The sequence below is a fragment of the Curtobacterium sp. MCSS17_008 genome, from assembly GCF_003234185.1.
GTDB lineage: Bacteria > Actinomycetota > Actinomycetes > Actinomycetales > Microbacteriaceae > Curtobacterium.
This window is the reverse complement of sequence record NZ_QKSM01000003.1, coordinates 1-55,720: the sequence shown is the minus strand read 5'-3', so window position 1 is coordinate 55,720 and position 55,720 is coordinate 1. Positions and strand designations below refer to the sequence as shown.

Sequence of the window (55,720 nt, the reverse complement as noted above, 5' to 3'; positions counted from 1 at the left end):
GGCGTGTCGAGCCCCATGATCATCCGCATGGTCGTGGACTTGCCGGCACCGTTCGGCCCGAGGAAGCCGGTGACGATGCCCGGGCGGACGACGAAGGAGATGTCGTCGACGGCGGTCTTGGCGCCGTAGCGCTTGGACAGATGCTCGATCTCGATCACGTGGTCCACGCTATTTCCGCGACCCCGTCGCGCGCGTCCCCCCTCGGGTGGAGACCGGGGGTCATCCCGCAGGGGGACCCGCCGGTCGTCGAGCGCGTCGGAGGTACACCTCGACGTCGCACCAATCCGACTGCGCAACTGCTCCGAAACCCCTGTACGACGACGACGCTGCCCCTGAGCGGTGACCCGGACACGCCGTCGTGGAACGCACTCGGAAGGACTGCACCATGACCAGCAACGCTGCATCACCTCGTACCGGTTTCGCTTCGACCCTCGTCCAGAAGGGCGCACTGCTCTTCGGCGTCGTCTTCCTCATCGTCGGCATCGCCGGCTTCATCCCCGGCCTGACCATGGACATGGGCACCATGTCCTTCGCCGGCGACGGCTCGATGGCCATGCTGCTCGGCCTGTTCCAGGTCTCGGCGCTGCACAACATCGTCCACCTGCTGTTCGGCATCGTCGGCCTCCTCGCCGCCCGCACCGCCAGCGGATCCCGCTCCTACCTGCTCATCGGCGGCATCATCTACGCCGTGCTGTTCGTCTTCGGCCTCTTCGTCGCGAACATGTCCAGCGCCGCGAACTTCGTCCCGCTCAACAGCGCGGACAACGTCCTGCACGCCTTCCTCGCCGTCGCGATGATCCTGCTCGGCGTCGTCCTGCCCCGCGCCGGCGTACGCACCACCCGCTGACCGTCCTCGGTGGGCCGCCCGGTGCTGGGCGGTCCACCGCCGGAGCGGTGGCCACCCCAGGGGATCAGGGGCCACCGGACGCCCCCGTCGCACCAGCGGCGGGGGCGTCGTCGTGTCCGGCGCCTCGGCGAGGTCCCGCCCGGAACCTGCACGGCGGCGGACCTCCACCGCGCTGCACGCCGACGGCGCGTCCGCGACGTGGGGTCGCGCCTCCGGATCCGTCGGCCGGCGTCGCTGCCTACCGGACCTTCTTGATCGGCAGGATGACGAGCGCACCGAGGAGGACGGCGACGCCGGCCCCCCAGAGCATGAGGGTGTAGTTCTGGCCGCCGCCGAGGCCGAGCAGGAACAGGCCGACCGCCGGGGCGAGCGACTGCGGCAGTGCGTTGGCGATGTTGATGACGCCGAGGTCCTTGCCGGGGCGCTCGGGGTCGGGCAGCACGTCGACCACGAGCGCGGTGTCGATCGCCGCGTAGATGCCGAACGCGAAGCCGAGCACGATCTCGGCGAAGTAGAAGCCGCCCACGCTGTCGACGTGCGCGAGGATCACGAGGCCGACGGCGGTCAGGGCGGTGGATCCCCAGACGAACACCTTGCGGCGACGGACCCGGTCCGACACCCAACCGGACACCGCGGCGCTGACGAGCAGGGCGATCGTGTACAGGAGCACGCCGAAGGCGACCGTGGCGGTGGCCTCGCCGACGTCCTCGATCCCGATCTGGTCCTGCATGTAGAGCAGGCGGTAGGTCGTGAACATGAACGTGCCGAAGGTGATGAGGAAGCGGCCCCACCATGCGAGTCCGAAGTCGGGGTGCTTGATCGGGTTCGTCCAGAACGACGCGATGAGGGTGGTCCAGCTGAACGGCTTCGTCGGGGTCGTCGGCAACTCGTCGCGGGCGACGAGCGAGTAGACGAGGATGACGGCGACGGCCAGGATGCCCGGAGCGATGAAGAGCAGCGGCAGGTTCCCGACCAGGTACACGGCGAGGTAGAGGCCGGCGAGGATCGCGATGTTCTGCGCGAGCGCGATGACGCTCGACGCCTTGCCGCGCTGGAACTCGGGGACGTTGTCGGCGAAGCTCGCGGTCAGGGTGGCGAGGACCGCGTTGGCGGAGACCTGGGCCAGGACCCACGCGATGGTGAGCTGGACCACGTCCGGCGAGAACGCGAGCCAGGCGAGGGCGCCGAGGAAGACCACGACCCCGCCGACCATCCACGGACGACGACGACCCCAGCGGGTGCGGGTGCGGTCCGAGAGCGCACCGAAGAGCGGGTTGGCGAGCAGGGCACCGAGGGCGCCGAACGGCAGCACCGAACCGACGATGGTCTCGGGGCTGGTCGGGTTCAGCTCCTGCGCCTTGATCGACATGCTCACGAAGACCGGGGTGAGCAGGGCGGCGAACAGGCCGAACTGCGCGAGGCTGAGCGCCCACAGGTACTTCGGGCCGACGCGGACCGTGCTGACGTTCTGCGTGAGGCCCTCGACCGAGAACGCGCGCGATGCCGCCGCGGGATCGGCGCTCGTCGCTCCGGCGGCCGCGGTGACCGGCGGGCTGGCGGTGCCGGCGAGACCGGACTGCGGTTCTTCCTTCGACGTCGGTGTCGACATGACTCCTCCTCGAGCCATCGGGGGCGGATCGCCCTCTGAATACCTAGTGCTGCTAGGTGTAGAGGACGGTAACACCCAAAACCTTCTTCTGGAAGCTTTTTCTCCGCGCATGACGCGCCCCCTCCCGCGACACGCGACGTCGGCGGTTCCGCGCCGGACCATCGCGCTGCGGGCAACCACCGAGGTTGCGCACCGCACTTCCCCGGCGGGGCGCGGAACAACGACCACCGCGCCCGGGTTGTCACGGCGGACGGCCGAGGGTCGGCCGTCGCAGACGAAAGGCGCCCCCATGACCCAGACGGTCTTCCTCGAGGTCCAGCTCCGTGACGACGTCGACCAGGAGCAGGTGCGATCGGCGGTCCGCGAGACCCTGGCCCAGACGGCGGCGTTCCCCGGCAACGAGTCACTCGAGGTCCTGGTCGACGACGCGGACGCGCTCCGTCTCGTCGTGCTCGAACGCTGGGCCAGCGCCGCCGACCACGATGCCTACGTCGCCTGGCGCGCCACGGACGAGGGCGCCCCGACCGCCCTCGCCGCGATCATCGCCGCCCCGCCGGTCACCCGCACGTTCGGGCGCACGCTCGACCTCGGCTGACCAGGAGCGGCACCGGGACGACCGCCCGGACGGGTGACACCGGCCAGGCTGCTCACTAGATTGTTGAACAACCACTCGACGACAGGGAGCGCCCGTGACGACGATCGACCTGAACAGCGACCTCGGCGAGGGCTACGGCGCCTGGACGATGGGCGACGACCAGGCCGTCCTCGACGTGGTCTCGAGCGCCAACGTCGCCTGCGGCGCCCACGCGGGTGACCCGTCGACGATGCTGGCCACCGCCCGTGCCGCGGTCTCGCGCGGTGTCGCCGTCGGGGCACACCTCGCGTACCGCGACCTCGCCGGGTTCGGTCGACGCCCGGTGCACGTCTCCCCCGACGAACTCCACGCCGACGTCGTGCACCAGCTCGGCGCCATGATCGCCGCCGCGCGCGTCGCCGGCGGGAGCGTCACCTACGTCAAGCCGCACGGCGCGCTCTACAACACGGCGTGCGCGGACGCGGTGCAGGCGGAGGCGGTCGTCCGCGCCGTCGCCGACGTCGACCCGTCGCTCGCCGTGCTCGCGCTCCCGGGATCCGAACTCCTGGCCGCAGCCGCGCGCCACGGGCTCCGTCCGGTGGCCGAGGCGTTCGCCGACCGGGCGTACGAGCCCGACGGGTCCCTCGTCGCGCGCAGCCGACCCGGATCGGTGCTGCACGACCCGCACGAGGTCGCGGCGCGGGTGCTCCGGATGGTGACGGAGGGGGTCGCCACCGCCGTCGACGGGTCGGACGTCGCGGTCACCGCAGAGTCGGTGTGCGTGCACGGTGACACCCCGGGTGCGGTCGCGATGGCGCAGGCCGTCCGCGCGCTCCTGACGGCCGAGGGGATCACCATCGCGCCGTTCGCCGGCTCGGCGGCGACGGCGTGAACAGCCACGGGGCGGCCACGCCGCCGCTCGACGTGCGGTCGGCCGGACGCAGCGCCGTGCTCGTCACCTTCGACAGCCTCGAACGGGTCGTGGCGTTCCGCAGCGGTCTGCAGCCAGACCCCGCGGCCGTCCTGCCCGGCGTGCACGAGGTCGTCTCCGGCGCGCGCACCCTCCTCGTCCGGTTCGATCCCGCACGCACCGATCCGGTCCGCCTCCGCTCCGCGCTCGGTCAGGTGGTCCCGGTCCCGGCCGAGGCCACGACCGACGCCGACCCCGTCGTCGTCCCCGTCCGCTACGACGGCGAGGACCTCGACGACGTCGCATCGGCTGCCGACATGTCCGTGGAGGCCCTCGTGGCATGGCACACCGGGCAGGTCTGGACGAGCGCCTTCTGCGGGTTCGCCCCGGGCTTCAGCTACTGCACGGGCACGGAGCCGTCGCTCGCGGTGCCCAGGAGGAGCACTGCGCGGACGTCCGTGCCGGCCGGTTCGGTCGCCCTGGCCGGTGAGTTCAGCGCGGTCTACCCGCGCAGCTCGCCCGGCGGGTGGCAACTCATCGGCCGGACCGAGGTCGCGATGTGGTCGCTCGACCGCGATCCCCCCGCCCTCGCCCCTGCGGGCACCCGCCTGCGCTACGTCGCGGTGCCGTCGTGAGCGCACTGACCGTGCTCGAGATCGGCTTCGCGGCGAGCACGCAGGACCTCGGTCGTCCCGGCTTCAGCGAGGCCGGTCTCGGCGCGGCCGGTGCTGCCGACCGCGGCGCCGCCGCACTCGCGAACCGCATGGTCGGCAACCGCCCGACAGCGGCCGTCCTGGAGGCCGTGCTCGGCTCCGTCACGCTGCAGAGCGACGCGCACGTGGTCGCCGCCCTCACCGGGGCACCCTGTCCGGTCACGGTCGAGCGGCCGGACGGCCGGGTCCGCGGCGCCACGAGCCACGAGGTCCTGCTGCTCGCGCCCGGCGACGTGCTCCGCGTCGGCACCGCCACCTCCGGCCTGCGCACGTACCTGGCCGTGCGGGGCGGTGTCGCCGTGGAACCGGTCCTCGGGAGTCGCTCGTGGGACTCCCTCGCCCGCCTCGGTCCGCCGCCGGTGCAGCAGGGGGACGTCCTGCCCGTCGGTGCGGAGGCGGACTCCTGGCCGGTCGTCGACGCCGTCGCACCGCCCGCCCCGCGACCGCTCGGCGGGCCGGTCGTGCTCGACGTCCTCACCGGCCCACGCGACGACTGGTTCACGGACGACTGGCGGACCACCCTGACCGGGCAGACCTGGGCGACCCTGCCGGACAGCGACCGGGTCGGCGTCCGGACCACGGCCGCCGAACCGCTGCGCCGTCGGACGACCGGTGAGCTCCCGAGCGAAGGCGTCGAGACCGGCTCACTGCAGGTACCGCCCGAGGGGCACCCCGTGGTCTTCCTCGCCGACCACCCGGTGACCGGCGGCTACCCCGTCGTCGGCGTCCTCACGCCGCGGTCGGTCGACCTCGCGGCCCAGCTGCGCCCGGGCGACCCGTTGCGCTTCCGCCTTGCTGGCTGATCGACGCAGACTGCGGAAGCGTCTCGACCACCCCTGACCACGGTCAGCGCGCGGCGCCCTCCCGCGCCTCCATCGCGTCCCATGCGAACGTCGCGAGCCAGTGCGTGGAGTAGTACTCCTCGCCGACGCTCGCCGCCAGCCCGGACGCCAAGAGGTCGTCCGCGGCGCCGCGCAGCAACCCGGCGACCGCCGCTTCCTCGCCGTCGACACGCAGCGCGGCCGCGATGCGGACGGTGCTGCCCGCCCGCGACAGGTCGAGCCCGTACAGGTGCACCTGCTGCGCGTCGGACGGGTCCCGGACGACCGTGGGACGGAGGACCTCGGCGCCGGCGTCGACGCCGGACAGGAACCCGCGCGCCCACGCGCCGTACTCCTCCGGCGGCAACACCGCCGCCATCAGGTCTGCCTCCGAGAGTCCCGCGGACAGGAAGTCGTGGCCGCTCCGCTCCCAGTCGAACGGCCACCCACGGTCGGCGCCGAACCACGAACGCGCCGCCCGCTCCACCGTCCCCACGAGCTCCGGGCGCCCGAGCACCCGCGCGGCGTCGTGCACGAGCAGCAGCCCGAAGGCCGAGTTGCTGTGCACCCCGTGCCGCACCGGGTGGGCAGCCGCGGCCGTCCAGTCGGTCACGAGGTCCGCCACGGCGTCGACCACGGGGACGAACCCCGGTGCGAGCTCCCGGAGCGCCGGCACCTCGGACGCGGAGACCTCTGCCGCCAGCCGCATCAGCCACGCCCACCCGTAGGGCCGCTCGAAGTGCGGCGAACTGCGCAGGTAGTCCGCCTCGATCGCCAGGTTCGCGGCGCCCAGGTGTGCCTGCAGGACGGCGGTGAGGCGTTCCTCCAGGCCGGCCGGCAGGCCGTGCGCGAGCAGACGCGCCGCCAGCCAGTGCATGTGCACGGACGAGTGCCAGTCGTACGAGGTGGCGAAGGCCGGGTGGAGCTCCACGGGCAACGCGCGGTCCTCCGGCCCCGTCGTGGCGTGGTGCGCCGCGTACGGGTACGCACGGGTGACGTTGTCGAGGGCGACGGCGGCGAAGCGCTCGGCCCACGAGGAACGGCGGAGGTCAGGACGGTCGGTCTCAGAATGCGACAAGGTACATGATCCCGGTGTTGACGACGAGCAGGACGACGGCGGTCGGCAGCTGCGCCTTGATGGGCCCGTACTTGTCCCGCATCTCGAGGAGCGCCGCCGGTACGAGGTTGAAGTTGGCCGCCATCGGGGTGGCGAGCGTGCCGCAGAAGCCGGCGAGCATGCCGATGGCGAAGATCGCGGCCGGGTTCCCGTCGAACCCCTGGACCAGGACGGGCCAGCCGATCGCCGCCGTCATGATCGGGAAGGCGGCGAACGCGTTGCCCATGATCACCGTGAACAGGGCCATGCCGACGCAGTACAGCACCACGGCTGCGAACAGCGACCCCTCGGGCAGCACGGCCTCGGTGATGGTCCCCACGGCGGCACCGACCCCAGCCTGGGTGAAGACGATGCCGAGCGTGGAGAGCATCTGCGGCAGGAGCGCGGCCCAGCCGATCGCCTGCAGCAGCCGGCCGCCCTCCCGCACGGGGGTGGCGACGCTCGGCGGGCGGAGGACGAACACGGCGACCACTGCGGCGAGGACGGATCCGACGCCCAGTCCGGTCAGCGTCGCACTGCCCTCGGCGAGCAGCGGCTGACCACCGACGTGCACGAGCGGGCCGAGCGTGGCGACGAGGACGGCCACGACCGGCACGACGAGCGCCGGGACGAAGAGCCGGTTGCCGAAGCGCCGCGCGGACGCAGCGCGTTCCTCGGGACTGGTCGTCGCGAGGACGCTCGTGCTGGCGCTGCCGGTCGCGGCGAACCGGCCGGCCCTGCCCGTCGGGGCGTCGGCCGGGTCCGCCGCCCTGGGGACGGCGCCGGTCGGCTCGGCCGGTCCGGTCGGCGCGCCGGTCCCGGCGCCCGGCACGGCGGCGACGCGCGTGCGGCTCGTGGTGCCGGTCAGCCCGGCCCCGGCGAGCGCCACCATCACGAGCACCGCGATGCCGAGCACCCACGCGGGGGCGGTCCCCGCCGCGACGAACGTGCCGTAGTAGAAGGAGATCCCGAGGATTCCCCAGAACGCCGCGTTGCCGAAGCGCTTCGCGTGCCCGGTGTCGACGACGATGAACACGGCGACGGTGATGAAGAACGCGCCGATGAGCCAGTACAGCCACTCGCTGGTGATCACGCTGCCACCCCCTGTGGCTGCGGCTGCACGTCGGCGGCCATGCGGTCGAGCCTGCGATCGAGCAGGAGCAGTCGGAACCCGTGCACGAGGAGCGCCGCGATGCCGGTCGGGATGGCCCAGAGCGCCAGGTCGATCGGCTCGAGGGCCAGCCCGTAGGTGGTGTCGACGAACGTGGTGATGAGCAGGATCGACCCGACCGCGACGAAGACGTCCTCGCCGAAGAAGACACCGACGGTGTCCGACGACGCCGAGAAGCCCTTGATCTTCTCGCGCATCCGCTCGTCGATGCGCCCGTAGCGCTTCACGGCGGCCCCCTCGGCCATGGGGTGGACGAGCGGACGGACCGTCTGTGCGGGACCCCCGATGCTGGTGAGCCCGACCGCCGCGGTGACCTGGCGGACCGCGAGGTAGCCGGCGAGGATGCGGCCGGTCGTCAGCTTGTCGAGCTTGGCGATGAGGCGCTTGGCCTGGTCCTGCAGGCCGTACCGCTCGATGAGCCCGATGACGGGGAGGACGAGCGCGAACGTGGTGACGCTCCGGCTCGACGCGAAGCCGTTGCCGAAGGCGTCGAGGATGCCCACCGGGCCGATGCCGCCGATGGCCGCGGTGACGATGCCCGCCACGGTTACCACGAGCAGCGCGTTGACGCGGAGGGCGAAGCCGACGATGACGACGGCGACACCGATGAGGACGAACATGCGGGACAGTCTGTCCAGCATTGTTCAACAATCGCAAGGGGTCGACGCGATCTGTAACACGCTCGCAAAGTGCCACCCCGCCGTCCGGACGCCACGACATGCCATCCCGCGCAGGCGCCGGGGCCCCGTGGTGCGGCAGGATCGGGGCATGACGCGTTCCGTGGGCGGAGCCGAAGCGACCGCTGCCCGTCTCCGCGCCGCGATCTCCGACGGCGCCTACCGACCGGGCACCCAGCTGTCCGAGGAGCGGCTGAGCGACGAGCTCGGTGTCTCTCGCAACACGCTGCGCGAGGCGTTCCGGCTCCTCGCCCAGGAGCGCCTCGTCGAGCACGTGTTCCACCGCGGCGTCTTCGTCCGCCGGCTGACCACCGCGGACGTCACCGACCTGTACGCGGCCCGCCGGGTCCTCGAGACCGCGGGGATCCACGCCTGCACCCTGGACTCACCCGCGCTGACGGACGCCGCCGCGGCCGTCGAGGCAGCGCGCCTCGCTGCCCAGGACGGGCAGTGGGCGCTCGTCGGGACGGCGGACATCCGGTTCCATGCGGCACTCGTCCGGGCGGTGCCGAGCGAGCGACTGCACGTCCTGATGGACTCCCTGCTCGCCGAGATGCGCCTGGCCTTCCTGTCCACCGATGACCCCGCCGCGTTCCACGCGGACTTCGTGGAGCGCAACCAGGCCATCGTGACCGCGCTCCGCACCGGCGACCGCGACGCCGCCGCGTCGTTGCTCGGCGACTACCTCGACGACGCCGAACGGACGCTCGTCGCCGCGGCGGGTGGGTCCGCCCCGCACTGACCCGTCCCGCACTGATCCGTCCCGCATCCCGTCCGGGCCCGGTCAGACGCGGACCTGCACCGCCGTCTCCTCGTCGGTGACGGTGAACGGCGTGGTCGCGCCGCGCGCCTCCGCGCGGTAGTCGCCCCGGAACCCCCGCACGCGCACCTGGCCGCGCTCGTCCGTGCGGAGCGCGGTCGGCCCGACCCACCACTCCTCCTTCGCCAGGCGGCGGAGCGCGTCGTACGACGGCTTCGGGGTGCCGTCGGCGCGGACCAACCCGATCGGCGCACCCAGCCATGCTCCTGCGTCGGTGATCCCCCAGTACGTGATCGCCTCGACCGCCGGGTGCCCGACGAGGCTCCGGTAGTGCCGCTCGACCTCGTCCGCCTGGCGCGCCTCGCCCTCGGGCGTGGACGGCCAAGAGTCCACCTGGTGGTCGTTGAGGTCGACGATGTGCGCGGGCATGAGGTCGCCGGAGACCAGGGACGTCTCGGTCAGGTGCAGCGGCAGGCCGTACCGCGCGAACCGGTCGACCATCGCGAGCATCGTGTCCTCGCCCCAGTACCCCTGGTGCATGTGGGTCTGCAGACCGATCGCGTCGATCTGCACTCCCGCCTCGAGCACGCCCTCGATCAGGCACTCGTAGGCGCTCGACAGGTCGAAGTCGTTGAGCAGCAGGGTCGCGTGCGGGTTCGTGGCGCGGGCCTCCTCGAACGCCATCCGGATCGTCGGGATGCGGCCCTTGGCCCGGGCGAGCGGGGTGATCGCGTTGTCGCCGTTCTCGAACACCGGCATGATGACGACCTCGTTGATCGCGTCCCACGTGTCGACCAGACCCGCGAAGCCGCCGACCTCGCGCCGGATGCGTTCCCGCTGCAGCTGTTCGACCTCCTCGAGGGGCAGACCGAGCAGCCACTCCGGCTGCACCGTGTGCCAGACGAGCGGGTGGCCCTTGAGCGCGACGCCGCGGTCGCGGAACCACTCGGCGGCGCGGTGCAGCCGGGCGGTGTCGGGCCGACCCCGCTCGGGCTCGAAGCGGCCCCAGTAGAACGGCAGGGTCGCCGTGTTGAAGACGTCGGTGTACAGATCGGCGAGGTGTTCCGGATCCGCCGTCCCGATCGCCGCGGCATCCCCGTTCGCCAGGCCGACGAAGTCGAAGCCGATGTTGCCGAACCCGAACGCGTGCCGGGTCTGCTCGACGGTGACCTCGACCCCCGGGAGCAGTTCCCCCTCGTGATCGACGACCGTCAGGACCGTCTCGCCGGTGCGGTGCGCGACCGCTGCGTGCTGGACTCCGTGCTGGACCATGACTGCTCCTCCGGCAGCCTCGTCGCCACCGTCGTCGGCTTTTGTTGTGTCGCCGAACATAGCTGCTGGTTGATGCGTCGTACACCCCCGACCGCCCGTTCGTCCGGACACCGCGGTTGCCCGGTGGCCCGCTCGGACGGATCCACTCCCGTCCGTCCCGGGCCGGCTCAGCCACCCGCTGCGGGCCGAACAGGCGAATCCTCCGGTATCGGGTGCTCAGGCGTGGTGCGATGAGACCGCTGTCGAACGACGACCGCGATGTCGCGGGCGCCACCACACCGCGCGGCGACGGACGGGAGGCGCGGTGCCGGGCCGCACCGCGCCTCCCGTTCGTCAGAGGGTCACCACCCGGACACGGGACCTCTCAGACGGACGCCTCGGTCCCGTGCACCTTGCCGACCACCACGTCGACCACGCCCGCGACCAGTGCTGCCGCGACGAAGACCAGCGACACCCCGAGGCCGAGCGGGAGCCCCTGGGCGTAGTCGCCGTCCGAGCTCGCGAGGGTGGAGTAGAAGACGCTGCCGACCGCGGCGATACCGATCGCGGAACCGACACGGGCACCCACCTGGATGAGTCCGCCCGCCGAACCGCCCTGCTGCACCGGCACCTCCGACAGCGTCAGCGTCTGGTTCGGCGAGATGGTCAGACCCGAACCGATGCCGGCGACCAGGAGCGGGAGCACGAGCCACCAGCCGAGGTCCGGGCCGTAGTGGTTCGCGACGACCCAGATGACGGCACCGAGTCCGATGAGCACGAGGACCGTGCCGACGACGATGAGCTCGCGGCCGAAGCGGTGGACGACCCGCCCGCCGACCGTCGAGGCGATGCCCGAGCCGATGGCGAACGGCACCGAGGCCAACCCGGCGAGCAGGGCCGAGTAGTGGAGACCGGACTGCAGCGCGAGCGTCAGCACGAAGAACAGCGGCGTGAACCCGGCGAAGTAGACCGTGGCGAGCCCCACGCCGAGCGAGAACGACCGGCGTCGGAACAGGCCCAGGTCGACCACCGGCTCCTTGGTCCGCCCGTACCGCCGCTCCCAGAGCACGAACAGGACGGCGAACACGACCGCGGCGACGACGAGCCACCACTTCGCGTTGCTCTTCCACTGCTCGGACTGCACGAACGGCAGCAGCAACGCGACCACCGCTGCGCCGAGCAGCAGGATGCCCACCGGGTCGAAGTCGTGCTTCCGGCTGCGCTCGGACCCCGCGGTGGCGGGCAGGTAGCGGAAGGCCAGGAGGATCGTGACGAGTCCGACGGGCAGGTTCACGAAGAACACGAACCGCCAGCCGTTCTCGGTGCCGAACGCGGTGATGAGCAAGCCGCCGACGAGCGGACCGATCGCCGTGGCGATACCGACCGTCGCACCGAAGAGCCCGAACGCGGTGCCGCGCTCCTTGCCGCGGAACAGCTGCTGGATGAGCGCGGTCACCTGCGGGGTGAGCAGGCCGCCGGCGAGGCCCTGCACCAGGCGCGCGATCACCAGCACCAAGCCGTTCGGGGCGAACCCGCAGAGCGCGCTCGCCAGGGTGAACAGTCCGACGCCGATGACGAACATGCGTCGGCGCCCGGAGGCGTCACCGAGCCGACCACCCGGCACGAGCAGCAGGCCGAACGCCAGGGCGTAGCCGGAGAGGATCCACTGCACGGCCTCCGGCGTCGCACCGGTCAGGCCGCTCGAGATCGACTGCAGGGCGACGTTGACGATCGACACGTCGAGCAGGACGATGCCGCCGCCGAGCAGGCAGATGATGAGGGCCTTCCAGCGGTTCGGGTCGGGCTGGTCGGTGTCGGTGTCGGTGTCGGTGTCGGTGTCGGTGTCGGACGTGTCCGGATGGGGCTCGGTGGGGTGCTGCTCGGCCTGCGGCACCGAGGACTGCTCGGTGGTCGCGGCGTGGAGCGCGGGGTGGTGCGGGACGGTGGGAGCCGCATCGGGCTCGACGGGTCTGCGGTGTTCGGCTGCCATGACGACCCCACGCTAGGCCGGGGCCTCCCGGCGATCCGCAGGCTGCGCGGTTCCTGTCCCCCACTGCTCCAGACTGGGGCGATGGACACGTGCCCGTTCTGCAGCATCATCGAGGGCCGAGCCCCGGCCACCTGGGTCGAGCGCGAGGAGCACGCGGTGGCCTTCGCACCGCTCCCCGCGTCGGCGCTCGCCCCCGGGCACACCCTCGTCGTTCCGGTCGCGCACACCGCCGACCTGCTCAGCGCCGATCCGACGTCACTCGCCGCGTGCACGGCGCTGGCGCGGCGGGTCGGCCTGGCGATGCGTGCCGCCCTCGGCGCGACCGGGACCGTGCTGCTGCAGGCATCGGGGACCGATGCCTGCCAGAGCGTGCCGCACCTGCACTTCCACGTGGTGCCGTGCTGGCCGGACGACGGCACGACGCACTGGCCGGAACCGCCGTCGGCGCACGTGGTCGACGGCGACCCGCACGCCGAGTTGGCGTCGATGTTCGAGTAGTGCGGCCGCGGGGTCCGCCCGCGGATGTCATCCCGGAGGAGCACACCGGTCCTCCTCCGTGCCGATCCGGACGGGTGCCGACGTCCGCTGTGATCGTGGGCAGGACCACGAAAGGCTCGACATGCCCCGCACCACCACCACGACCGCCCTCGCCCTGGGCGCGCTCGTGCTCTCCGCCGTGACGCTGACCGGCTGCTCCGGCTTCGGCGACCTCGCCCACGACCGGGTGACCTCGGAGGCGTCGACGCGCGCCGACCTCAGCGCGGCGCCCGCCTGGATGCCCGCCGACGCGGAGGAGATCACCTCCGTCTCGGGCACCGGAGGCACGGCGTCCGACACCACCCCGACCACGATCGTGTTCACGAGCGCGGACGGCGTCACGGCCGACGACTGCACCACCGCGCCCCGGCAGTCGGCACCGACGATGGACGTCGAGGGGGCGCCGAACGTGTACAAGGCCGCGGCGGTGCTGCGGTGCGGCCCGTGGTCGATGACCTCGAAGGGCGACCGCTGGATCGCCTGGACCCCGAACCCCGGCGACGGTGGGTCCTGAGCGTGCCCCGTCACCGCGGGCGGCGTCGTCGGCCCGCTCGTGGCCCGGCGTTCCGTGTCCTCGTCGAGGACCGCGCGACCGTCGCGGTCGCTGCCCTGTCCGCCGGGCTCGGTGCCCTGGTGGTGACCGGGGCGGACGCGGCGAGGCGGATCGTCGAGTTGGGCGACCGGACCGGCTCGAGTGCGACCGTCGCCGTCATCCTGCCGGTCGTGGCATGGGTCTTCATCGGGATCGCGCTGTACGTGAGCGCCGTCGTCGCGTCGAACACCTGCGCGACGGTCATCGCCGGACAGACCCGGTCGCTGGCGCTGCAGCGTGTCCTCGGTGCCACCGGCGACCACCTGCGCCGGCAGATCACGAGGACCGGGTTCCTGTGCGGCGTCGTCGGTGCGGCCCTCGGCGTCGTGGTCGGCACCGCGATCGCGAACGTCGCGTTCGTGGTCGCCGCCGCCGCCTCGGTGCTCCCGCCGCTCGGCGTGCTCGCCCCTGTCCCGCTCCTGCCCGTCGGCGCACTGGTCGCCGTGATCACGACGGTCGCCTTCCGGGTCGGCTCCCGCGCCGTCCTCGCGATCCCGCCCCTGCGCGCGCTCGAGGCCAGCGTCGAAGCACCGCCAGGCGAGACGAGCACGCTCGGGCGGTCCGTCGTCGCCGCGGTCCTCTGCACCGTCGGAGCGGCCGGCATCGCCACCTCGATCGTGCTCGGCGCCTCCACCGTCGAGTCGCTCCTGCTCGCCGTCGCGTGCGGTGCGCTGTCGTTCACGGGGGTGGTCGTCGCCGCGCCGGTGCTGCTGCCCGCCGTGCTCCGGGTCACCGCCGCGATGGCGGCGCGGTCGCTGATCGCGTCCATCGCGGCGCGGAACGCGCTCCGGGCACCGCGACGTACGGCTCGTGCGACCGTGGGGCTGCTCATCGCCGTGACGCTCATGGCGACGTTCTCCGTCGGCTTCGCGACGTACGCGCGGATGCTGCAGCGCCAGACCATCGCAGACCCGGTCTACTACCGTGACATCCAGACCCAGTTCGACCAGCTGGCGGTGACCTTCACCGGGCTCGTCGGCGCGTCCGGCATCATCGCCGCCGCCGGTGTCGTCGTGGTCACCACACTGACGATCGCGCAGCGGGGTCGGGAACTCGGTCTCCTCCGGGTCATCGGGGCGACCGCGCAGCAGGTCCGGAGGCTCGTGCTCGTGGAGACCGCGTTCACGATCGCGATCTCCGTCGTCCTGGGTGTCGGCCTGGGGACCGTGTACGGCTGGGCCGGCGCGTACACGTTGCTCGGGGCGACGAACGCAGCAGAGCTCATCGCCCCGGTCGTCCCGACCTGGCTCCTCGTCGTGGTGCTCGTCGGCGCAGCGGTCACCGGTACGGCCGCGGCGGTGGGCCCGGCTGCCCGAGCGGTCCGGCGTGCTCCGGTGGAGGCGCTGCGGTACGAGTGACGGGCAGGGTCGCCCGCACGGCAGCGCGGCCGGCGGACCGGGCGCTGGGGCGCTGCTCGCGGGCGGGGTCGTGCTGACCTGCGGATCCGCCGGCGCCGGACGCGGGGCTGACCACCTGACGGACGGGAGGCGCGGTGCGGGCCGGTGCCGCGCCTCCCGTCCGTCTCGGGCCCCTTCCGTCCCACCGCGGACCGTCCGGTACGATCGACGGGTGTCCGGCACGGTGCCGGAGTGGTCGCGGAAGGCGATCCGGGCTGAAAACCCCACGTCGCCTTCCATCGCTGAGGACTGCCCTGCCGTGACCACACCCGCCACCCCGACCGCTTCGAACCCGATCGTCCCGCCGCCGCCCGCGTCGGCGCCCGACGACCGCCTGAGCGCTCGCGCCACGACCGTCCTCGTGACGCTCGCCGCTGCGCAGCTGCTCGTCATCCTCGACACCACGATCGTCAACATCGCGATCCCGCAGGCCGCTGCGGCGCTCTCCCTCGGGGCCGACGGCCGCCAGTGGATCATCACCGCCTACGCGCTGACGTTCGGCGCCGTGCTGCTCATCGGCGGACGGATCGCCGACTACTGGGGTCGGAAGCGCACGTTCGTCCTCGGTCTCGTCGTCTTCGCCGTCGCCTCACTGCTCGCCGGCCTGGCCGTCGACCCGACGATGCTGATCGGCGGACGGGTCCTGCAGGGAGCGGGTGCCGCGCTCATGGCGCCGGCAGCGCTCTCGCTCGTCAGCGTGACCTTCCCCTCCGGCCGCGCCCGGAACCTGGCGTTCGGCGTCCTCGGCGGCATCACGTCGAGCGGCGCCGCAGTCGGCCTGCTGCTCGGCGGCGTCCTCACCGAGTTCGTGGACTGGCGCTGGTGCCTGCTCATCAACGTGCCCGTGGTCGCCGTCGCCCTCGTCGCGGCGTCGTTCGTGCTGCGGGAGAGCCGCGCCGCGTCGCACGGCCGGCTGGACGTCGGCGGCGCCGTCACCATCGCGATCGGGCTCGCGTCCCTCGTCTACGGCTTCACCCTCGCCGAGCGCGGCTGGGTCGAGGGCGGCGCACTGGTCTTCATCGCCGTCGGCCTGGTCTTCCTGGCGGTCTTCGTGGCCATCGAGCTGCGGGTCCCTGCGCCGCTGCTCCCGCTCCGCGTCGTCCTCGACCGCAACCGCGGCGGCGCGCTCATCGTGCAGACCTGCGCCGGAGCGACGATGGTGACCGTGACGCTCTACATCACCTTCCACCTGCAGCAGGTCCTCGGGCTCCCGCCGCTGCTCGCCGGCGTCGCGACCCTGCCGCTGGCCTGCACGATCGGCCTGGTCATCCCCGTGCTCGTCCGCCTGATCCCGCGCGTCGGACCGAAGCCGCTGCTGGTCGCCGGGCCGGTGGTCGCGGGCGTCGGGGTGCTCCTGCTCGCCCGGGTCTCCGTCGAGGGCTCGTACTGGGGCGAGGTCCTGCCGGGCCTCGTCGTGATGGGAGCCGGCATGGCCGCGATCTTCGTCCCCGCGCAGAACATGGCACTGTCGCGGGTCCGCCCCGAGGATGCCGGTGCCGCAGCTGCCGCGGCGAACGCGACGAACCAGATCGGCGGTGCCGTGGGCCTCGCGGTCCTGACCAACCTCTACGTCGCCGGTGCAGGTGGCGGTCAGTCGCCCGCTGCGCTGGTCGACGGGTACGTCGCGGTCTTCGTCGGGGCCGCGGTCGTGATGGCCATCGCCGCGGTCGCGGCGTTGCTCCTCATCCGCAACGTCCGGCTCGGGCAGGACGACGCGGGCGAGCAGCTGCCGTCGATGCACTGACGGTCGCGGGGTCAGCCGGCTGCGCGGCGGACCAGCTCGCGCAACCGCCGGTCGACCTCGTCCGTCCACTCGACGACGGCGAACGAGGTCGCCCACATGGCCCCGTCGTCGAGGACCGCGTCCTCCTGGAACCCCACCGTGGCGTAGCGCGACCCGAACTTCGACGCCGGCTGCACGAAGGTGACCACCTTGCCGTCCCGGGCGTACGACGGGAACCCGTACCACGTCTTCGGGTCGAGGCCGGGTGCCTCCTCGATCACGAGCAGGTGGTAGCGCGATGCGAGGGTCTGGTCGAAGCCCTCGAGCGCTTCGATCGCGGCCGTACAGGCCTCGCGCTCGGCGTCCCGCTTCGCGGCACCCTTGAGGCCCCGCGTCGCCTTCCGCTCGTCGGCTGCCTGCTGCATCGCGGCTCGCTCGGCGTCGCTGAACACCCCGGCCATGGCGTCTCCCTCGTCGGTCCCGGTGCACGTGGCACCGGTTCGTCGGTCCCGGTCAGCGCGGACCGGTGCTGTCGGCATCTTCGCACCGCGGCGGGGAGACCGCACCCCGTCACGGACGCCAGGCACGGTTCCGGTCGGCACCGTGCCTCCCGCTCGGCTCGGCTCGGCTCGGGATGTGCCCGACGACCACCGCTGTGGTCAGCAGCCGGGAACGACAGGAGCGCGCCGGTCCGTGGACCGACGCGCTCCTGTTCGTGCTGGGTGTCAGCGGGTGGTGCGTGCGCCGGCGCGGGGCAGGACGACGCCGAGCAGGATCATCGCGACGGCGAGGAAGGCGTGCAGGACGTTGTCGGCGGTGTTGAGCGGGACGAAGTTCGCGGCGCTGGACATGTTCGCGACGAAGAGGCCGAAGACGAACAGCACGGCGTAGATGATGCCGCCGATGAGCAGGTAGGAGCGGGATCCGCTGGCGGTGCGGGCGGCGAGGAGGCCCACGATGCCGAACAGCAGGTGGACGATGTTGTGCAGCGCCGAGACCTGGAACAGGCCGAGCAGCATCGCCATCGAGCCGTCGCCGGCGAAGGACATGGTGCCCATGTCCATGGTCAGGCCCGGGATGAAGCCGGCGATGCCGACGATGAGGAAGACGACGCCGAAGAGCAGTGCGCCCTTCTGGACGAGGGTCGTGGCGTAGCCGTTGCGGGGGGTTGCTGCGCTGGTCATGAGTGCTCTCTCCTTTGTGCGAGGTCGCCGGGGGTGGCGACGGTCACGGTGGTGACCGGTGGCCCTCTCCGTTGCGTTTCACAGTAGAGATGCAGGGCGCACTCGGTTTTCCCCCCATCCGAGGTGCGCGGTGAGCGGACAGGACGGGTCCCCTCCTGCTGCACGCCCGGCCGCGCCGTCCGTCACCGTTCCAGGAGCATCCTGCGGGCCAACCGAGCCAGCTCGCGGGTCGCCGGCGACAGCGGCACGTCCGCCCGTCGGACCAGGGCGATGACGTCGTACAGCGGTTCCGCGAAGGGCACGGTGTGCAGTCCCGCCGGGAAGTTCCGCCCGGCGGCGACGGCGCCCGAGACGATCGTGTCCCCCGCGCCGCGCGCCACCAGGTCCAGCGCCGAGTCGATGTGTTCCACCTCGATCCGCGGAACCAGCGAGACGCCCGCGAACTGCGCCCGTTCGGCGAGCTGACGCCGCGTCGGGTCGCGCCAGCCGTAGTGGGCGTCGTAGAGCACGAGGTCGGTGGCTGCGAGGTCCTGGACGGTGACGGGGCGTGCGGTGCGTGCCGGGTCGGCGGATGCGAAGAGGACGTCGTCGCGACGGAGCGGTGTGACCTCGAGCCCCTCGGCGTCGATCGGCAGCACCACCAGACCGGCTTCGAGCTCACCGGCGGAGACCGCTTCGGCGACCTCCACCGAGTTCAGGCCGATCACACGGAGACGCACGTCGGGGTACCGGGCGTGGAAGCGCTCGAGCAGCCGTGACAGGAAGTAGTAGTTCGCGTTGCGCAGGAGACCGAAGGTCGCCACACCGCCCTGCAGGCTCGTCAGGTCGCGCAGGGACCGGTCGGCGGCGTCCGCTGCCTCGACCGCCCGGCGCGCGTGCGGCAGCAGCCCCTCGCCGGCAGCGGTCAGGACGAGACCGCGACTGCCGCGGTTGAACAGCCGCACTCCGTACGACTCCTCCATGCGCTTCACCAGCTCGGAGACGGACGGCTGCGCCATGCCGAGTTGCGCAGCAGCAGCCGAGAAGGATCCGGCTCCGGTGATCACCAGAAAGGCCCGGAGCTGGGTGAGCGTCATAGGCCCACCCTATGGATCATCGTGGATGTTTCGCCCTTGTCCTCTGCGAGCGGCCTCGTCAGGCTCGACTGCATGAAGCTCAGCCCCCGGTTCTCCGCCGAGAACGCCCACCGGTTCTCCTTCGTGAAGGCTCCCGCCGTCGACGCACCCGAAGCGCAGCGTGACCCTGCCGTCGCCGACCGCGTCTCCGGGATGCTGGCCGAGATCGCCCGCGACGGGATCGACGCGGTGCGCCGCTACTCCACGGAACTCGACGGAGCCGACGTGGTCGAGCTCTCCCGCGAGGAGCTCGCCGCCACCGGGGACCGGTTGGAGCCGGCCCTCCGGTCGGCCATCGAGCTCGGCGCCGAGCGCACGCAGCAGTTCGCGCGGCTGCAGCGCGACCACCTGACCGACTTCGAGGCCGAGCTCGTGCCCGGGCTCACGGTCGGACAGCGGTACGTCCCGGTCGGCAGTGTCGGCGCGTACCTGCCGGCCGGGCGCTTCCCCCTGACGGCGAGCGCCTTCATGAGCGTCGGGGTCGCGAAGGCCGCCGGCGTCCCCACGGTGGTCGCCTGCACGCCCCCGCAGCCGGACGGTGGGGTCAACGCCGCGGTCGCGTACGCCGCGTACGTGTCCGGCGTGGACCGGCTCTTCGTCGTCGGCGGCGTCCAGGCCCTCGCGGCGATGGCGTACGGGCTGCTCGGTGAAGCACCCGTCGACATGATCGTGGGTGCCGGCAACGCCTTCGTCGCCGAGGCGAAGCGCCAGCTGTTCGGCACCGTCGCGATCGACCTGCTCGCCGGCCCCTCCGAGGTCGCGGTCATCGCGGACGAGACGGCGGACCCGGAGCTCGTCGCGGCGGACCTGCTCGGACAGGCCGAGCACGGCCCCAACTCCCCCGCCGCCCTCGTCACCACGTCGCGCGCACTCGGCGAGGCCGTCGTCGCCGAGGTCGAGCGGCAGCTGCCGACCCTGTCCACCAACGCGATCTGCGGCCCGGCCTGGCACGACTTCGGCTCGGTCGTCGTCGTCGACGACCGCGAGGCCGCCGTCGCCGTGATGGACGAACTCGCCCCGGAGCACCTCGAGGTGCAGACGTCGGACGACGCCTGGTACCACGACCACCTCACGAACTACGGGTCCCTCTTCATCGGCCCGTGGAGCACGGTGGCGTACTCGGACAAGGGCATGGCGGGGACCAACCACACCCTGCCGACCGCCGGGGGCGCGAAGCACAGCGCCGGGCTGTCCGTCTCCCGGTTCCTCAAGCCGCTGACCTACCAGCACATCGCCCGCGAGGCCACCCCGGCCCTCGCCGACGCCGTCGACGTCATCTCGGCGAGCGAGGGCATGTCCGCCCACCGCGCCACCGCGACCCTCCGCACCGACCGGCTCCACCGCAGCACGCTCCCCGCCCCCGAACTCACGACCCGGAAGTGACCATGACCGCAGCAGCACGACGGCGACGACCCCTGCTCGCCGCACTCCCCGCCATCGGACTCGTCGTCGCCCTCGCCGGCTGCTCGGCTCCGGGTGCCGGTGGCACCGGCACGAGCGCCGACCAGCCGGACATCACGAGCAAGGTCACGGCCGCCGACGTGGCGGACGGCGGCGACACGACCCTGACGATGTGGGCGGACGTCGCCGAGAAGCCGCTCATGCAGCAGCTCGTCCCCGCGTACGAGGAGGCGTACCCGAACGTCGACGTGGAGATCACCTACAAGAGCTTCGACGACCTCGTCGCGACCGTCGTGAACGCCGCGAACTCCGACGACGCCCCCGACCTGTTCCAGGGCAACATCGGGTACGCCGTCGACGGCGCGCTCGTCAAGGGGAAGCTCGTCCGTCCGCTCGACGACGTCGCGGAGACCTACGGCTGGACCACCGGCACCGGTTCCTCCACCCTCGCCCCGGCGAGGTGGAACGACGACGGCACCACCTTCGGCTCCGGCACCCTCTACGGCATGTCGCCGATCAGCGAGGTGCAGGGCATCTACTACGACAAGGCGAAGCTCGACGACCTCGGGCTGCAGCCGCCGACATCGATCGAGGACCTCGAGGCCGACCTGGCCGAGGCGGAGTCCGCCGGCGAACAGCCGATCGTGCTCGGCAACTCCGACCAGTACGCCGCGACGCACATCTTCTCCGACATCGCGGTCACGCAGCAGGAGCCGGAGCGGATCGCCGACTGGATCGGTGGGAAGCCCGGCAGCACCTTCGAGACCGACGGCAACGTCGAAGCCGCGCAGACCATGCGCGACTGGGCCGAGAAGGGCTACTTCGGCACCGGGTACGACGGCCTGAGCAACGAGGACGCCATCGCGCGCTTCGCGAAGGGCGCCGGCGTCTTCTTCGTCGGCGGTTCCTGGAACGGCGCGTCGCTCGACCCGGAGGAGTTCGGGTTCAGCTCGCTGACGTCGGGCGGCGTCGGCGCCACCGCGTCGCCGTGGCACATCAGCACGAAGTCCGAGCACCAGGACGCCGCGATCGCGTTCCTCGCCATGCTCCACAGCCCGGAGACCGGGCAGTGGATCCTCGACACCGGCAGGCTCCCCGTCGTCACCGACGGCGTCTCGAGCTCCGACCCGCTGCAGGAGCAGACGCTGACGGCGCTGAAGGACACGATCGCCGCCGGCACCCAGGTCGGCTACTACGACTGGACGACGACGGACATGCTGAACGAGATGGGCGGCTCGCTCCAGGAGGTGATGGCCGGCAGGACCACCCCGGAGGCCTTCACCGAGACGGTGCAGGAGACCTGGGCGAAGGCGCACGGCTGACATGGCCACCGCACTCGCCGCACGGGGCGAGGACCGAGGAGCCGTCCGGGCGACGCGACGCACACGTCGCCCGGCGGCATCCCGCCTCAGCTGGTCCTCGCTGCTCTACGTCGCCCCGGCCCTCGCCTTCTTCGTCGTCTTCGTGGTCGTCCCGATCGGGCAGTCGGTCCGCATCTCCTTCTACGACTGGGACGGCATCAGCGTCGCCACCCCGGCCGGGTGGTCGAACTACGCCGCGGTGTTCGCGGACCCGGACCTCCGCGAGGCGCTGGCCCACTCCCTCGTCCTGCTCGTCTTCTACGCGGCGCTCCCGGTGCTCGTCGGCCTGCTGCTCGCCGGCGCGATGTCCCGCATCCGGATCCACGGCCTCACCGTGTTCCGCGCGGTGCTGTTCCTGCCACAGGTCCTCTCGAGCGTCGTCGTCGCGGTGGCGTGGCGCGGGATCCTCGCCGACGACGGCCCGGTCAACGGAGCGCTCCGTGCCGTCGGGCTGGGCGGGCTGACCCACACCTGGCTCGGCGACTTCGACACGGCACTGCCGTCCATCGGCCTCATCGGCACGTGGGTGGAGTACGGCCTCTGCATGGTGCTGTTCCTCGCCGGCATCGCCACGATCGACCGGTCGCTGTACGAGGCCGCGCGGCTCGACGGCGCCGGCGCGTTCCGGGAGTTCACCGCCATCACCCTGCCGGCGCTCCGCCCGCAGATCTCGATCGCGCTCATCCTCACCATCACGTTCGCGCTCCGGAACTTCGACCTCATCTGGAACACGACCCGCGGGGGCCCGGGGACCGCGACCACCGTGCCGAGCGTCTTCGTCTACCAGGACGCCTTCCAGGACCGGGCCCTCGGCCAGGCGTCGGCGCTCGCGGTCGTCCTCACCGTGCTCATCCTCGTGGTCGTCGGCATCGTGCAGCTCGCGCTGCGCGAACGTCCGGACCGTGACCGTCGGAAGGGAGTCCGCGCATGAGGGTCACCCGCACCGAGTCGGCGCTGACGCACGCCGTCCTCGTCGTCGCCGCACTGGTCGCCGCGTTCCCGCTGGCGTCGGTCGTCGTCACCTCGCTGGGCGGTGGACGGACGGGAGGCGCGGGGAGCGCCGGCAGCGGCGGCTTCGGCAACTACGTGGCCGCGTGGACGCAGGGCGGCTTCGGTTCCGCCCTCGTCTCCAGCGCGGTCGTGGCGATCACCGTCGTGCTCGTCACCGCCGTGGTCGCGTGCCTCGCCGGGTACGCGCTCGCCCACATGCGTGTGCCCGGGGGCCGCATCCTGCTCGGCCTGCTGCTCGTCGGACTCGTGCTGCCGTACGAGGTCACGGTGCTGCCGCTGTACCAGATGCTCGCGGGCTGGGGCCTCGTCGACACCTACTGGGCGCTGATCCTCCCGCAGGTCGGGTTGTCGATCCCGCTCGGCGTCTTCTGGATGCGGTCGTTCTTCGCGTCCGTGCCCGTCGAGCTGCTCGAAGCGGCCCGCATCGACGGCGCCGGACGCTTCCGCATCCTGCGTGACGTCCTCATGCCGGTCGCGATGCCCGCCGTCGCCACCCTCGCGACGATCCTCTTCCTGTTCACGTGGAACGAGTTCCTGCTCGCGCTGGTGCTCGTCCCGCAGAACGAGGCCGTCCAGACGGCGCCGCTGTCCCTGTCGTTCTTCTCCGGCGCCGAGCGCGGCGCGCAGCCCGACGTCACCGCAGCGGCCGCCGTGCTCGTCGCCCTGCCGATCGTCATCGCGTACGTCGTCCTGCAGCGCCGGCTCATCACCGGCCTCACCGAGGGAGCCGTCAAGTGAGCGGGATCGCCCGTGTCCGGTGCGACCAGGTCGCCCCCGTGCTCGGCGAGGTCGCGGGCAACTCCGCCCTGGTCGTCGCGTCGGTCGAGCGCGCACTGGCCGATCGCGTCGACGTGCTCGTCCTGCCCGAACTCGTGACGAGCGGGTACGTGTTCCGCGACCGCGACGAGGCGCTGCACGCGGCGATCACCACCGACGACCCCCTGTTCGCCCGGGTCCGTCGGCTCCTCGACGGCACCGACACCGTCGTCGTGTTCGGGTTCTGCGAACGACAGGACCAGCGGGTGCGGAACAGCGTCGCCGTCGTCGACGCGACTGGCGTCCGCGCCGTGTACCGGAAGACGCACCTCTGGGACCGTGAGACCCTCGTGTTCGACGCCGGGGACGACGCTCCCCCGGTCGTCGACACCGTGCACGGGCGCATCGGCGTGCTCGTCTGCTACGACATGGAGTTCCCCGAGATGCCCCGCATGCTCGCCCTCGCCGGCGCCGACCTCATCGCGGTCCCGACGAACTGGCCCGTGGGCGAGCACCCCGAGCGCGACCGCGTCGCCGAGGTCATCGCCGCCCAGGCCACCGCCCGCGGCAACGGCGTCTTCATCGCCTGCTGCGACCGCGCCGGCACCGAGCGCGGGCAGGACTGGAACGAGGCGAGCGTCATCGTCGACCAGTTCGGCTGGGTCGTCGCCGAAGCGCCTCCGGGGGCCGGCACCACAGCCGTCACCGCCGACGTCTTCCCGACACTCGCGCGGGACAAGTCGACGAGTCCGCACAACGACTGGCTCGGGGACCGCCGCCCCGCGCTGTACGAACGGGAGGTCCCGCGCGCATGACCCACGACCACGACTGGTGGCGCACCGCCGTCATCTACCAGGTGTACCCGCGGTCCTTCGCAGACCGCGACGGCGACGGCACCGGCGACCTGCCCGGCATCGCCGCGCGGCTCGACCACGTCGCCGCGCTCGGCGCCGACGCGATCTGGTTGTCCCCGTTCTACCCGTCGCCGCAGGCGGACGGCGGCTACGACGTCGCGGACTACCGGGACGTCGACCCGGTGTACGGAACCCTCGACGACGCGGACGCGCTCCTGGAGCGCGCGCACGAGCTGGACCTGCGCGTGATCGTGGACCTGGTGCCCAACCACTGCTCCGACCAGCACGAGCTGTTCCAGCGCGCGCTCGCCGCGCCTCCCGGCAGCCCGGAACGGGGCATGTTCCACTTCCGCGACGGACGTGGGCCAGGTGGCGACGAGCCACCGAACGACTGGGAGTCGATGTTCCAGGGCCCGGCATGGACCCGCGTGGCCGAGGCCGACGGCCGACCCGGACAGTGGTACCTGCACCTGTTCGCGCCCGAGCAGCCGGACTGGAACTGGGACGACCCGCGCGTGCACGCCGAGTTCGAGACGACACTGCGGTTCTGGCTCGACCGCGGGGTCGACGGGTTCCGCGTCGACGTCTGCGACGCCATCGTCAAGGCACCCGGGCTGCCGGACTGGCCGCACGCCACCCACGGCGTCATCGAACCGGTCGACGGCGTCATGCCGCCGATGTGGGACCAGGAGGGCATCCACGACGTCTTCCGCGCCTGGCGGCGGGTCCTCGACGAGTACGAGGGCCAGCGGATCCTCTGCGCCGAGGCGTGGCTGCCGCCCGAGCGCGCCGCGCGGATCGTCCGCCCGGACGAGATGCACCAGGCGTTCAACTTCGCGTACCTGTCGCTGCCGTGGGACGCCGACGCGATCCGCGCCACCGTCGACACCAGCCTCGCCGCGAACCACGCGGTCGGTGCTCCGACGACCTGGGTGCTCTCGAACCACGACGTGATGCGGCACGCGAGCCGCTTCGGCTACGACGGGCCGGTCGAGCTCGAGTCGGGCGTCGGTGCGGACGACCCGCAGCCGGACCGCGACCTCGGCCTGCGGCGAGCCCGTGCCGCGACGCTCCTGATGCTCGGGCTCCCCGGGTCCTCGTACCTGTACCAGGGCGAGGAGCTCGGTCTGCCGGAGGTCACGACGCTTCCCGACGACGTGCGGCAGGACCCGGTGTGGGAGCGGTCCGGGCACACCACCCGCGGGCGGGACGGCTGCCGGGTGCCGATCCCCTGGACGGCCGAGGAGCCCGCGTTCGGCTTCGCCTTCGGAGCCGCCGCGGACACCTGGTTGCCGCAGCCCGACGACTTCGGCACCTTCGCCGTCGACGTCCAGCACGACGACCCGCGGTCGACGCTCGCGATGTACCGCGCGGCACTCGTGGTCCGGCGCGAGCACGACCTCGGCGCCGGCGAGCTGCACTGGCTCGAGGACCTGACGGTGCCGGGCGCCGGGGTGCTCGCGTGGTCGAACGGGTCGGTCGCGGTCGTCGCCAACACCGGCGCCGAACCCGTCACGCTGCCGGACGGTGACGTGCTGGTCGCGTCGGTGCCGGACGCCGTGCGGGACGGGATGCTGCAGCGGGACGCGGCGGTCTGGGTGCGGTTGCGGTAGGCGCGCACCGGCCTGCGACGTGACGGACGTCAGGCGCGGTGCCAGCTGGCGCCGCGCCTGACGTCCGTCACGCGGTCACGGGCCGGGGACCGTGACGCGGACCGCGCTGATCCGGCCGGCGCGGGTGCGCGCCGTGGTCTCCGGGTCGTAGCTGTCGGCGGTGGCGAGGTACAGGGTCCGCCCGTCCTCGCCGCCGAGCGCGCAGTCGATCGCGCACAGTCCGGGGGCGTCGATGCGGTCCGTGACCTCGCCGCCCTCGACCACGCGGAGGAACTCCCCCGTGTCGACGGAGCAGACCCAGATCGCACCCTCGGCGTCGACCGTGCTGCCGTCCGGCGTGACGCCGTCCGGCAGGGCGGCCCACTCGCGTCGTCCGCTGAGCGACCCGTCCGCCTCGATGTCGAAGGCGGTCAGGCGGCCACCCCAGGTCTCGCTGACGACCAGGGTGCGCGTGCCGGGCAGCACGTTGGCGCTGTTCGGGAACACCAGACCGTCGGCGGCGAGGCGGGAGGACCCGTCCGGGTCGACGACGTACAGCGGTCCGGGGCGGGGCTCCTCCCCGCCGTAGAGGTCGTACCCGAAGGCGCCGACGTAGGTGCGACCCGTCGCTTCGTCGACGACCAGGTCGTTGAGGAGCGAGGACTCGACCGACGACAGGTCGGCGAACACCGCGTTCGTGCCGTCGGGGCCGACAGCCTGGATCGTCCGCGAGTTCATCGCGCTGACGACGAGCCGACCGTCCGACAGCCAACCGAGGCCCGACGACTGCCCGTCGATCGTCGTCTCGAGCCGGGGCGCGACGTCCGACCGGGGGTCGACGACCGCCGGGTCGATCGAGAAGACCTCACCGGTGTGCATGTCGGAGTACCAGAGTCGGCCGTCGTGCCAGCGGTTGCCCTCGGGGAACCGGATGCCGGAGACGACCTCGGTCGCGGAGTCGATGGTGGTGTGCACCGTTCCAGCCTGCCAGCACCGTGCACCCCACGGTCGCGGTCGGGCCGCTGTCACCGCGATGTCGACGTTCGGCGACGTGGCCCGGCCGCCCGGCTCTGGGATGTTGCTGGCAGGCGGGTTGCCCCCGCACGACCACGACAGAACGGATCACCATGCGTCCCCACAAGCACGTCACACTCCTGTGTGCCTCGGCCGCCGTCGCGATCGGCGCGGCCGCCCTCGCTCCGTCCGCCGCGTTCGCGCACGGCTTCGTCGGCGACGACTCGGGCGACCCCACCCACACGCTGACCGCGCGGGTCGCGATGCAGGCGAACGGCGACATGGGCGGCGCCCAGTACGACCCGCAGAGCCTCGAGGCGCCGAAGGGCTTCCCGGCCGCCGGTCCCGCGGACGGGCACCTCGCCTCCGCCGGCCACACCGAGTGGTCGGTACTCGACGAACAGGGCGAGGACCGCTGGCAGAAGAACGTCGTCGAGCAGGGCGACGTCACCGTCAACTGGACGTACACCGCGCCGCACAAGACCTCGCAGTGGCGCTACTACATGACGAAGGACGGCTGGGACCCGAACGACGCCCTCGACCGCGACGACCTCGAGCTCATCGAGACCGTCGAGCACGACGGCTCCGAGGCGTCGAACAACCCGTCGCACGAGATCACGATCCCGTCCGACCGCGAGGGCTACCACGTCATCTACGCCGTGTGGGACGTCGCCGACACCGCGAACGCGTTCTACAACGTGATCGACGTCGACGTGCAGCCCGGCGACGGCGAGACCCCGGAGCCCGTCGAGGACACCGAGGCGCCCGGTCTCGTGCCGGACGCCGCGGGCCGGGCTGTCAGCTCGACCGAAGCCGAGATCACCTGGGGTGCCGCGTCCGACGACCGCGGGGTCGCGCGCTACCAGGTCGTCCGACTCGGCGCGACGGAGGGCGACTTCCAGGTGGTGAAGGAGGTCTCCGCGACCGGACGCTCGGCGCGACTGACCGGCCTGCAGCCGGGCGAGGTCTACTCCTTCGGCGTCCGCGCCGTCGACGCGGCCGGCAACGTCGGCCTCGCGCACACGATCCTGACCGTGCGGATGCCCGAGCAGGCCGCCGCCCCGGCCGCGCCGAAGCACCTGCACGACATGGGTACGACCGAGTCCACCGTCGCACTGATGTGGACCGCGGGCGACGACACCGAGGGCGTGCGCTACGAGGTGTTCCGGGACGGCGACAAGGTCGGCGAGACCGGTGCGACCGACTTCGTCGACGTCGGACTCCGGGCGGGCTCGCGCCACGAGTACACCGTCCGGGCCGTGAACCTCGACGGCATCGCCTCCGCGATGTCGAACAGGCACGTCACGACCACGAAGGGCGACGCCGCGTCGGAGTACCCGACCTGGGACGCGCACGCGGCGTACACCAAGGGCGACCGCGTCACCCACGGCGGTTCCGTGTACGAGGCCGTGCAGTCCTACCAGGGCCACGGTGACCCGAACTGGATCACCGCGCCCTCCCTCTGGAAGCCGGTCAGCTAGCGGCGGACCCCGTCCCGCACCGCTGATGGACTGGAGGCGCGGTGCCAGCTGGCGGCGCGCCTCCCGTCCGGCGTCTGGTGACGGCCGGCCGGGTCGCCCGGGCTCCTGGCGCCGACCTCCGGACCGGTGCGACCACTACAGGAGACCGGTGAGGACCCCGCCGTCCACCCGGACCGCCGCTCCGTTCGTCGCGGATGCCACGGGGCTGGCGAGGTAGGTGACGAGGGCGGCGACCTCGTCCGGCGCGATGAACCGCTCGAGGAGCGTGGTCTGGTTCTGGCCGATGACCGCCTGCTGCACCGCGTCGACGGGGAGCGACCGGTCCGCCGCGATCGCCTCCACCGTCGACGCGACGCCGTCCGAGTACGTCGGCCCGCCCAGCACGGTGTTGACCGTGACCGCCGTTCCACGCGTGCGCTTTGCGAGGCCGTTGCCGAGCGCGATCATCGCCGCCTTCGTCACGCCGTAGTGCACCATGTCCGCCGGCACGTTCACGCCGGACTCGCTGCTGACGAACACGATGCGCCCCCACCCCCGGTCGAGCATCCCGCCGAGCAGGTGCCGCGACAACCGGACGCCACTCATCACGTTGACGGCGAAGTACCGCTCCCAGTCCTCGTCCCCGATCGACTCGAAGTCGGCGAGGCCGAACAACCCGACGTTGTTGACCAGGACGTCCACGTCGTCGAGCATCCCGAGCAGCCGGATGACGTCCTCGGGGCGCGCGAAGTCGGCGGCGATCCCGGAGGCGTCGACGCCCGGACGCTCTCGTCTGAGGCGGTCCACGGCGGCATCGACACGCACGCGCTCCCGGCCGTTGACGACCACCCGCGCACCCTCGGCGGCGAGCGCGGAAGCGATCGCGTACCCGATGCCCTGCGTCGATCCGCTGACGAACGCTGTCTTGCCCTGGAGTTGCAGGTCCACGAGTCCTCCTTCTTCGTCTCGCACCGGGGCGGCACGAGGTCGACCAGGCCCGATGACTTGCCTGAGCAAGTGACCCTACGGGTTGTGACTTGCCCAGGCAAGTCACGAGCCGTAGGATCGAGGGCATGCCGGAGCCAGGGATCAGTGGCGAGCAGCTCGAGGTCTGGGCCGCGGTCGCGACGATGCTCGAACGCCTGCCGGCCGCACTCGACGCGCAGCTGCAGCGGGACAGCGGGCTCACCCACTTCGAGCACGGCGTGCTCACCGCCCTGGACACCGCGCCCGACCGGACGCTCCGGATGAGCACACTCGCCGGGTACGCGCACTCGACGCTCTCACGGCTGTCCCGAGCGGTGACGAGGCTCGAGCGGAAGGGGTGGGTGCGCCGAGTGGTCGACCCGACGGACGGACGCTTCACGCTCGCGACGTTGACCGGCGACGGGCACGAGAAGGTCGCGGCGTCCACGCCGGCGCACCAGGCGCTCGTCCAGCGGTTGGTCTTCGACACGATCAGCCCGGCACAGGCGCGCCAGCTCGGCGTCATCGCCAGGAGGATCGCGGACGCCGTCGACGCCGCGCCGTCGTGGAAGCCCCCACACCGCGCAGCGCCCCTGCGGCGCGACGGCTGAACCCGAGCCCACCGGCCATCAGGCGGGCCGGTCGATCGTCACCGTCAGCTCTGCCCGCCGTCAGCGCGGGCGTTCGGGCGAACTGCCCGATGACGGGTCGATCACCGTCCTCCCGACCGGGCGCGCAGCGGCACCGGACGTTGTGCCGCTCCGACGTCGGCCCCGCTGCAGCCCACGAGCCCGCCGCTCCCGACGTCTGCGCACCGCCCCCGCCACGCCGAGCACGACGAGCAGCGCCCCGTACACGATGAGCCCTCCGGCGACGGTCGGGACGAGCCACCCGCGGGAGGCGTTCACGAGCTGGTTGGCGTACCCGAGCCCCGGAACGCTGTACCAGACGACGCCGCGCACCTGCGCCGGGACGACGGGCCGGGCGTCGGCGACCGGGTTCGCGTCGCCCTGCAGGACGAGCCGTGGCGAGCCGTCGGCCGCGGCGGTGACGGAGACGACCCGGTGGGTCACCACGGCGGGCTCCCCCGAGGCGATCTGGTACGTCACGACGTCCCCGACACGGATGTCGTCGAACGGGGTCGGACGGACGACGACGAGCGTTCCGGGTGGGAGCGTGGGCTCCATGGACTCGGTCAGCACCGTCAGCGGGACGGACCCGGTCGCCTTCGGCACCACGACGAGCACGACCGCGAGCGCCGCGAGCAGGAGGACCGCGCCGGTGCCGATCCCGAGCACCAGGGCGTGCAACACCGCGCGCCAGCCCCGGCCGGGGGCTGCTGCCACCCGTGCCGGTGCGTGGCGCGCGCGCGGTGCTGCACGGTGGCCGACGGCGCGATGCACCGGGTGCCGGTGCAGGGTGCCGCTGCTCACGCGCCGCACCGGAGGGCAGGGGAGCCCGTCGACTTCGTGTACCGCGTGATGGTGCCGGTGCCGGCGACGGTCGCGGTGGGCTCGCCTCCGGCGTCGAGTGCCCTGACCGTGACGGTGAGCGGACCGTCCGTCGACGTCGGGAGCTGTTCCGGCGCGAGGTCGATCTGGTGCCAACTCCCCGTCTGCGACTCACCGACCCCGACGTCTCCGATGTACGCCCGGTACAGCGTGTCCCCGTCGCGGTAGGGGTCGTCCCAGCTGAGGAGGACGTAGTTGTCGTCGGTCCCTTCCGTCGTGCAGGTCAACGTCGGATCGGCGGTCCCCGTGTTGAGGGAGAAGGAGCTGGTGGCGGTGGTGCTCGTCCAGCTCCCGACGGCGACCGTCAGCTGGAGGCGTACGTGCGCGGTCGCCACGGCGGGCGCAGCGTCGGTGACGGTGCTGCGGACGCACCACACGGCCGAGGCGCCGGCTGCGAGCCGGCTCGTCATGCTCGGCAGGGAGGCCCAGGTCCCGTCGACCGCGCCGGCACCGACGGCCGCGTCCGTCGAACAGGACACCGGGTCCGCCACGGGCCACGCGTCGACCGCGACGGCCTGCGCCAGGGCGCTCGAGCTGCCGTTGACGACGGACACGGCGGTCGAGGTGGTGCCGGCGAGCGTCCCGGCGTTGCGGAGCGTGACCGGGATCGTGGTCGACGGCATCTCAGCGGAGAAGGTCGTGGTCAGCGCATTGGTGCCGCCGAGCGCGGCGGCCGTCTTGCCGATGACGGCGCTCGAGGTGGCCGCGCCGGTGGTGGTCCACAGCGCCCAGGCCGTGGTCGACCCCACGGCGATGGTGACGAGGGTCGCGAGCAGGACCGCGATGACGCGGACCGGGGCGGTCACGGTCCCACCTGTGTTCCGGTGACCGTCACCGTGAAGTCGGTGACCGCGCCGGCGACGGACTGCGGTGCATCGCTGTCGAGGACGACCTCGACGCAGGCAGTCGCGGTCACACCGCGCGGGAGGGTGTAGTACCCGCTGCCGGTGTCGAAGTCCGCCAACCGTTGGGTCGCCCCGCCGACACCGGACCGGCACGCCGACGCGGAAGCGACCGCATTCAGGCGCATCGTGAGCTCGGCGAGCACCGCGTCCGGGGTCGTGCCGTCCGCGTACGCCACCTTCGTCGACGTGACCGCGACGCGCATGGACAGCGGCACCGTGCCGGTGTTGCGCACCGTGAACGTCCCCGTCGTGCCGACCCCGGGCCCGATCACGGACGCGTTCATCGCGGAGAGCTGGCTCACCGCGATGGTGGCGGTGCCGGACCGGACGGTGGACCCCGAGGTGGACGCCGCGCTGGTCCAGAGGGCGTTCGTCCCGCCGGTGCCGAGCAGGCCACCGAGCACGACGGCGAGCAGGAGCGGCACGGCGAGGAGGGCCGGCCGCCGCCGATCACCCCCGCGGTGCCGCCCCCGCCGGGTCATCAGGACTCGATCGGCTTCTGCGTCAGCGTGAAGGTCAGGCCGCTCAGGTCGATCGACTGAGCCTTGCCGGTCGTGACCTCGGAGGACAGCCCGATCGTGTACGTGACGTCGAGCACGGAGGTGCCCTCTGTCGGCGTCACGGTCCAGGCGGTCCGACCGGCGGGCTGCAGCGAGGCGCTCTCCGAGGCAACGGTGAGCGACTGCTCCGCAGCGGCGACCAGCTCGTCGTCACCCGTGATGCTCTGAGGCGCCCAGGTCAGGTCTGCGGTGAGGTCGTCGCCGGTGGCTTCGACGTCCATCGTCTGGTGGAACTGGTACAGGTTGCCGGGCACCATCCGGACGGCCGAGATGTCGATCACGTCGGAGCGGCCGTTCGTGATGTCGGTCCAGACGCCGTCCGGGTTCGCGGAGAGGGTGAGCGTGCCGGAGTCGACGGTCGCGGGCGGGACGCTCGCGGTGTCGTTCCAGAGGGCGAAGCTCCCGGCGCCGCCGAGGAGCAGGGCGATGCCAGCCGCGCCGGCGATCGTGCCGGTGACGATCTTCTGCATGAGGTTTCCGTTCGGTTCGGGTTCGCGGAACTCCTGGAAGCTACCGGTCCCCCATAGTGCGGACACGGGTGTCATCCGATTCCTTCACCCCCAGAACGAGGGACCTTCACGTCGACGCTTCCCGCGCCCGGTACGGCCTCCGGAGCTTCGGGGCGGGCATCCGTCAGGGGTCCCGCCGTATCCTGACTCCCTGCCCGCCGCCGACGGGAACGACCCCGAGCGCGGCCGCCCCGACGTCCGCGTCGGGCCCGTCGCCACGGAAGGAACCGCCATGAGCATGGAAGGCGCGGCCTGGAGCTCGCTCTACAAGATCTCGACCGCCAAGGACGGCGGTCGCGGATTCTCGCGCGAGTCCCTCCGCCGGATCATGACGTTCGCCGTGCCGTACCGGGTGCAGCTCGTGGTGTTCATCGCGCTGTCCGTCGTCGGGGCGTTCCTCGCGGTCGCGACACCGGTGCTCGCCGGTCAGGTCGTCGACGTCATCGCCGCCGACGGTGCCGTCTCCACGATCGTCTGGCTGGCCCTGGTCATCGCGCTCGTGGCCGTCGCCGACGCCGCCTCGTCGCTGCTCACCCGCTGGTACTCGGCGCGGATCGGCGAGGGCGTGATCCTCGACCTCCGCACCGCCGTGTTCGACCACGTGCAGAAGATGCCGATCGCCTTCTTCACCCGCACCCGCACGGGCGCCCTCGTCAGCCGGCTCAACAACGACGTGATCGGCGCGCAGCAGGCCTTCAGCGGCACGCTCTCCGGCGTCGTCACGAACTCCGTGGCGCTCGTGCTCACCCTGGTCGTCATGCTCAGCACGTCGTGGCTCGTGACGGTCATCGCCGTCGTCATGCTCCCCGTCTTCCTCATCCCCGCACGGCGGATGGGCAGCCGCCTCGCCGCACTCCGCCGCGAGGCCGCCGACCACAACTCCGCGATGAGCACACAGATGACCGAGCGCTTCTCCGCGCCGGGCGCCACCCTCGTCAAGCTGTTCGGTCGCCCCGACGAAGAGGCCGAGGAGTTCCGCGTCCGCGCCGCGCGCGTCCGCGACATCGGCGTCCGCACCGCGATGCTGCAGTTCGTCTTCGTCACCGCGCTCATGCTCGTCTCGGCGCTCGCCCTCGCGCTCGTCTACGGCCTCGGCGGCGCGCTCGCGCTCGGCGGCCGGCTGAACACGGGTGACGTCGTCACCCTCGCGCTGCTGCTCACCCGCCTGTACGCACCACTGACCAGCCTGGCGAACGCCCGCGTCGAGATCATGAGCGCCGTCGTCAGCTTCGAGCGCGTCTTCGAGGTGCTCGACCTCCGGCCGCTCATCCAGGAGAAGCCCGACGCCGTCGCCCTGCCCGACGGCCCGGTCGCGGTCGAGTTCGACGACGTGCGGTTCGCCTACCCATCGGCCGACAAGGTCTCCCTCGCCTCACTGGAGGAGGTCTCCACACTCGACACCCGCGGCGGCGACGAGGTCCTGCACGGCGTCTCGTTCCGCATCGAGCCGGGGCAGACCGTCGCCCTGGTCGGTTCCTCCGGCGCGGGCAAGTCCACGATCGCGCAGCTGCTCGCGCGCCTCTACGACGTCGACAGCGGCGCGGTCCGCCTGGCGGGGACGGACGTGCGCGACGTCACCTTCGAGTCGCTGCGCCACACGATGGGCATGGTGACGCAGGACGGCCACCTGTTCCACGAGACCATCGGCGCCAACCTCCGGCTCGCCCGGCCCGAGGCCACCGACGACGAGGTCTGGGACGCCGTGCGACGTGCGCGCCTCGAGCCGCTCATCCGATCACTGCCCGACCAGCTCGACACCATGGTCGGCGAGCGCGGCTACCGACTGTCCGGCGGCGAGCGCCAGCGCATGACCATCGCCCGGCTCCTGCTCGCACAGCCCCGTGTCGTGATCCTCGACGAGGCGACGGCGGCGCTCGACTCCACGTCCGAGGCCGCCGTGCAGGCCGCCCTGAGCGAGGCGCTCGACGGCAGGACCGCGATGGTGATCGCGCACCGGCTGTCGACCATCCGGAGCGCGGACCTCATCCTGGTCGTCGAGGACGGGGCGGTCGTCGAGCGCGGGACGCACGACGAGCTCCTGGCGGCCGGCGGTCGGTACGAGGAGCTGCACCGGACCCAGTTCGCGGTGCAGGCGGACCAAGCGCCGGACCCGCAGCCGGCGCGCGAGGGCGGCGTCCGCTAGCGACGGACGGGAGGCACGGTGCCGGCTGGTGCCGCGCCTCCCGTCCGATGGCACCCGCGACTAGCGCACCGCCAGCACCCGCACGTCCCACGCGCCGAGCGTCAACTCGGTCCCGGCGGACAGGGCAGTTCCACTCGTCACGTCCTCCGCGTCCGCCTGCACCGTGTAGGTGCTCGGCGTCCACGACCAGTTGTGCACGACGTGGACGGTCTCGCCGCGGGCGTTCGTGGCGCTCTGCACCGACTGCGTCCCGGTCTGCGGCAGCCAGGCCGTCGACCCGCTCCCCTGCTCGACCGCCCAGGCGGCGATCGCAGCGGCGAGCGCCGGGTCCGGCACCGTCCCGACGTAGGTGACCCGCCCCGCACCGTGTGCACGGGTGGTCACGGCGGCGAAGCGCCCGTGGTGCGGGTGGTCGTAGCCGACGAGCACGTCGGCGTCGTCGACGAGCAGCCCGTCCGCCCACCGGGTCGCCGTCGCGCCGGTCGGCACCGCGAACCCGTGCGTCGCCGCAGCTGGACCGGCGGACACCGGGACACGACGTCCGAGGTTGCTGAACTCGTCGTAGTGCACGCCGGCGGCGACGTCGAGGAAGGCCGGCTTGCGCTCGAGTCGGGCTCGGGCCTCCTGGTCCTCGTAGCCGGTGCGGATCCCGACGACCAGGTGCCCGCCGGCGGCGGCGTAGTCCGCGAGCCACTGCAGCTGGGCGTCGGTCGCGATGGTGAAGGCCGCCGCGACGAGCACCGGACGCTCCCGGGCGAACGCGGCGGGGTCGCGGTCGAACACCTGCGACGGGTGCACGGTGTTCGCCTGGAGTCCGGCCTCGAAGACCCCCCGAGCGAACGCGTCGTACACGGTCTGCCACGAGCGCCGGTCGGGCTCCGGACCGTCGCCGAGCGCGGGGTGCTCGTTCAGCGCCCACTTCGACTCGTTCGAGAAGAGCAGGGCGACGTCCGCGTGCGGCCGGAGCCCGGCGACCCGGTCCCCCGCGTGCTGGAACTCGGCGCCGATGCGGGCGATCTCGTCGTACGTGCGGCCCGGCTGCTGCGAGTGCGGCAGCACCCCGCCCCAGTAGGTCTCGACCCCGAAGTGCAGCGTGTGCCAGTGCCAGTACTCGATCATCGATGCACCGCGGGAGACGAGCGCCCAGGCGGCCTGCCGCCACTGGCCCTCGTAGGCGGGTTCGTTCATCCACGAGAAGCCGATCGCCTGCGCGTTCGTCTCGGTCACCAGGAACGGGGCCTGCTTCGACCCGTACATCCGGTCGCCGGTCGCCACGACGGACCACGCGCCGGAGGACGTCCAGTACTGCGGCGCCTCGTCGGTGTTCGGCAGCTCGAGGGCGTCCTGCATGCGGTAGTACGGGTTGCCCGCCGTGACGTCGAGGGACCGGGTCAGGGCGTCGTCCTCCACCGTCGGTCGCTCGTACGAGATGCACGTGGTGACGAACTGGTCCTCGCGGGCGTACTCGCGGACGATCTCGGCCTGCCAGGCGATGAAGTCGGTCGTGAGGGACGCCTGGAACCGGCGCCACGCCAGGTCGTACTGCGGCTGGACGTTGCCGTCCGGCGTCCAGAGGTCCGCCCAGGTCGACAGGCGGTGGGACCAGTAGGTGAGGCCCCACTCCTCGTTGATCCGCTCGACGCTGCCGTAGGTGTGGCGGAGGTGGTCGACGAAGCGCTGGAAGACCTCCGGGTTGGCGATGAGCTCGTTGCCCGGCTCGTTGTCGACCTGGTAGCCGATGACGGCCGGGTGCTCGGCGTACCGCGCGAGGATCTTCCGGATGACCCGCTCGGCGTGGAAGAGGAACGCCGGGTGGGCGTGGTCGATCTCCTGGCGGGCGCCCCAGCCGATCGGCTCCCCCGCGGTCCGGCGTCGCACGTTCACCTCGGGCACGATGCGGGCGAGCCACATCGGCAGCGCGTAGGTCGGCGTGCCGAGGATCACGCCGATGCCGTGCTCGTGGGCCGCGTCGAGCACGGGCGCGAGCCACTCGAGCTCGAACCGGCCGTTCTCCGGCTCCCAGGTGCTCCAGACGGACTCGCCGACCCGGATGACCGAGAAGCCGGCCTCCTGCATGAGGCGCATGTCCTCGTCGAGCCGTGGGGTGGGCTGGTACTCGTGGTAGTACGCGGCGCCGAAGAGGACGCGGTCGTGCTGCATGGTGCTGGGTGCTCCGTTCGTGGTGCGGTGGGTCAGAGGGCCGGGGTCGGCGGATGCGGTCCCGGCTGGCGTGAAGTCGTTCATCCCTTCACCGCTCCCGCGGTGAGGCCGTCGAGCAGCTGCTTCCGGAGGAGCAGGAAGACGAGGATCGTCGGCACGCTCGCCAGCACGGCGCCGGCGAGCACCAGGTCGTACGACCGGTTCTCCGAAGCGAAGATCGCGTTCAACCCGAGCGGCAGCGTGTACTGGTCGGAGTCCGACACGAGCACGAGGGGCCAGAGGAACGAGTTGTAGCTCTGCAGGAAGCTCCACACGGCGAGCGCCCCGAGGGACGGCCGGAGCAGTGGGAGCACCACCCGACGGAACGTCCCGAACTCCGAGTTGCCGTCGATGCGCGCGGCCTCGATGATCTCGTCCGGGATCGACTGGGTGATGAACTGCTGCATCATGAAGATCCCGAACGCCGGCGCCACCCACGGCACGATGAGCGAGAACCAGGGGTTCGCGAGCCCCGACTTCACCACGAGGATGAAGAGCGGCACGAGGATCACCGCGAACGGGACCGAAAGCGACGAGAACATCACCGCGAACAGGACCCGCTTGCCGCGGAACCGGAACTTCGCGAACCCGTACCCGGCCATCGCGCAGACGAAGACCGACACGACGGTGGCGATCACGGCGGTGCCGACGCTGATGCCGAACCAGGCCCAGAACGGCTGCGTCGTGAGCAGGTTCACGTAGTTCTCGCCGGTTGCCGAGCTCGGGACCAGCGTGGGCGGCGTGGAGAAGATGTCGCCACGACGCTTGAAGGAGCCCGACAACGCCCAGAGCAGCGGGAACACGAACACGAGCAGCAGCACCACGAGCGTGGCGTAGAGCAGGCCGCGGCGGGCGATCCACCCGGGGGTGCGCGGCGGGCCGGACCGGGGACGGCGTGCGCTGCCCCCGGTGGTCACGGCCTCGGTGACGGTGGCGGTCATGCGTCCCTCCCGATGGCGAGTGCGCGGTTGAGGATCTGGCTGACGCCGAACACGACGACGAACAGGACGACGCCGGCGGCGGCCGCGTAGCCGAACTGCTGCCGTTCGAAGGCGGCGCGGTAGATGAACATGGCGACGGAGAGCGTCGCCTCACCCGGACCGCCCCTCGTGAGCAGGTAGGGCTCGTCGAAGAGCTGCGCGGCACTGATGAAGCTCGTCACCACCACGAAGGCGGTGACCGGGCGGATCGCCGGCAGCGTGACGTTCGTGAACTTCCGGAAGGTCCCGGCCCCGTCGAGCGAGGCGGCTTCGTACTGCTCCGGCGAGACGTTCTGCAGCGCGGCGAGGAAGAAGATCGTCAGGTAGCCGACCGTGCGCCAGAGCAGCACGAAGCCGATCGCGACCTTCGCGAGCGTCGGGTCGCCGAGCCAGTCGGTGTTCGGCAGCCCGAACAGCGCCTTGAGCGTGGCGTTGAGCAGCCCGTAGTTCGTGTCGAACACCAGGCTGTAGATGAGCGCGATGACGATCGGCGACAGCACCATCGGGATGAAGAAGGTCACGCGGAACAGGTCGCGCGCTCGGAGCCCCTTGGCGTTGAGCGCCTGCGCGACGAGGAGCGAGACGGGCACGATGACGAACACGGCGATGAGCGTGTAGATCAGCGAGTTCACCAGGGCCGTGCCGAAGCTCGTGTCCCGGAACAGGTTCGCGTAGTTCCGCAGCCCGACCCAGTTCGGTGAGCCGAGACCCACCCACTCGGTGAGCGACAGGTACACGGCGGCGAGCACCGGCACGATCATGAACAGGGCGTACAGCACGTAGAACGGCGCGATGAACAGGTACGGGGCGCTGCCGCCGTTGGTGTTCAGTCGACGGCGACGGCCGGCCGGTGGGTAGGCAGCGCCGCGGGTTGCGGAGACCGGGATGCCGGTGGCGGTGGATGTGGACAACGTCGTCCTCCTCAGGCGCGGGTCTGACCGCGGAAGTCGGCCGCAGCGGCGTCGAGCGCCTGCTTCGGGGAGATCTGGCCCTTGTAGGCCTTGATGAGGTAGCCGCTCAGCACGGTCTGCAGGATCGCGGCGTTCGCACTCTGGTGCTGCGAGGGCACGTCGTCGATGACCGACCTGTAGACGCCGAACAGCTGCTGCCCACCGAAGTACGGGTCGCTCAGCGCTGCGAGCCTCGGGTCGTCGTACACCGAGCGGAGGGTCGGCAGGTACCCGAGGTCCTCGTACCGCTTCACCTGCTGGTCGGGGTCGAGGTACGCGGCGAGCACGAGGTCGATGCCGGCCTGCGTCAGCGGCTTGTCTCGGAGCACCGCGAAGCCCGTCCCGCCGCCGACGCTCGTGGTGCTGCCGCCGCCGGCGAACCGCGGCAGGTTGCGGACCCGCCACTTGCCCTCCTGCTCGGGCACGTTGGGCTTGATGCCGTAGCTCGCGTACCAGGAGGGCATGTCGACCGCCAGGATCGTCCCGCCCTTCAGCCCGGACTGCAGGCTCGGTCCGTACATGTCGGCGACCGTGGCGATCGCCCCGGACTGCACGCCGTCGACCAGGAACTGCAGGGTGCGCTCGGCCTCGGGCGTCTGGATCGCGATGTCGCCGGACTCGTCGTACAGGTCGCCGCCACGCTGCAGCAGCAGGATCTGGTAGCTCTGCAGCGTGCCGCCCGGGTCGGTCACCGCGACCGCGTGCAGCGAGACGCCCTTGCTCTCGTTGAGCTTCGCGCCGACCTCCATCGTCTCCTCCCACGTGTTCAGGTCGTCGGGGATCCCGAGCTCGCGGAACCGATCGGCGCGGTGGTAGTAGACGCACAGCGGGGTGTCCGAGTCGAGCGCGTACAGGCGGCCGTCCTTCGAGAACGGCGTCAGGCGCGCCTGGATCAGGTCGTCCTGCTTCGATGCGACCGACGGCGACAGGTCGCTCAGCAGCTCCCTCGCGATGTCGCCGCGGAGCATCCGGCAGAACGCGCCGATCTCCAGGCCCGCGACGTCCGGCGTCCCCGTCCCCGCCACCGCCTGCGCGATGACCTTCGTCGGGATGTCCGCCGCTGCGATGGTGGTGATGTCGAGGGCGTAGTCGAAGCGGGACCTCCGGTCGGCGACGGGCAGCGCCTCGGTGAAGAACTTCTCGTAGCCGGGGTCGTGCGTCCAGAAGGACAGATCCGCCCTGCCCGAGCGGACCGCCGCGGTGGACTGCGGCGAGCAGGCGGCGAGCAACCCGCTCAGTGCGAACGCGCCGCCGGCGGCGGCACCCCAGCGGAGCAGGTCGCGTCGGCTCGGTCCACGGTGTCCGTCCCGGCCGGGAGGCGCGGCTCCCGTCGTTCCGGGGGGTCGTGTTGGTACTGGGGTCACGTGCTGACTCCTGACGTCGTCGTCGGGTGGTCGGTGGGTGGGTGGTGAGCGCGTGTGAGCGCTCACGCACGGGACGAACGCGAGTCGCGCCTCCCGTCCGGGATCAGTCGGCGCGGCGGAGGTGGCGGCGCTCGGCGGAGGGCGGCGCGCTGGTGGCGCGCGTGATCAGCTGTCCCGGGAGCATCCGGTGCCGCTCGGCGGGCGGGTGGCCGTCGAGGGTGCGGAAGAGGCGGTGCATCGCGAGACGGGTCGACTCGTCGAAGTCCTGGCGGATCGTGGTGAGGGGCGTCGACAGGAAGGCGGCGACCGGCATGTCGTCGAACCCGACGATGCTGACGTCTCGCGGCACGGACAACCCCGCATGCTGGACGGCGGACATGGCGCCGATCGCCATCTGGTCGTTCGCGACGAAGACCGCGGTGACGTCGGGGCGGGTGAGCAGCGACCGCATCGCGTCGTGACCGCTCTGGGGAGACCAGTCCCCCTCGATCGGTGCATGCTCGGCGACGCCCGCGTCCTGCAGGGCGGCGCGCCACCCCTGCTCGCGGCGGACGCTCGACGTCCAGTTCGCCGGACCGGCGATGTGCCACACGGTCTCGTGACCGAGGGCGAGCAGGTGGTCCGTCGCGGCGAACGCGGCTCCACTCTCGTCGAGACCGACCGCGAGGGTGTTCTCGCGGTCGGCGACGTCGGGCGGGCCGAGCGTCAGGACCGTGACGCCCGGGGGCATCCGCAGCTGGTCCATCTGGTTCTCGACCGGCTCGGACAGGACGATCGCCTCGACGCCCTGCTCGACGAGGGAGTCGACGGCAGGCTGGAGTTCGGCTGCGGAGGCCGTCACCGTGCGGACGATCGACAGGGCGTAGCCGTTCGTGCGGCAAGCCTGCTCGACGCCGGTGAGCATCGCGATCGGGCCGTAGAGGTTCGTGCCGATGGTGATGAGGCCGACCCGGCGGGAGCGCTGGGACTTGAGCGATCGGGCAGCGGCGTTCGGGCGGAACCCGAGCTCGGCGATCGCAGCCTCGACCTTGGCACGCACTGCCTCGGTGACGTGGGGCTCGTCGTTCACCACGCGGGAGACGGTCTTCTGCGAGACGCCGGCGAGGGCGGCGACGTCGGTCATCGACGCAGGGCGGAGGCGGCGCACGGGGGCGGTGTCGCTCATCGGCGGGCTCCTTCGCTGCGTCGGGTGGACACCCGTCGAGCGGGTGTGGGAGCAACACAACCACGACCATGACTACGTAGTCAATACCCGCTGAGCCTCGCCCCTACGTGGGCTCCGTCGGCCGCGGTACGCTCAGCCGACGAACGACGACCCGAGGACAGGGAGACAAGATGACCGCGTACCACCCGAAGGGGCCGACCCCCTTCGAGGTCGGCCTCGGGATCGTCGTCGGAGCGGATCTCTGACCGATGCGGATGGTGAGGAAGCACGTCCGTTCGGTGACCGCGGTCATCACCGCGGCGACAGCGATCGTCGTCATCACCGGTTGTAGTGGAGGAGGCCCCGTGGACTCGGAGAGCAACAAGCCCGTGAGCACTGCCGAGGCCCGGCAGTCCGTGCAGGACATCGTCGATCGGACTGCCTCCTCACTCGAGGGCGATTGGGAGGTCTACAGCGGGCCCTCGGTCGAACAGTGCAGCAAGAGCGACGGCAGCGACGGCGCTGCCTACAGGTACATCAAGGCTCTCGCGAAGCCGACCGGCGAACCCGAAGCGGACATCGCCGTGATCAAGAAGCTGTGGGAGGAAGCCGGGATCACCACGCAACCGTACAAGAGTGGGGGTGACGACCCGATCCTCGGTCTCCGCGGCGCAGGTGGCCCGACCACGTCCATCAGCTTCCTGGCGGACACCCGTCGGTACACCGTCTCAGCAACCTCCGAATGTGCTGACGGGAACGCCGTCGAGATGCAGAGCAACGGGGAGTGACGAGCGGCGGAGATCCTCGACGGCTCAGTGCGCCCCCAGCGGCTCGACCCCGTAACTGACGACGACCGCCCGCAACTCCTCCAGGTACGTCTGCGCCTGCTCGGTCAGGGGCACCGACGAGTGCGCGATCCACCCGATCTCGATCCGCTCGTCGACGTCGAGCGGGATCGCCACGATCTCCGGGTCGAGGTCGTCGCTGATGAGCCCGGTCGAGATCGTGTACCCGCCGAGGCCGATCATGAGGTTGAAGATCGTCGCCCGGTCCGACACCCGGATCTCCCGCTTGCTCGACATCGTCGACAGGATCTCCTCGGCCAGGTAGAAGGAGTTGTTCGCACCCTGGTCGAACGTCAGCCGCGGGAGCTCCGCGAGGTCGTCGAGCGTCGCCCGCTCCTGCGCCGCCAACGGGTTCCGCCGGGCGACGAAGATGTGCGGCTGCGCGACGAAGAGCGGCGTGAACACGACCCCGGCGTCCCGCATGAGCTTGCCGAGGACCTGCCGGTTGAAGTCGTTGCGGTAGAGGATGCCGAGCTCGCTCCGGAGCGTCCGAACGTCCTCGATGATGTCCCACGTGCGGGTCTCGCGCAGCGAGAACTCGTACTGGTCCGTGTCGGCGCCCTCGACCATCCGGACGAAGGCCTCGACCGCGAACGAGTAGTGCTGCGCGGACACCCCGAGCAGCCGGCGCGAGGCCTGGCGCCCGACGTACCGCTGCTCGAGCAACGACACCTGCTCGATGACCTGCCGCGCGTACCCGAGGAACTCCACACCGTCGACGGTGAGCACGACCCCGCGCGCAGAGCGGGTGAAGAGCGGGCGCCCGATGCGCGCCTCCAGGTCCTTCATCGCGGCCGACATGGTCGGCTGCGAGACGTAGAGCAGGTCGGCCGCTGCGCTGATCGAGCCCTCGGACGCGACCTCGATGAAGTACCGCAGCTGCTGCAGGGTGATGTCGTTCGCGACGCGAGCCATAGGCACAGGCTATGCGACTGCATAGTGTCTCGGTATTACCTGATGACCCGCGCCTCCCGTCATGATCGGAGGACTCTTCCCACAGTGCCCGCGGGCGCTCGACGACCGGACTGCGGACCATGGCGAACGACATCACCTTCAGCATCAGCAGGACCCACTTCGACGAGGACTACTCGCCGGCGGAGAGCTCCCGCCTGACGACGAACTTCGCGAACCTCGCCCGCGGGGAGCACCGCCAGCAGAACCTCCGCAACGCGCTCGCGCTGATCGACGGGCGCTGCAACGACCTTGCCGGCGACCCGGACGCCGACCGTTACCGCGTCGAGCTCGACATCGTGTCGGTCACGATGCAGTTCGAGGACGGCGGACAGGTCGAGCGCTTCCCCCTGATCGAGGTGCTCGACGTCACGATCGTCGACCAGCACTCCGGCGAGCGTCACCAGGGGATCGTCGGCAACAACTTCTCGTCGTACCTCCGCGACCACGACTTCGCGGTCCGGCTGCCGTCGGCGCCCTCGCTCCCCGCCGACTTCGGGCTGCTGCACGGGCAGCTCTTCCAGCACTTCCTGCGGTCCGACGCCTTCCGGTCGGAGTTCGACGCGGAGCCGGTCGTCTGCATCAGCGTCTCGACGAGCCAGACCTACCGGCAGACGGGCGTCGTCCACCCGGTCCTCGGCGCGGAGTACGAGCACGAGCACTCGTCGCTCACCGACGACTACTTCGGCCGCATGGGCATGCAGGTCCGGTACTTCATGCCGCCGGGGGCGAAGGCGCCGCTCGCCTTCTACTCGCGCGGCGACGTCGTCAACGACTACTCGGACCTCCAGTTGATCGGCACCATCGCCACCATGGAGACGTTCCAGAAGATCTACCGCCCGGAGATCTACAACGCGAACGTGGTCGCACCGAGTGTGTTCCGCCCGACACTCGAGCACGATGACTGGTCATCGACCGGCATCGCCTACGACCGCGAGGAACGCAGCCGCCTCGGCGTCACGCAGGGCCGGTGGACCGAGGAGCACCTCGTCACACCGCACCGCGACTTCCTCGACCGCTGGCTCGCCGACCAGACCACCCCCGCCGGCCACAACACCCTCGCCGACCAGACCACCCCTGCCGCCCTCACCCACTGACCGACTGGACCCCCACGCGCATGAGCACGCTCCTCCCCACCTCGATCGTCGGCAGCCTGCCGAAGCCGTCCTGGCTCGCCGAGCCCGAGCGACTCTGGTCCCCCTGGCTGCTCGAAGGAGACGCGCTGGTCGAGGGCAAGCAGGACGCCCTCCGCTCCGCCGTCCACGAGCAGGAGCGTAACGGCATCGACATCGTCAGTGACGGCGAGCAGACCCGACAGCACTTCGTGACGACGTTCATCGAGCACCTCGACGGCATCGACCAGGAGCGCAAGGAGACCGTCCGCATCCGCGACCGGTACGACGCCGCCGTGCCCACGGTCGTCGGCGCTGTGAGCCGCCCCGCCCCGGTGTTCGTCGAGGACGCGAGGTTCCTCCGTGCCCAGACCGACCGGCCGATCAAGTGGGCGCTCCCCGGCCCGATGACCATGATCGACACCCTGTCCGACCAGCACTACAAGAGCCGCGAGAAGCTGGCGTGGGAGTTCGCCACGATCCTCAACCAGGAGGCACTCGAGCTGCAGGACGCCGGCGTCGACGTCATCCAGTTCGACGAGCCCGCCTTCACCGTCTTCCACGAAGAGGTGCAGGACTGGGGCGTCGCCGCACTCGAGCGCGCTGCCGAGGGCCTGCGTGCCGAGACCGCCGTGCACATCTGTTACGGCTACGGCATCGAGGCGAACAACAGGTGGAAGGAGACCCTCGGCGCCGAGTGGCGGCAGTACGAGCAGTCCTTCCCGCTCCTGCAGCAGTCGTCGATCGACATCGTCTCGCTCGAGTGCATCCACTCCCACGTCCCGCTCGAACTCGTCGAACTGATCCGAGGCAAGAAGGTCATGCTCGGTGCGATCGACGTCGCCACCGAGCAGGTCGAGACGCCGGACGAGGTCGCCGCGGTCCTCCGCCGGGCCCTCGACCACGTCGACGCCGACAAGCTCATCCCGAGCACGAACTGCGGCATGGCGCCGCTGGCCCGAGGGGCAGCCCTGCAGAAGCTCGGCGCGCTGTCCGCCGGCGCGGACATCGTGCGAGCCGAGCTCGCGAAGGTCGCCGCGCCGGCAGCGCGCTGACCGCCGCGAGACGCCACGGCGGCTCACTTCCAGGAGGAAGCGAGCCGCCGTTCGCGTCGGCTCCGAAGGTGCTCGTTCAGCCGACACCCCGAAGGGGTCGCAGGCAACCGGCTTCGACGCCGATCGTCCCCGGATCCGAGCTCACACTCGAGGCCTCTCGAACACAGTTTCACCTCGCGGATGCAAGGTTGACCGCCCTACTGATGTGTAGGACGCTGTGTTCCACCGCCGAACTCGCGGCGGCTTGTGGGGAGAAGAAAATGAAGAAAGCACGGACCGTTGGCGCGGCAATCGTGACCACGGCAACGGCGGCGTCGCTCCTGATCGCGGCGCCCGCGCAGGCGCAGAGCACGAGGCAGATCGAGGTCCCGCCGAACGTGGTGATCGATGAGAGCTTCGATCCCACCGGGGAGGTCGTCTTCGCCCACGACGGGGGTTCCACTCGGTCGGGCGATTGCAAGGACCGAGCATTCGCCGTCGTGGCAAAGATGTCGCAGTCGTTGAACGGCTGCAGCGTCATCGGCGCGACGGCATCGACCCAGGTGCAGTACAAGTGGTACAAGCACCAGGGCAACTCGAACCCCTGCATCTGGGGGAAGTCCTTCAACTCGAAGCACGCTCCGACCTGGACTGCCCTGGACTGCGGAACCGGTCGCTCGAAGTTCGTCCCGTGGGGCAATGTGGCCGCCACCAAGAAGATGAAGGGCCTCACCGGCGTCGGCTGGGCCGGCGTGCAGTGGCAGTGATGCCCGAGCAACCGTGGCGACGCAGCGTCGGGGCCCTGGCTTCGACCTGCGTCGCCGCAGCCGTCTTGGTCGCGTGCTCATCGGGCTCCGATGTCCAGCGACCACACATCCTGCGCCCTCACGCCGAGACGACCGCGCCGGCGTCTGCACCCGCGGCGGGACCGACTCTTGATGCGGCAGCGATGCAGCATCTGGCTGACGAGCTTCGAGCAACGGTTCCGTGCACGCGAGCCGATGCGCTGCTGGACGATCTTGCGTTCTGGGACAGCATGCGCGGCTTCGACTGCTTCGATCGAGAGGAGCTGACCTTCATTCGCGTCTACGCACATGCGGCATCGGTGCCGCAGACCCTCGACGACTGGGACGGCACGCTCGGAGCCGAACGTGCGGTCGCGAGGGGCGCGAACTGGTACGTCATCGGAGCTCCCGGGACCGTCGCGGCGGTCAGGCCTCCGAGTGGAGCACCCCGGACAGCGGACGATCTCGGGTCACCCGTCCCACTGACCGCCGAGCAGGACTACCTGACCACCTGCATGCTCTACGTCTCGAGCGAGGCGCAACGGTACGTGCAGCATCCGAAGCAGCGAGACTCGTCTGCCCCTCAGTACGGCGTGCTGTTCCCCGGAGTCGAAGTTGCGGTGCACACAGCAGTCGACGACCTCGGTCGGAGCCGCGCGTTGCAGATCACGGACAAGGATCGATGGATCGCGGCGCTCTCACCGATCGGTCCGCCGCTCAAGCGGCAGTGCACCACCGCGTACCGCGCAGTCGGAGACTCTGTGCGCCCACTCGACGGAGCCGGAGGATGACCGCGCCACGAACGTCCCGCTCGACTCGTCGAGCACTCACCACGTCGTTGTCCCTCGGCACCATCGGGGCTGCCATGCTCTCCGTCGACAACCTGCTCGGTTTCATCGGAACACACCCGCTCTCCGGAGCCCTCGCTCCGATCATCGCAGTGGCGACCGTGTTCGCTGCTTTGGTGGCGGCCGTTGGTGGCCTGTTCGCTCGTGACCTCGCTCCCGTACTCGTCGCCGTCGCCGTCGTCGGCTTCGTGACCACTCGCTCCCCCGCCAGCAGCATTCAGTTGTGGTTCCCCGTCGCGGTCACACTGCAGGTACTCGTCCCACTCACGTTCGCTGCGGCAGGACTGGTTCACCGACGCCGCCCTCACAGTTCCACGGCCGGGCGAGCCCTCGCGACACTGTTCGTGGGGTTCGCCCTCGCCACCACGATCACGGCGTTGTTCCCCGTTGCGCTCGTCGGGTTCCTCATCCTGCAGGCTGGCACGCTGCTCGTCGCGGTCACCCTCAGCATGCAACCGGTCCTGCGCCTTTGCTGGAGCCTCGCGCGACAGCTCTGGTCGAGCGCCGACGTCCGGTGAAGGGTCCCCCGCGAAGGCAACCCGGACGTGAGTTCGCTCGCGTCCACCGCCGACGGGCGCGCGCCGTCCCGCCTGGTGAACACGCGTCTCCCGGCCCGGCCGGGAGGCGCGGGTCGATTCCGGTGGTCAGGTCGCCGTCGTCATTCCTGGCTGTCGAGACTCATCTTGTCGAAGTCACCGGCGACGCACTGCGAGCTGCCGTCGATCGTGTACCCGCGGGGATCTGCGCGGAAGTCGGACGACTCTACCGGGCCGCCCCTGCCCCGGACGCCGAGGATCGGGTCCTCGCCGCCGGTCTGGTACCGCTCGGTCGTGACCCCGATCTGCTTCCAGTACTGGTCGACCGCTTCGACGTCGGCCTCCGGATCAGCGCTGGCTGAACGGACCATCGCGTACACGTACTGGACGCCTCCCACACCAGGGGCGAGGCCGCACTTCCCGAGTCTTGGTCCGTCGCTGGCCTCCCAGCTGTCACCGACCACATCGGTCGATCCCTCGACGAACGTGACGATGGACTGCTTCGCCTGCTCCGGGCTCTTCCCGATGCCTGCGCTGCAGCCGGTGAGGACGGCGGCGGCGAAGAGCGCCGCTCCCGCCGACCGGAGGAGGGTGACGGCGTACCGCCGAGTGGGCTCCATCCGGGAGCTCCTTCCTGATCAGCTTGCGTCTGCGGAATCGGCATGATCACTTCGTCAACCGACCGTACTGGCCGATCGTGGCGAACCCCACCGTCTGCAGCGACTGCGGCGGCCTCGACCCAACCCGGGGCACGTCCCAGGTCCACATACAAGGGTCACCCTGGTCGAGTGGTCAGCGTCGCCGAACGGGATCACGCCACTTCGGGAACGGCTCCGCGACGCCGGGCTCGGACTCGTCGGGGAAGTCCGCGGGGTCGCGGAGCGAGATCGCCTTGATGAGCGCGGGAGCATCACGCACCCAGAAGGCCTCGCTGTAGACGCCGAGTGCGTACTGCCCGTTCGGCCGAACGCTCCAGGTCACCCACCAGCCGTCTCCGGTGTCGGCCCTGACCTCGTGGTCCGTCCCGACCTTCGCGCTGCTGGACCGCCACCCTTCTTCGTCGAAGTAGCGCTGCATCGGAGCCAGGTCCTCCTCGGCGCCGGTCGCCCCGTCCGGCTCGATGGTCCGGACGGCTCGGAAGAAGTACGAGTTTTCCTTGGTCGCGCCCTTCGGTGCTGCGCCGAAGGCACCATCACCGGCGGGCAGCGGGCGGACGTCTCCACCGCTCCAGAACCACTTGCCACTTGAGATCTGCTCCTGCGCGGCGGCGAGGACCGCCTGCCCGTGATCGTAGCGCTCGCCAGCCAACTCGAACTCGTCCTCCGACGACAGGCCGGCGACCTGCGCCTGCGTCATGCCTGCCGCGTCTCGTGCACCCTGTCCGGTCAGGTTGTCTCCGCTGCCTGCGCCACCCGAGGCACATCCGGTCGTCGCGAGCACCACGGCCGCGAGCATGGCCACGATGGCGCCACGGAATTGCGGACGGTCCATGACAGTCATGGCCCCATCTTCTCGTCTGCGACGATCTGCGCGAGCGTGTGGAATCAGATCGAGTCCTGTCCACGACCTCGGTACCGGGCGGGAAGCCCAGCGCCCCAGCTTCGGTGCCCGTAGTCTCGGAGCCGACGGTGATGGTCCCATCGTCTGGGTGGCGGACCATGGCGTTCACATGTCGGGTGACGTCGCGTACGCCACCACTGTTCATGAGGGGAAGCTCGCGCTGTGCAGTACCACTCTCGGCAGTCCCGTGACCGACCACAAGCAACTCGGCCCGGGGCATGACGCAGCGGAAGCCCGCGCTGTCGGCCCGACGGCTGGAAGCCACGTTGACGCTGGTTGCGGCTGCGGCACTCGTTCTGACCGGATGCAACGGAGGAACCGCTGTGGAGAACGAGCAGACTCCCGACCAGGCGAAGGACGCCGTCGTCACGATCGTCGACGACACGGCGGATGTAGTTGGTGGGGCTTGGTCCGTCGCGAGTGGTCCAGCGGTCCAGGGCTGCAGGCGCGACAGCGGTGGCCGCGGCGCCGCCTACTTCCTGACGAAGATGCGTGAACAGCGTGCAGGAGACCCCGCCGACGACGTCGCCAGCGTCGAGCGGACGTGGAAGGCGAAGGGCATCACGACCGAGCGTTACGAGAGCGGGGGCACGGAGCCCACGCTCGGTGTCCGAGGAACGGGCGGCCCGACGAAGAGCATCGACTTCCTCGCCGACGAGCGTGGGTACAGTCTCGACGCGGTCTCCGTCTGCACCGCTGGCGATGCAGAGGAGCTCCAGCGCAACGGCGAGTGACAGACCTGCACGACGAGGTGCAGGACTGGGGCGTCGCCGCGCTCAAGCGATCGGACTGGAGCCGCGGCGCCAGCTGGCACCGCGCCTCCAGTGCGGTCATCCCACTCATGCCTGTTGTTGGTAGAACATTGCCGGTCTTCTGCTGGGACACTACCGCCGTCACCATGTTGGGAGCACTGGTGTTCGCGCGCTCGCTCGAGATCGGCGCTGCCGCCCTCATCACCTGGCTGACATGGAGGGCGGCCAACGGCTCGCTGCCACGGAACGGTTTCGCCGGCGTTCGGACGTCGGTAACCCTGTCCAGCGATGCGGCCTGGCGGATCGGCCATCGCGCAGCGCTGCGTCCGACGATCGTCTCTGCGATCGCCACCGTTGCGTGGTGCGCGGTGAGCCTCGGTGTCGCGCCCCTCCGCACGCCGGTCGCTGTGCTCGTCGCAGCAGGACTCCTCGTCGGCGGTGCGCTCCTGTCCATCCCGGCCGCACACCGCGCCGTCCGCCAGTCGCTGCCCGAGTCCTGAGCACGCTCAACGCACCCAGCGCCACCCGCGGACGATCACGGACAGGCAAGAGGTCGAGCCCTGTAGGAATCCCTCGATCGGGCACGGCATGCGTCAGGACGAGCCGAGCGCTCCGCTGAGAAACGTCAGGCGCAAGGCGTTGACTACGCCCCATGATCACCAAGAGCAAGATCCACGAGGTCGAGAACGCGACCGTCAAGGACCGCGACGGCGCATCGGTCGGCAAGGTCGCACAGGTGTTCCCCTCCGACGCGGACGGCAGCGCTGCGTTCGTCAGCGTCGCGACGGGGCTCCTCGGGGGTCACAGCGTGCTCGTCCCGGTCGAGGACGCCACGTTCGACGGCACGGACCTGCACGTCGGTTACGCCAAGAGCGCGATCAAGGGCGCGCCCTCCCCCGGAGCCGGGAACACCTTGACCGTCACCGAGGCGGACGCCGCCCGCAAGCACTTCGGACTGTCGCCAGCGGGCAAGGCGACCGGCGACATGGGCGACCCGCACGAGAACCTCGACCAGGCCGGTACCGGTCCGGCGGGCGCAGACGACACCGAGGGCGCGGGAACGACGCCGCCGGTCTGAGCAGATCGCCCCGTGGCAGCAGGTCGTCGCCGACGGCGGCGTCCCGACTTCGTGGCTCGTCCGGGATCGCCTCGTCGCACTCAGCGCCGGAGGACTGATCGACCCGTCGAGGAAACGTCCGGGGCTCTGGCACCTCGTGCTGTTCCGCTGGAACACCGACGGTGCGCCGGACGTCCAGGTCCGGGACACGACCGGTCGGCTCGACGCGGGAGCGATCTGACACGCGCCCACTCGTCAGCCCCGGGCTTGTTACGGTCGAGCGATGCAGAGCGCATGGGTGTCCCATCCCGAGGTGATCGTCGACCCAGCCGTCCGGATTCAGGACTGGGGCCTGTCGCCGGTCGGACGGGCCCGTGCCGCCCGCATCGCGGCGCTGTTCCCCCAGCCCCTCCGCATCGTCAGCAGCAGCGAGCGGAAGGCCCTGGACGCCGCCGAGATCATCGCCGGACGGTGGGGTACGGAGGTCGAGGTCGACGAGGACCTCGGCGAGATGGACCGAAGCGCGACCGGATACCTCGAACCGAGCGAGTTCGAACCGACCGTCGACGCGTTCTTCGCAGAGCCGCACCGGTCCGTCCGCGGCTGGGAACGGGCGGTCGACGCGCAGAGCCGCGTCGAGCGCGCGGTCCGACGCATCGCGGCGCAGACTCCCGAGCGGGGCATCGCCTTCATCGCCCACGGCGGGGTCGGCGCCCTGCTGCTGGCGAGCCTCCGACGCGAGCGCATCAGCCGCGCGCTCGATCAGCCCGCGATGGGTAGCTCCTTCACCTTCGACCCGCAGGACTGGACGGCGCTCTCGTCCTGGGAGCGCACCCGCTGAAGCGGGCGCGTGGTTCGGTCAGCACGGGCCAGACAGCGGTTCAGCCGCTCGACGGCGGTACCCTGACCTGCAGGGGGGGGGAACATGAGGGGGATCAGGTGACCGACGACGTCCGGGAACGATCGACGGCATGGCAGCTGGGGTGGCTCGCGGTGTCCGGACCAGCCACGATCATCGCCAGCGTGGTCCTGTACTTCCTGCTGCAGGCCGCCTTCATGGCCTACGTGGCGCTGCTGCTGCAGCTCTGGGTGCTCGCCGGTGTCGTCTTCGGCATCTGCGCCGTCGTCACCGGTGTCCGTGACCGGAGGCAGCATCGGCTGGACGCCACCAGCGGCGCCGTGATCGGCGCCGTCGGTGCCGTCTTGAGCGCCGCGGAACTCGTCGGTTTCGGCTCCCTCGTCGCCCTCCTCAGCCGGCAGTACTGACCGAGGGCACCCCGTGGACGACCAGCGCACCATCGCCGAGATGAACAGTCACCGGAAGGCTTTTCGCATCGTGGCGCGGACCGGCTTCATCGCCGCACCGGCGATGTTCCTCCTCCCGCTCGTCTACCCGCTGCTCGGCCGCGGGTGGCACTCCATGGCGATCATCTGCTGCATGACGGCGGCCTGGGCGGTGCTGGTGTCCGCGTCCTCGTTCGCCGCGATGGCGGTCACGAAGCCGGGCGGTCACCCCTGGGTGCACCAGGCGTGGGCGACACCCGTCGCCGTCCTCGCGATGGTCCCCGGCGGCATCGCCGCGTTCGCGCTCTACGGGTCGGTCGTCGCAGCGGTTCATGACGCAACCACGTGACGGGCGGGTGCCGTCGGGCCGCGGGATGCGCGCCTCCAGACCCGGACTGGAGGCGCGGCAGCGACCCGCCCCGCCGCTCGCGTCGTCACGGCGCCACCCTGGCACGGGCTGACGTTCAGTCCCAGGGACCGTCCCCGGTCCCGAGGTGCTCTGCGCCCAGCGGTGTGATCGGCAGCGCCGCGAGGCTCGCGATCCCCACCTGCAGGAGCGCCGCTCGTGAGGTCCCGACGCGTCCGATCGCCCCCATCCCCTCGATGACCGCGCAGAAGTAGGTGCCGAGCGCCTCGGCATCGGCGTCTGCCTCGACCTCACCGGCTGTTTGCGCGTCCATGATGCAGGCCGTGTAGCCGGCACGGATGGTGTCGAACGCCTCGGTCACGGTGGAGGCCACCTCGGGGTCACGGGCTGACAGCTCCACCGCCGCTCGGAGCAGCAGTGACGGCGGACCCTGCGCCGCCCCGTGCTCGACCGCAGCGGAGACCAGTTGCGTCCGGATCCGCGCGATCGGGTGCTCGGCGCTCCGCAGGACGGACTGCACGACCTCGACGGCCTCGGCGGTGTCACTGAGGAACGCGCGCATGAAGAGTTCCTTCTTGCCGCCGAACGTGTTGTACAGGCTCTGCCTGCCGAGCCCGGTCGCCGCGAGCAGGTCGTCGAGGGACGTGCCGTCGAAGCCGGACTCCGCGAACGTGCGCCGGGCGCGTTCGACCACGTCGGCCTCGTCGAACTTGCGCGGTCGCGGCATGCGCACTCCTCGGAACTCGTTGTTGACTGATCAGTCAAGCACGGCGTACCGTTCTGGACCAAGCAGTCAACAACAACTCCAGGAGGACACCATGGTCGGAACGCTGCAGGACAAGACCGCACTCGTCACGGGCGGCACATCGGGCATCGGACTCGCGGTCGTGCGCCGTTTCGTCGCCGAGGGTGCGCACGTCTTCGTCACCGGGCGGCGGCAGGAGGCGCTCGACGCACTGCGCGACGAGTTCGGCGACGCGGTCACGCCGATCCGCGCGGACGCCGCCGAGCCGGACGACATCGCGACGGTCTTCGCTACGGTCGCCGAACGTGGTCGCGGGCTGGACGCCGTCCACGCGAATGCCGGCGGCGGCGAGTTCAAGGCCCTCGACGCGGTCACCGCGGAGGACTTCGAGGCAACGTTCGGCACCAACGTCCGCGGGACGACCCTCACCGTGCAGGGCGCGCTGCCGTTCCTGCGCGAGGGCTCGGCTGTCGTCGTCACCGGCTCGACGGCGGCGTCCGGCACCGAGCCGTCGTTCGGCCTGTACGGGGCGTCGAAGGCCGCGATCGCTGCCCTCACCCGGACGTGGGCGGCCGAGCTCGCGCCGCGCGGTGTCCGGATCAACACGGTCGTCCCCGGTCCAACGGAGACGCCGGGTCTCGCGGGCCTCGCTCCGGGCAACCCGGACGCGCTCCTCGAGCAGATGGCGAGCGGACTCCCGTTCGGCCGGCTCCTGCGTCCGGAGGAGGTCGCCGCCACGGTGCTCTTCCTCGTGTCCGACCAGAGCTCGGGGATGACGGGGAGCGAGCTCCTCGTCGACGGCGGCAGCAGCATCGCCTGACGTACCGGCCAGTCCGGCTCCGCCGCGCGGTGACTCCGTGAGCCACTCTCGGGCTGGGCCGTTGGGCGGTGCTCCCCGTGCTGAGAAGGCCGACGACGTCGCTGTCATGATCACCGACCGGAACGCACGCCCTCGGTGACAGCGACGCCCTTCCACGCGATCGATCGCCGCGGTCTCCTGCTCCCCTGGATCCGGAGCCAGCCTGGTCGCCCCGACCGGTGCGGCAGCACCTCCTTGCCATGGGCTCCGGGTGCTGCCGTAGCGAAGGACCGATCCGATGGCAGTGGACGAGGAGCACCGGACCGTCACAGAACCGTATGGACAGCCGATCGGGTGTGAGACGACGCGAGCCAGGTGCAGCAAGCCGATCCTCGCAGCATGAACGCTCTCCTCATCGGGTACGCCCGCGTCTCAACCTACGAACAAGACCTCACCGCGCAGCGCGTCGCGCTTGAACGGCTTGGAGTTCTTCCGATCAACATCCACACTGACCACGGCTTGACCGGCACGAATCGTTCACGACCCGGTCTCCGCGAAGCGCTCGCTTCCTGCCGTGATGGAGACACGCTGGTGATCGCGAAGCTGGACCGGTTGGCAAGGAGCCTCCGCGATGCGAAGGACATCGTCGACGAACTCACCGCGAAGAACGTGAAGCTCAACATCGGTGGCTCTGTCCACGATCCGAACGACCCCGTGGGCCGGCTGCTGTTCAACGTCCTCGCGATGGTGGCCGAGTTCGAATCAGACCTGATCCGAGCCAGGACACGCGAGGGGATGCAGATTGCGAAGGCAAAGGGTCACCTCCGTGGGCGACAGCCCAAGCTCAACGTCGCGCAGCAGCGGCACCTCCTCGAAGTGCACGAGGCCGGCACACATTCGGTCGCCGAGCTTGCGGAACTCTTCGGTGTTGGACGAGCGACCGTCTACCGCTGCATCGACCGTCAAATCAACCCTGACCGCTGACCGGCCCGATCCGCTCTCGGACCCACAAGTCCGAAAGCGGATCGATCACCGATCAGACGATGGCGACATTGTGGGCACGGAAGAAGTAGCCATCTTGCCCCGGCGGGTACGGCTCTACTTCGAACCGAACACGTTGTCCGGCTCTGAGCGAGTGGTAGCCGGTCATGTTGACGTTGGAGAAGTGAACGAAGACCTCCGACTCGACCTCGTTCGAACGGAGAGCACCCCAACCGTCCTCGTCACTCCACCAGACACATACGCCATCGACCGGGACTGCTGCAGGTTCGGTTGACTCGTTCGTTTAGGCCGCGAGTGCGACCTGTGGGTTGATGATCGTCTCGTACTCGACCGGGGTCAACTTCCCCAGACCGCGTTGCCGTCGTTTCCGGTGATAGGTCGCCTCGATCCAGGTGA

At 71.1% G+C, this 55,720-nt stretch carries 58 protein-coding genes and 1 pseudogene (1 of these 59 cut by a window edge); 33 read left to right on the top strand and 26 right to left on the bottom strand.

Annotated elements, in window-relative coordinates; all coding sequences use genetic code 11:
* Window positions 1-158 carry the beginning of an ABC transporter ATP-binding protein gene (locus tag DEJ23_RS04660; RefSeq protein ID WP_111239286.1) on the bottom strand. Its footprint begins 769 nt before the window's first position, so 158 of the gene's 927 nt are visible here — the first part of the coding sequence; it begins with the start codon at window positions 156-158; its stop codon lies off the left edge, out of view.
* 227 nt (window positions 159-385) lie between these two features.
* Between DEJ23_RS04660 and DEJ23_RS04655 the strand changes: the two genes are divergently transcribed.
* Window positions 386-847 (top strand): DUF4383 domain-containing protein, encoded by a 462-nt coding sequence (locus tag DEJ23_RS04655; RefSeq protein ID WP_111239107.1) that lies wholly within the window; start codon window positions 386-388, stop codon window positions 845-847.
* A gap of 238 nt (window positions 848-1,085) precedes the next feature.
* Here DEJ23_RS04655 and DEJ23_RS04650 read toward each other — a convergent pair whose 3' ends face one another.
* Entirely contained in the window at window positions 1,086-2,456 is a 1,371-nt protein-coding gene (locus tag DEJ23_RS04650) for an MFS transporter (RefSeq protein WP_111239106.1), read from the bottom strand.
* Window positions 2,457-2,745: 289 nt separating this feature from the next.
* On the opposite strand from DEJ23_RS04650, the gene DEJ23_RS04645 reads away from it, so the two are divergent.
* The 4 genes from DEJ23_RS04645 (at window position 2,746) to DEJ23_RS04630 (ending at window position 5,456) form a co-directional block, all read left to right on the top strand.
* The gene (locus DEJ23_RS04645) at window positions 2,746-3,051 is read left to right on the top strand and encodes a putative quinol monooxygenase (protein WP_111239105.1); all 306 of its coding nucleotides are present in this window, start codon (window positions 2,746-2,748) and stop codon (window positions 3,049-3,051) included.
* Window positions 3,052-3,145: 94 nt separating this feature from the next.
* Window positions 3,146-3,922 (top strand): LamB/YcsF family protein, encoded by a 777-nt coding sequence (locus DEJ23_RS04640; protein ID WP_111239104.1) that lies wholly within the window; start codon window positions 3,146-3,148, stop codon window positions 3,920-3,922.
* Entirely contained in the window at window positions 3,919-4,575 is a 657-nt protein-coding gene (locus DEJ23_RS04635; RefSeq protein WP_220034186.1) for an allophanate hydrolase subunit 1, read from the top strand. The genes DEJ23_RS04640 and DEJ23_RS04635 overlap by 4 nt, the downstream gene beginning before the upstream one ends.
* Entirely contained in the window at window positions 4,572-5,456 is an 885-nt protein-coding gene (locus DEJ23_RS04630) for a biotin-dependent carboxyltransferase family protein (RefSeq protein WP_111239103.1), read from the top strand. The genes DEJ23_RS04635 and DEJ23_RS04630 overlap by 4 nt, the downstream gene beginning before the upstream one ends.
* A gap of 43 nt (window positions 5,457-5,499) precedes the next feature.
* On the opposite strand, the gene DEJ23_RS04625 is transcribed toward DEJ23_RS04630, so the two are convergent.
* The 3 genes from DEJ23_RS04625 to DEJ23_RS04615 are packed head-to-tail and all read right to left on the bottom strand — an operon-like array spanning window position 5,500 to window position 8,361.
* Entirely contained in the window at window positions 5,500-6,552 is a 1,053-nt protein-coding gene (locus tag DEJ23_RS04625; protein WP_111239102.1) for a DUF2891 family protein, read from the bottom strand.
* Window positions 6,539-7,663 (bottom strand): DUF979 domain-containing protein, encoded by a 1,125-nt coding sequence (locus DEJ23_RS04620; protein ID WP_111239101.1) that lies wholly within the window; start codon window positions 7,661-7,663, stop codon window positions 6,539-6,541. Before DEJ23_RS04620 ends, DEJ23_RS04625 begins: the two co-directional genes overlap by 14 nt.
* Window positions 7,660-8,361 (bottom strand): DUF969 domain-containing protein, encoded by a 702-nt coding sequence (locus tag DEJ23_RS04615; RefSeq protein WP_111239100.1) that lies wholly within the window; start codon window positions 8,359-8,361, stop codon window positions 7,660-7,662. The genes DEJ23_RS04620 and DEJ23_RS04615 overlap by 4 nt, the downstream gene beginning before the upstream one ends.
* Window positions 8,362-8,509: 148 nt before the next feature.
* Between DEJ23_RS04615 and DEJ23_RS15350 the strand changes: the two genes are divergently transcribed.
* Window positions 8,510-9,160, top strand: coding sequence for a GntR family transcriptional regulator (locus DEJ23_RS15350; RefSeq protein ID WP_181429115.1), 651 nt, complete (start codon window positions 8,510-8,512; stop codon window positions 9,158-9,160).
* A gap of 42 nt (window positions 9,161-9,202) precedes the next feature.
* On the opposite strand, the gene DEJ23_RS04600 is transcribed toward DEJ23_RS15350, so the two are convergent.
* Complete coding sequence (locus tag DEJ23_RS04600) at window positions 9,203-10,450, bottom strand: endo-1,4-beta-xylanase (RefSeq protein ID WP_111239098.1); 1,248 nt, start codon at window positions 10,448-10,450, stop codon at window positions 9,203-9,205.
* Between the two features lie 364 nt (window positions 10,451-10,814).
* Window positions 10,815-12,419 carry an MFS transporter gene (locus DEJ23_RS04595; protein ID WP_111239097.1) on the bottom strand — a complete coding sequence of 535 codons (1,605 nt, stop codon included), beginning with the start codon at window positions 12,417-12,419 and terminating at the stop codon, window positions 10,815-10,817.
* 81 nt (window positions 12,420-12,500) lie between these two features.
* On the opposite strand from DEJ23_RS04595, the gene DEJ23_RS04590 reads away from it, so the two are divergent.
* The 4 genes from DEJ23_RS04590 to DEJ23_RS04575 all read left to right on the top strand — a co-directional run bounded on the left by DEJ23_RS04590 (window position 12,501) and on the right by DEJ23_RS04575 (window position 16,689).
* Window positions 12,501-12,917: an HIT family protein gene (locus DEJ23_RS04590; protein WP_181429114.1), complete on the top strand. Its 417-nt coding sequence runs from the start codon at window positions 12,501-12,503 to the stop codon at window positions 12,915-12,917.
* A gap of 121 nt (window positions 12,918-13,038) precedes the next feature.
* Window positions 13,039-13,470, top strand: a complete 432-nt coding sequence (locus tag DEJ23_RS04585; RefSeq protein ID WP_111239096.1) for a hypothetical protein — start codon at window positions 13,039-13,041, stop codon at window positions 13,468-13,470.
* A gap of 2 nt (window positions 13,471-13,472) precedes the next feature.
* Window positions 13,473-14,906, top strand: coding sequence for an ABC transporter permease (locus tag DEJ23_RS04580; RefSeq protein ID WP_146240193.1), 1,434 nt, complete (start codon window positions 13,473-13,475; stop codon window positions 14,904-14,906).
* 298 nt (window positions 14,907-15,204) lie between these two features.
* Window positions 15,205-16,689 (top strand): MFS transporter, encoded by a 1,485-nt coding sequence (locus DEJ23_RS04575; protein ID WP_111239094.1) that lies wholly within the window; start codon window positions 15,205-15,207, stop codon window positions 16,687-16,689.
* Between the two features lie 11 nt (window positions 16,690-16,700).
* On the opposite strand, the gene DEJ23_RS04570 is transcribed toward DEJ23_RS04575, so the two are convergent.
* The 3 genes from DEJ23_RS04570 to DEJ23_RS04560 form a co-directional block, all read right to left on the bottom strand.
* The gene (locus DEJ23_RS04570; protein ID WP_111239093.1) at window positions 16,701-17,129 is read right to left on the bottom strand and encodes a hypothetical protein; all 429 of its coding nucleotides are present in this window, start codon (window positions 17,127-17,129) and stop codon (window positions 16,701-16,703) included.
* Between the two features lie 264 nt (window positions 17,130-17,393).
* Window positions 17,394-17,852: a DUF4383 domain-containing protein gene (locus tag DEJ23_RS04565; RefSeq protein ID WP_111239092.1), complete on the bottom strand. Its 459-nt coding sequence runs from the start codon at window positions 17,850-17,852 to the stop codon at window positions 17,394-17,396.
* 182 nt (window positions 17,853-18,034) lie between these two features.
* Entirely contained in the window at window positions 18,035-18,928 is an 894-nt protein-coding gene (locus DEJ23_RS04560; protein ID WP_111239091.1) for a LysR family transcriptional regulator, read from the bottom strand.
* Window positions 18,929-19,000: 72 nt separating this feature from the next.
* Between DEJ23_RS04560 and hisD the strand changes: the two genes are divergently transcribed.
* Genes hisD through DEJ23_RS04530 form a run of 6 tightly spaced genes read left to right on the top strand, consistent with a single transcriptional unit; the run spans window position 19,001 to window position 25,963 of the window.
* On the top strand, window positions 19,001-20,350 hold the full coding sequence (gene hisD / locus DEJ23_RS04555) for a histidinol dehydrogenase (protein WP_111239090.1): 1,350 nt from the start codon (window positions 19,001-19,003) through the stop codon (window positions 20,348-20,350).
* 2 nt (window positions 20,351-20,352) lie between these two features.
* Entirely contained in the window at window positions 20,353-21,690 is a 1,338-nt protein-coding gene (locus tag DEJ23_RS04550) for an ABC transporter substrate-binding protein (protein ID WP_111239089.1), read from the top strand.
* 1 nt (window position 21,691) lies between these two features.
* On the top strand, window positions 21,692-22,660 hold the full coding sequence (locus DEJ23_RS04545; RefSeq protein ID WP_111239088.1) for a carbohydrate ABC transporter permease: 969 nt from the start codon (window positions 21,692-21,694) through the stop codon (window positions 22,658-22,660).
* Window positions 22,657-23,478 (top strand): carbohydrate ABC transporter permease, encoded by an 822-nt coding sequence (locus tag DEJ23_RS04540; protein WP_111239087.1) that lies wholly within the window; start codon window positions 22,657-22,659, stop codon window positions 23,476-23,478. Before DEJ23_RS04545 ends, DEJ23_RS04540 begins: the two co-directional genes overlap by 4 nt.
* On the top strand, window positions 23,475-24,311 hold the full coding sequence (locus DEJ23_RS04535) for a nitrilase-related carbon-nitrogen hydrolase (RefSeq protein ID WP_220034185.1): 837 nt from the start codon (window positions 23,475-23,477) through the stop codon (window positions 24,309-24,311). Before DEJ23_RS04540 ends, DEJ23_RS04535 begins: the two co-directional genes overlap by 4 nt.
* Window positions 24,308-25,963 carry a glycoside hydrolase family 13 protein gene (locus DEJ23_RS04530; RefSeq protein WP_111239086.1) on the top strand — a complete coding sequence of 552 codons (1,656 nt, stop codon included), beginning with the start codon at window positions 24,308-24,310 and terminating at the stop codon, window positions 25,961-25,963. The genes DEJ23_RS04535 and DEJ23_RS04530 overlap by 4 nt, the downstream gene beginning before the upstream one ends.
* A 75-nt stretch (window positions 25,964-26,038) precedes the next feature.
* On the opposite strand, the gene DEJ23_RS04525 is transcribed toward DEJ23_RS04530, so the two are convergent.
* Window positions 26,039-26,917, bottom strand: coding sequence for an SMP-30/gluconolactonase/LRE family protein (locus DEJ23_RS04525; RefSeq protein ID WP_181429113.1), 879 nt, complete (start codon window positions 26,915-26,917; stop codon window positions 26,039-26,041).
* A gap of 152 nt (window positions 26,918-27,069) precedes the next feature.
* Between DEJ23_RS04525 and DEJ23_RS04520 the strand changes: the two genes are divergently transcribed.
* On the top strand, window positions 27,070-28,437 hold the full coding sequence (locus DEJ23_RS04520; protein ID WP_111239084.1) for a lytic polysaccharide monooxygenase: 1,368 nt from the start codon (window positions 27,070-27,072) through the stop codon (window positions 28,435-28,437).
* Window positions 28,438-28,572: 135 nt separating this feature from the next.
* Here DEJ23_RS04520 and DEJ23_RS04515 read toward each other — a convergent pair whose 3' ends face one another.
* The gene (locus DEJ23_RS04515; protein ID WP_111239083.1) at window positions 28,573-29,364 is read right to left on the bottom strand and encodes an SDR family NAD(P)-dependent oxidoreductase; all 792 of its coding nucleotides are present in this window, start codon (window positions 29,362-29,364) and stop codon (window positions 28,573-28,575) included.
* 125 nt (window positions 29,365-29,489) lie between these two features.
* Between DEJ23_RS04515 and DEJ23_RS04510 the strand changes: the two genes are divergently transcribed.
* Window positions 29,490-29,993 carry a MarR family winged helix-turn-helix transcriptional regulator gene (locus DEJ23_RS04510; protein ID WP_111239082.1) on the top strand — a complete coding sequence of 168 codons (504 nt, stop codon included), beginning with the start codon at window positions 29,490-29,492 and terminating at the stop codon, window positions 29,991-29,993.
* Window positions 29,994-30,053: 60 nt separating this feature from the next.
* Here DEJ23_RS04510 and DEJ23_RS04505 read toward each other — a convergent pair whose 3' ends face one another.
* The 4 genes from DEJ23_RS04505 to DEJ23_RS04490 all read right to left on the bottom strand — a co-directional run bounded on the left by DEJ23_RS04505 (window position 30,054) and on the right by DEJ23_RS04490 (window position 32,828).
* Window positions 30,054-30,728 (bottom strand): signal peptidase I, encoded by a 675-nt coding sequence (locus tag DEJ23_RS04505; protein ID WP_258375247.1) that lies wholly within the window; start codon window positions 30,726-30,728, stop codon window positions 30,054-30,056.
* Window positions 30,729-30,811: 83 nt separating this feature from the next.
* The gene (locus tag DEJ23_RS04500) at window positions 30,812-31,699 is read right to left on the bottom strand and encodes a hypothetical protein (RefSeq protein WP_111239081.1); all 888 of its coding nucleotides are present in this window, start codon (window positions 31,697-31,699) and stop codon (window positions 30,812-30,814) included.
* The gene (locus DEJ23_RS04495; protein WP_220034184.1) at window positions 31,696-32,223 is read right to left on the bottom strand and encodes a SipW-dependent-type signal peptide-containing protein; all 528 of its coding nucleotides are present in this window, start codon (window positions 32,221-32,223) and stop codon (window positions 31,696-31,698) included. Before DEJ23_RS04495 ends, DEJ23_RS04500 begins: the two co-directional genes overlap by 4 nt.
* Window positions 32,224-32,279: 56 nt before the next feature.
* Entirely contained in the window at window positions 32,280-32,828 is a 549-nt protein-coding gene (locus tag DEJ23_RS04490; protein ID WP_111239079.1) for an alternate-type signal peptide domain-containing protein, read from the bottom strand.
* 271 nt (window positions 32,829-33,099) lie between these two features.
* On the opposite strand from DEJ23_RS04490, the gene DEJ23_RS04485 reads away from it, so the two are divergent.
* Entirely contained in the window at window positions 33,100-35,010 is a 1,911-nt protein-coding gene (locus DEJ23_RS04485; RefSeq protein WP_111239078.1) for an ABC transporter ATP-binding protein, read from the top strand.
* A 60-nt stretch (window positions 35,011-35,070) separates the two neighbouring features.
* Here DEJ23_RS04485 and DEJ23_RS04480 read toward each other — a convergent pair whose 3' ends face one another.
* From DEJ23_RS04480 to DEJ23_RS04460, 5 genes are all read right to left on the bottom strand, one after another.
* Entirely contained in the window at window positions 35,071-37,170 is a 2,100-nt protein-coding gene (locus DEJ23_RS04480; RefSeq protein ID WP_111239281.1) for a beta-galactosidase, read from the bottom strand.
* An 80-nt stretch (window positions 37,171-37,250) separates the two neighbouring features.
* Complete coding sequence (locus tag DEJ23_RS04475) at window positions 37,251-38,150, bottom strand: carbohydrate ABC transporter permease (protein WP_111239077.1); 900 nt, start codon at window positions 38,148-38,150, stop codon at window positions 37,251-37,253.
* Entirely contained in the window at window positions 38,147-39,100 is a 954-nt protein-coding gene (locus DEJ23_RS04470; protein WP_258375246.1) for a carbohydrate ABC transporter permease, read from the bottom strand. The genes DEJ23_RS04475 and DEJ23_RS04470 overlap by 4 nt, the downstream gene beginning before the upstream one ends.
* Before the next feature lie 11 nt (window positions 39,101-39,111).
* The gene (locus DEJ23_RS04465; RefSeq protein WP_220034183.1) at window positions 39,112-40,503 is read right to left on the bottom strand and encodes an ABC transporter substrate-binding protein; all 1,392 of its coding nucleotides are present in this window, start codon (window positions 40,501-40,503) and stop codon (window positions 39,112-39,114) included.
* 103 nt (window positions 40,504-40,606) lie between these two features.
* Entirely contained in the window at window positions 40,607-41,668 is a 1,062-nt protein-coding gene (locus tag DEJ23_RS04460; RefSeq protein ID WP_220034182.1) for a LacI family DNA-binding transcriptional regulator, read from the bottom strand.
* Between the two features lie 278 nt (window positions 41,669-41,946).
* Between DEJ23_RS04460 and DEJ23_RS04455 the strand changes: the two genes are divergently transcribed.
* A complete protein-coding gene (locus DEJ23_RS04455) occupies window positions 41,947-42,435 on the top strand; it encodes a hypothetical protein (protein ID WP_146240192.1) in 489 nt (162 codons plus the stop codon).
* Between the two features lie 24 nt (window positions 42,436-42,459).
* Here DEJ23_RS04455 and DEJ23_RS04450 read toward each other — a convergent pair whose 3' ends face one another.
* The gene (locus DEJ23_RS04450; protein ID WP_111239075.1) at window positions 42,460-43,407 is read right to left on the bottom strand and encodes a LysR family transcriptional regulator; all 948 of its coding nucleotides are present in this window, start codon (window positions 43,405-43,407) and stop codon (window positions 42,460-42,462) included.
* Window positions 43,408-43,526: 119 nt separating this feature from the next.
* On the opposite strand from DEJ23_RS04450, the gene DEJ23_RS04445 reads away from it, so the two are divergent.
* The 5 genes from DEJ23_RS04445 (at window position 43,527) to DEJ23_RS04425 (ending at window position 47,740) form a co-directional block, all read left to right on the top strand.
* Window positions 43,527-44,540: a putative oxygenase MesX gene (locus DEJ23_RS04445; protein WP_111239074.1), complete on the top strand. Its 1,014-nt coding sequence runs from the start codon at window positions 43,527-43,529 to the stop codon at window positions 44,538-44,540.
* Window positions 44,541-44,560: 20 nt separating this feature from the next.
* Window positions 44,561-45,610 carry a methionine synthase gene (locus tag DEJ23_RS04440; RefSeq protein ID WP_111239073.1) on the top strand — a complete coding sequence of 350 codons (1,050 nt, stop codon included), beginning with the start codon at window positions 44,561-44,563 and terminating at the stop codon, window positions 45,608-45,610.
* Between the two features lie 293 nt (window positions 45,611-45,903).
* Window positions 45,904-46,356: a hypothetical protein gene (locus DEJ23_RS04435; protein ID WP_111239072.1), complete on the top strand. Its 453-nt coding sequence runs from the start codon at window positions 45,904-45,906 to the stop codon at window positions 46,354-46,356.
* A gap of 182 nt (window positions 46,357-46,538) precedes the next feature.
* Entirely contained in the window at window positions 46,539-47,165 is a 627-nt protein-coding gene (locus DEJ23_RS04430) for a hypothetical protein (protein WP_111239071.1), read from the top strand.
* A 149-nt stretch (window positions 47,166-47,314) separates the two neighbouring features.
* Complete coding sequence (locus tag DEJ23_RS04425; protein WP_146240190.1) at window positions 47,315-47,740, top strand: hypothetical protein; 426 nt, start codon at window positions 47,315-47,317, stop codon at window positions 47,738-47,740.
* Window positions 47,741-47,880: 140 nt separating this feature from the next.
* Here the strand turns inward: DEJ23_RS04425 and DEJ23_RS04420 are convergent, their stop codons facing one another.
* Both DEJ23_RS04420 and DEJ23_RS04415 read right to left on the bottom strand, forming a co-directional pair.
* Window positions 47,881-48,378 (bottom strand): hypothetical protein, encoded by a 498-nt coding sequence (locus DEJ23_RS04420; RefSeq protein WP_111239069.1) that lies wholly within the window; start codon window positions 48,376-48,378, stop codon window positions 47,881-47,883.
* A gap of 172 nt (window positions 48,379-48,550) precedes the next feature.
* Window positions 48,551-49,258 carry a hypothetical protein gene (locus tag DEJ23_RS04415; protein ID WP_220034181.1) on the bottom strand — a complete coding sequence of 236 codons (708 nt, stop codon included), beginning with the start codon at window positions 49,256-49,258 and terminating at the stop codon, window positions 48,551-48,553.
* Between the two features lie 383 nt (window positions 49,259-49,641).
* Between DEJ23_RS04415 and DEJ23_RS04410 the strand changes: the two genes are divergently transcribed.
* From DEJ23_RS04410 to DEJ23_RS04380, 6 genes are all read left to right on the top strand, one after another.
* Window positions 49,642-50,052: a hypothetical protein gene (locus DEJ23_RS04410; protein ID WP_111239067.1), complete on the top strand. Its 411-nt coding sequence runs from the start codon at window positions 49,642-49,644 to the stop codon at window positions 50,050-50,052.
* Window positions 50,049-50,570, top strand: a complete 522-nt coding sequence (locus tag DEJ23_RS04405) for an SdpI family protein (RefSeq protein ID WP_111239066.1) — start codon at window positions 50,049-50,051, stop codon at window positions 50,568-50,570. Before DEJ23_RS04410 ends, DEJ23_RS04405 begins: the two co-directional genes overlap by 4 nt.
* A 152-nt stretch (window positions 50,571-50,722) precedes the next feature.
* Window positions 50,723-51,148 carry a hypothetical protein gene (locus tag DEJ23_RS04400; RefSeq protein ID WP_111239065.1) on the top strand — a complete coding sequence of 142 codons (426 nt, stop codon included), beginning with the start codon at window positions 50,723-50,725 and terminating at the stop codon, window positions 51,146-51,148.
* 262 nt (window positions 51,149-51,410) lie between these two features.
* Entirely contained in the window at window positions 51,411-51,968 is a 558-nt protein-coding gene (locus DEJ23_RS04390) for a histidine phosphatase family protein (RefSeq protein WP_111239063.1), read from the top strand.
* A gap of 98 nt (window positions 51,969-52,066) precedes the next feature.
* Window positions 52,067-52,393, top strand: coding sequence for a hypothetical protein (locus DEJ23_RS04385; protein WP_111239062.1), 327 nt, complete (start codon window positions 52,067-52,069; stop codon window positions 52,391-52,393).
* Window positions 52,394-52,406: 13 nt separating this feature from the next.
* A complete protein-coding gene (locus DEJ23_RS04380; protein WP_111239061.1) occupies window positions 52,407-52,760 on the top strand; it encodes a hypothetical protein in 354 nt (117 codons plus the stop codon).
* Window positions 52,761-52,875: 115 nt separating this feature from the next.
* Here DEJ23_RS04380 and DEJ23_RS04375 read toward each other — a convergent pair whose 3' ends face one another.
* Window positions 52,876-53,505, bottom strand: coding sequence for a TetR/AcrR family transcriptional regulator (locus DEJ23_RS04375; protein ID WP_111239060.1), 630 nt, complete (start codon window positions 53,503-53,505; stop codon window positions 52,876-52,878).
* 91 nt (window positions 53,506-53,596) lie between these two features.
* On the opposite strand from DEJ23_RS04375, the gene DEJ23_RS04370 reads away from it, so the two are divergent.
* A complete protein-coding gene (locus DEJ23_RS04370; RefSeq protein WP_111239059.1) occupies window positions 53,597-54,343 on the top strand; it encodes an SDR family NAD(P)-dependent oxidoreductase in 747 nt (248 codons plus the stop codon).
* A gap of 378 nt (window positions 54,344-54,721) precedes the next feature.
* Window positions 54,722-55,306 carry a recombinase family protein gene (locus DEJ23_RS04365; protein ID WP_111239058.1) on the top strand — a complete coding sequence of 195 codons (585 nt, stop codon included), beginning with the start codon at window positions 54,722-54,724 and terminating at the stop codon, window positions 55,304-55,306.
* Window positions 55,307-55,358: 52 nt separating this feature from the next.
* Here the strand turns inward: DEJ23_RS04365 and DEJ23_RS04360 are convergent.
* Window positions 55,359-55,559 (bottom strand): annotated as a pseudogene (locus DEJ23_RS04360) (cold-shock protein); the annotation flags it as partial.
* Between the last annotated feature and the right edge of the window lie 161 nt (window positions 55,560-55,720).

Coding starts and splice junctions, on each gene's coding strand:
- DEJ23_RS04655 (WP_111239107.1), top strand. CDS start 386: ATGACCAGCAACGCTGCATCACCTCGTACCGGTTTCGCTTCGACCCTC.
- DEJ23_RS04650 (WP_111239106.1), bottom strand. CDS start 2,456: ATGTCGACACCGACGTCGAAGGAAGAACCGCAGTCCGGTCTCGCCGGC.
- DEJ23_RS04645 (WP_111239105.1), top strand. CDS start 2,746: ATGACCCAGACGGTCTTCCTCGAGGTCCAGCTCCGTGACGACGTCGAC.
- DEJ23_RS04615 (WP_111239100.1), bottom strand. CDS start 8,361: ATGTTCGTCCTCATCGGTGTCGCCGTCGTCATCGTCGGCTTCGCCCTC.
- DEJ23_RS15350 (WP_181429115.1), top strand. CDS start 8,510: ATGACGCGTTCCGTGGGCGGAGCCGAAGCGACCGCTGCCCGTCTCCGC.
- DEJ23_RS04600 (WP_111239098.1), bottom strand. CDS start 10,450: ATGGTCCAGCACGGAGTCCAGCACGCAGCGGTCGCGCACCGCACCGGC.
- DEJ23_RS04595 (WP_111239097.1), bottom strand. CDS start 12,419: ATGGCAGCCGAACACCGCAGACCCGTCGAGCCCGATGCGGCTCCCACC.
- DEJ23_RS04590 (WP_181429114.1), top strand. CDS start 12,501: ATGGACACGTGCCCGTTCTGCAGCATCATCGAGGGCCGAGCCCCGGCC.
- DEJ23_RS04585 (WP_111239096.1), top strand. CDS start 13,039: ATGCCCCGCACCACCACCACGACCGCCCTCGCCCTGGGCGCGCTCGTG.
- DEJ23_RS04570 (WP_111239093.1), bottom strand. CDS start 17,129: ATGGCCGGGGTGTTCAGCGACGCCGAGCGAGCCGCGATGCAGCAGGCA.
- DEJ23_RS04565 (WP_111239092.1), bottom strand. CDS start 17,852: ATGACCAGCGCAGCAACCCCCCGCAACGGCTACGCCACGACCCTCGTC.
- DEJ23_RS04560 (WP_111239091.1), bottom strand. CDS start 18,928: ATGACGCTCACCCAGCTCCGGGCCTTTCTGGTGATCACCGGAGCCGGA.
- hisD (WP_111239090.1), top strand. CDS start 19,001: ATGAAGCTCAGCCCCCGGTTCTCCGCCGAGAACGCCCACCGGTTCTCC.
- DEJ23_RS04550 (WP_111239089.1), top strand. CDS start 20,353: ATGACCGCAGCAGCACGACGGCGACGACCCCTGCTCGCCGCACTCCCC.
- DEJ23_RS04545 (WP_111239088.1), top strand. CDS start 21,692: ATGGCCACCGCACTCGCCGCACGGGGCGAGGACCGAGGAGCCGTCCGG.
- DEJ23_RS04540 (WP_111239087.1), top strand. CDS start 22,657: ATGAGGGTCACCCGCACCGAGTCGGCGCTGACGCACGCCGTCCTCGTC.
- DEJ23_RS04530 (WP_111239086.1), top strand. CDS start 24,308: ATGACCCACGACCACGACTGGTGGCGCACCGCCGTCATCTACCAGGTG.
- DEJ23_RS04520 (WP_111239084.1), top strand. CDS start 27,070: ATGCGTCCCCACAAGCACGTCACACTCCTGTGTGCCTCGGCCGCCGTC.
- DEJ23_RS04510 (WP_111239082.1), top strand. CDS start 29,490: ATGCCGGAGCCAGGGATCAGTGGCGAGCAGCTCGAGGTCTGGGCCGCG.
- DEJ23_RS04490 (WP_111239079.1), bottom strand. CDS start 32,828: ATGCAGAAGATCGTCACCGGCACGATCGCCGGCGCGGCTGGCATCGCC.
- DEJ23_RS04485 (WP_111239078.1), top strand. CDS start 33,100: ATGAGCATGGAAGGCGCGGCCTGGAGCTCGCTCTACAAGATCTCGACC.
- DEJ23_RS04480 (WP_111239281.1), bottom strand. CDS start 37,170: ATGCAGCACGACCGCGTCCTCTTCGGCGCCGCGTACTACCACGAGTAC.
- DEJ23_RS04475 (WP_111239077.1), bottom strand. CDS start 38,150: ATGACCGCCACCGTCACCGAGGCCGTGACCACCGGGGGCAGCGCACGC.
- DEJ23_RS04460 (WP_220034182.1), bottom strand. CDS start 41,668: ATGAGCGACACCGCCCCCGTGCGCCGCCTCCGCCCTGCGTCGATGACC.
- DEJ23_RS04450 (WP_111239075.1), bottom strand. CDS start 43,407: ATGGCTCGCGTCGCGAACGACATCACCCTGCAGCAGCTGCGGTACTTC.
- DEJ23_RS04445 (WP_111239074.1), top strand. CDS start 43,527: ATGGCGAACGACATCACCTTCAGCATCAGCAGGACCCACTTCGACGAG.
- DEJ23_RS04440 (WP_111239073.1), top strand. CDS start 44,561: ATGAGCACGCTCCTCCCCACCTCGATCGTCGGCAGCCTGCCGAAGCCG.
- DEJ23_RS04430 (WP_111239071.1), top strand. CDS start 46,539: ATGCAGCATCTGGCTGACGAGCTTCGAGCAACGGTTCCGTGCACGCGA.
- DEJ23_RS04420 (WP_111239069.1), bottom strand. CDS start 48,378: ATGGAGCCCACTCGGCGGTACGCCGTCACCCTCCTCCGGTCGGCGGGA.
- DEJ23_RS04415 (WP_220034181.1), bottom strand. CDS start 49,258: ATGACTGTCATGGACCGTCCGCAATTCCGTGGCGCCATCGTGGCCATG.
- DEJ23_RS04400 (WP_111239065.1), top strand. CDS start 50,723: ATGATCACCAAGAGCAAGATCCACGAGGTCGAGAACGCGACCGTCAAG.
- DEJ23_RS04390 (WP_111239063.1), top strand. CDS start 51,411: ATGCAGAGCGCATGGGTGTCCCATCCCGAGGTGATCGTCGACCCAGCC.
- DEJ23_RS04375 (WP_111239060.1), bottom strand. CDS start 53,505: ATGCCGCGACCGCGCAAGTTCGACGAGGCCGACGTGGTCGAACGCGCC.
- DEJ23_RS04370 (WP_111239059.1), top strand. CDS start 53,597: ATGGTCGGAACGCTGCAGGACAAGACCGCACTCGTCACGGGCGGCACA.
- DEJ23_RS04365 (WP_111239058.1), top strand. CDS start 54,722: ATGAACGCTCTCCTCATCGGGTACGCCCGCGTCTCAACCTACGAACAA.